The organism is Pseudomonas massiliensis (assembly GCF_000826105.1).
GTDB lineage: Bacteria > Pseudomonadota > Gammaproteobacteria > Pseudomonadales > Pseudomonadaceae > Aquipseudomonas > Aquipseudomonas massiliensis.
The window spans coordinates 2,272,430-2,326,655 of sequence record NZ_CCYK01000007.1 but is presented as its reverse complement, the minus strand read 5'-3'; the positions used below and the strand labels follow the sequence as shown (position 1 = coordinate 2,326,655).

The 54,226-nt window shown below is 61.8% G+C and carries 47 protein-coding genes, 1 tRNA gene, 2 rRNA genes and 2 pseudogenes (1 of these 52 only partly in view); 20 read left to right on the top strand and 32 right to left on the bottom strand.

Annotation, left to right across the window (positions count from 1 at the left end; translation table 11 throughout):
* Positions 1-59: 59 nt before the first annotated feature.
* The 3 genes from BN1188_RS21450 (at position 60) to rrf (ending at position 3,504) form a co-directional block, all read left to right on the top strand.
* Positions 60-135, top strand: a tRNA-Ala gene (locus BN1188_RS21450).
* A 248-nt stretch (positions 136-383) separates the two neighbouring features.
* Positions 384-3,271, top strand: a 23S ribosomal RNA gene (locus BN1188_RS21445).
* Positions 3,272-3,388: 117 nt separating this feature from the next.
* Positions 3,389-3,504, top strand: a 5S ribosomal RNA gene (gene rrf, locus BN1188_RS21440).
* Between the two features lie 179 nt (positions 3,505-3,683).
* Here the strand turns inward: rrf and queD are convergent.
* Positions 3,684-4,040 carry a 6-carboxytetrahydropterin synthase QueD gene (queD, locus tag BN1188_RS21435; protein WP_040263840.1) on the bottom strand — a complete coding sequence of 119 codons (357 nt, stop codon included), beginning with the start codon at positions 4,038-4,040 and terminating at the stop codon, positions 3,684-3,686.
* Positions 4,041-4,223: 183 nt separating this feature from the next.
* Here queD and BN1188_RS21430 point away from each other — a divergent pair, with 183 nt between their 5' ends.
* From BN1188_RS21430 to BN1188_RS21395, 9 genes and pseudogenes are all read left to right on the top strand, one after another.
* Positions 4,224-4,529, top strand: coding sequence for a PepSY domain-containing protein (locus tag BN1188_RS21430; RefSeq protein WP_408633618.1), 306 nt, complete (start codon positions 4,224-4,226; stop codon positions 4,527-4,529).
* A complete protein-coding gene (locus BN1188_RS21425) occupies positions 4,530-5,198 on the top strand; it encodes a response regulator transcription factor (RefSeq protein ID WP_040263839.1) in 669 nt (222 codons plus the stop codon).
* Positions 5,195-6,517: an ATP-binding protein gene (locus BN1188_RS21420; RefSeq protein WP_040263838.1), complete on the top strand. Its 1,323-nt coding sequence runs from the start codon at positions 5,195-5,197 to the stop codon at positions 6,515-6,517. The genes BN1188_RS21425 and BN1188_RS21420 overlap by 4 nt, the downstream gene beginning before the upstream one ends.
* Before the next feature lie 51 nt (positions 6,518-6,568).
* Positions 6,569-7,390, top strand: a pseudogene (locus BN1188_RS22435) (cache domain-containing protein); the annotation flags it as partial.
* Between the two features lie 363 nt (positions 7,391-7,753).
* Positions 7,754-8,248, top strand: a pseudogene (locus BN1188_RS22430) (methyl-accepting chemotaxis protein); the annotation flags it as partial.
* A gap of 90 nt (positions 8,249-8,338) precedes the next feature.
* Positions 8,339-9,415 carry an AI-2E family transporter gene (locus BN1188_RS21410; RefSeq protein WP_040263836.1) on the top strand — a complete coding sequence of 359 codons (1,077 nt, stop codon included), beginning with the start codon at positions 8,339-8,341 and terminating at the stop codon, positions 9,413-9,415.
* A 69-nt stretch (positions 9,416-9,484) separates the two neighbouring features.
* Positions 9,485-11,377 (top strand): penicillin-binding protein 2, encoded by a 1,893-nt coding sequence (mrdA, locus tag BN1188_RS21405; RefSeq protein WP_040263834.1) that lies wholly within the window; start codon positions 9,485-9,487, stop codon positions 11,375-11,377.
* Between the two features lie 137 nt (positions 11,378-11,514).
* The gene (gene wrbA, locus BN1188_RS21400; RefSeq protein WP_040263832.1) at positions 11,515-12,114 is read left to right on the top strand and encodes an NAD(P)H:quinone oxidoreductase; all 600 of its coding nucleotides are present in this window, start codon (positions 11,515-11,517) and stop codon (positions 12,112-12,114) included.
* Positions 12,115-12,142: 28 nt separating this feature from the next.
* Positions 12,143-12,541 carry a VOC family protein gene (locus BN1188_RS21395; RefSeq protein WP_040263830.1) on the top strand — a complete coding sequence of 133 codons (399 nt, stop codon included), beginning with the start codon at positions 12,143-12,145 and terminating at the stop codon, positions 12,539-12,541.
* Positions 12,542-12,619: 78 nt separating this feature from the next.
* Here BN1188_RS21395 and nuoN read toward each other — a convergent pair whose 3' ends face one another.
* The 23 genes from nuoN to cspD form a co-directional block, all read right to left on the bottom strand.
* On the bottom strand, positions 12,620-14,089 hold the full coding sequence (nuoN, locus tag BN1188_RS21390; protein WP_040263828.1) for an NADH-quinone oxidoreductase subunit NuoN: 1,470 nt from the start codon (positions 14,087-14,089) through the stop codon (positions 12,620-12,622).
* 6 nt (positions 14,090-14,095) lie between these two features.
* Positions 14,096-15,628 carry an NADH-quinone oxidoreductase subunit M gene (gene nuoM, locus BN1188_RS21385; protein WP_040263826.1) on the bottom strand — a complete coding sequence of 511 codons (1,533 nt, stop codon included), beginning with the start codon at positions 15,626-15,628 and terminating at the stop codon, positions 14,096-14,098.
* A gap of 40 nt (positions 15,629-15,668) precedes the next feature.
* Entirely contained in the window at positions 15,669-17,519 is a 1,851-nt protein-coding gene (gene nuoL, locus BN1188_RS21380; protein WP_040263824.1) for an NADH-quinone oxidoreductase subunit L, read from the bottom strand.
* Positions 17,516-17,824 (bottom strand): NADH-quinone oxidoreductase subunit NuoK, encoded by a 309-nt coding sequence (gene nuoK / locus BN1188_RS21375; protein ID WP_040263822.1) that lies wholly within the window; start codon positions 17,822-17,824, stop codon positions 17,516-17,518. The genes nuoL and nuoK overlap by 4 nt, the downstream gene beginning before the upstream one ends.
* 3 nt (positions 17,825-17,827) lie before the next feature.
* Positions 17,828-18,328: an NADH-quinone oxidoreductase subunit J gene (gene nuoJ, locus BN1188_RS21370; protein WP_040263820.1), complete on the bottom strand. Its 501-nt coding sequence runs from the start codon at positions 18,326-18,328 to the stop codon at positions 17,828-17,830.
* A gap of 9 nt (positions 18,329-18,337) precedes the next feature.
* Complete coding sequence (gene nuoI, locus BN1188_RS21365) at positions 18,338-18,886, bottom strand: NADH-quinone oxidoreductase subunit NuoI (protein ID WP_040263817.1); 549 nt, start codon at positions 18,884-18,886, stop codon at positions 18,338-18,340.
* A 9-nt stretch (positions 18,887-18,895) separates the two neighbouring features.
* Entirely contained in the window at positions 18,896-19,897 is a 1,002-nt protein-coding gene (nuoH, locus tag BN1188_RS21360; RefSeq protein ID WP_040263815.1) for an NADH-quinone oxidoreductase subunit NuoH, read from the bottom strand.
* Positions 19,894-22,611 (bottom strand): NADH-quinone oxidoreductase subunit NuoG, encoded by a 2,718-nt coding sequence (nuoG, locus tag BN1188_RS21355; RefSeq protein WP_040263813.1) that lies wholly within the window; start codon positions 22,609-22,611, stop codon positions 19,894-19,896. Before nuoG ends, nuoH begins: the two co-directional genes overlap by 4 nt.
* A 116-nt stretch (positions 22,612-22,727) precedes the next feature.
* Positions 22,728-24,095: an NADH-quinone oxidoreductase subunit NuoF gene (gene nuoF, locus BN1188_RS21350; protein ID WP_040263811.1), complete on the bottom strand. Its 1,368-nt coding sequence runs from the start codon at positions 24,093-24,095 to the stop codon at positions 22,728-22,730.
* On the bottom strand, positions 24,092-24,589 hold the full coding sequence (gene nuoE, locus BN1188_RS21345) for an NADH-quinone oxidoreductase subunit NuoE (protein ID WP_040263809.1): 498 nt from the start codon (positions 24,587-24,589) through the stop codon (positions 24,092-24,094). The genes nuoF and nuoE overlap by 4 nt, the downstream gene beginning before the upstream one ends.
* A gap of 2 nt (positions 24,590-24,591) precedes the next feature.
* Positions 24,592-26,376 carry an NADH-quinone oxidoreductase subunit C/D gene (nuoC, locus tag BN1188_RS21340; RefSeq protein WP_040263808.1) on the bottom strand — a complete coding sequence of 595 codons (1,785 nt, stop codon included), beginning with the start codon at positions 26,374-26,376 and terminating at the stop codon, positions 24,592-24,594.
* 81 nt (positions 26,377-26,457) lie between these two features.
* Positions 26,458-27,144: an NADH-quinone oxidoreductase subunit B gene (locus BN1188_RS21335; RefSeq protein WP_040263806.1), complete on the bottom strand. Its 687-nt coding sequence runs from the start codon at positions 27,142-27,144 to the stop codon at positions 26,458-26,460.
* Between the two features lie 10 nt (positions 27,145-27,154).
* A complete protein-coding gene (locus BN1188_RS21330; RefSeq protein ID WP_040263804.1) occupies positions 27,155-27,568 on the bottom strand; it encodes an NADH-quinone oxidoreductase subunit A in 414 nt (137 codons plus the stop codon).
* Positions 27,569-28,013: 445 nt separating this feature from the next.
* Positions 28,014-29,339 carry an isocitrate lyase gene (gene aceA / locus BN1188_RS21325; RefSeq protein ID WP_040263802.1) on the bottom strand — a complete coding sequence of 442 codons (1,326 nt, stop codon included), beginning with the start codon at positions 29,337-29,339 and terminating at the stop codon, positions 28,014-28,016.
* A 474-nt stretch (positions 29,340-29,813) separates the two neighbouring features.
* Positions 29,814-30,554, bottom strand: a complete 741-nt coding sequence (locus BN1188_RS21320) for a secretin N-terminal domain-containing protein (protein ID WP_052469435.1) — start codon at positions 30,552-30,554, stop codon at positions 29,814-29,816.
* 139 nt (positions 30,555-30,693) lie between these two features.
* On the bottom strand, positions 30,694-31,131 hold the full coding sequence (locus BN1188_RS21315; protein WP_040263800.1) for a GNAT family N-acetyltransferase: 438 nt from the start codon (positions 31,129-31,131) through the stop codon (positions 30,694-30,696).
* The gene (locus BN1188_RS21310) at positions 31,124-32,290 is read right to left on the bottom strand and encodes a ribosomal protein uL16 3-hydroxylase (protein WP_040263798.1); all 1,167 of its coding nucleotides are present in this window, start codon (positions 32,288-32,290) and stop codon (positions 31,124-31,126) included. The genes BN1188_RS21315 and BN1188_RS21310 overlap by 8 nt, the downstream gene beginning before the upstream one ends.
* Before the next feature lie 75 nt (positions 32,291-32,365).
* Entirely contained in the window at positions 32,366-33,736 is a 1,371-nt protein-coding gene (gene purB / locus BN1188_RS21305) for an adenylosuccinate lyase (protein WP_040263796.1), read from the bottom strand.
* Positions 33,737-33,826: 90 nt separating this feature from the next.
* Complete coding sequence (hflD, locus tag BN1188_RS21300; RefSeq protein WP_040263795.1) at positions 33,827-34,450, bottom strand: high frequency lysogenization protein HflD; 624 nt, start codon at positions 34,448-34,450, stop codon at positions 33,827-33,829.
* Entirely contained in the window at positions 34,447-35,595 is a 1,149-nt protein-coding gene (gene mnmA, locus BN1188_RS21295) for a tRNA 2-thiouridine(34) synthase MnmA (RefSeq protein ID WP_040263793.1), read from the bottom strand. The genes hflD and mnmA overlap by 4 nt, the downstream gene beginning before the upstream one ends.
* A gap of 69 nt (positions 35,596-35,664) precedes the next feature.
* Complete coding sequence (locus BN1188_RS21290) at positions 35,665-36,102, bottom strand: NUDIX hydrolase (protein ID WP_040263791.1); 438 nt, start codon at positions 36,100-36,102, stop codon at positions 35,665-35,667.
* 59 nt (positions 36,103-36,161) lie between these two features.
* Positions 36,162-38,387 carry an NADP-dependent isocitrate dehydrogenase gene (locus tag BN1188_RS21285; protein ID WP_040263789.1) on the bottom strand — a complete coding sequence of 742 codons (2,226 nt, stop codon included), beginning with the start codon at positions 38,385-38,387 and terminating at the stop codon, positions 36,162-36,164.
* Between the two features lie 362 nt (positions 38,388-38,749).
* Entirely contained in the window at positions 38,750-39,007 is a 258-nt protein-coding gene (gene cspD / locus BN1188_RS21280) for a cold shock domain-containing protein CspD (RefSeq protein ID WP_040264459.1), read from the bottom strand.
* Between the two features lie 223 nt (positions 39,008-39,230).
* Between cspD and clpS the strand changes: the two genes are divergently transcribed.
* Both clpS and clpA read left to right on the top strand, forming a co-directional pair.
* Positions 39,231-39,608 carry an ATP-dependent Clp protease adapter ClpS gene (gene clpS / locus BN1188_RS21275; protein ID WP_040264457.1) on the top strand — a complete coding sequence of 126 codons (378 nt, stop codon included), beginning with the start codon at positions 39,231-39,233 and terminating at the stop codon, positions 39,606-39,608.
* Between the two features lie 31 nt (positions 39,609-39,639).
* On the top strand, positions 39,640-41,910 hold the full coding sequence (gene clpA / locus BN1188_RS21270) for an ATP-dependent Clp protease ATP-binding subunit ClpA (RefSeq protein WP_040263787.1): 2,271 nt from the start codon (positions 39,640-39,642) through the stop codon (positions 41,908-41,910).
* 93 nt (positions 41,911-42,003) lie between these two features.
* Here clpA and infA read toward each other — a convergent pair whose 3' ends face one another.
* From infA to aat, 3 genes are all read right to left on the bottom strand, one after another.
* Positions 42,004-42,222, bottom strand: a complete 219-nt coding sequence (gene infA / locus BN1188_RS21265; RefSeq protein WP_002553999.1) for a translation initiation factor IF-1 — start codon at positions 42,220-42,222, stop codon at positions 42,004-42,006.
* 98 nt (positions 42,223-42,320) lie between these two features.
* Positions 42,321-43,028 carry an arginyltransferase gene (locus tag BN1188_RS21260; RefSeq protein ID WP_040263785.1) on the bottom strand — a complete coding sequence of 236 codons (708 nt, stop codon included), beginning with the start codon at positions 43,026-43,028 and terminating at the stop codon, positions 42,321-42,323.
* A 57-nt stretch (positions 43,029-43,085) separates the two neighbouring features.
* The gene (aat, locus tag BN1188_RS21255) at positions 43,086-43,766 is read right to left on the bottom strand and encodes a leucyl/phenylalanyl-tRNA--protein transferase (protein ID WP_040263783.1); all 681 of its coding nucleotides are present in this window, start codon (positions 43,764-43,766) and stop codon (positions 43,086-43,088) included.
* 367 nt (positions 43,767-44,133) lie between these two features.
* Between aat and BN1188_RS21250 the strand changes: the two genes are divergently transcribed.
* The 6 genes from BN1188_RS21250 (at position 44,134) to cysG (ending at position 51,889) form a co-directional block, all read left to right on the top strand.
* Positions 44,134-46,767 carry a DNA translocase FtsK gene (locus BN1188_RS21250; RefSeq protein ID WP_040263781.1) on the top strand — a complete coding sequence of 878 codons (2,634 nt, stop codon included), beginning with the start codon at positions 44,134-44,136 and terminating at the stop codon, positions 46,765-46,767.
* 49 nt (positions 46,768-46,816) lie between these two features.
* A complete protein-coding gene (gene lolA / locus BN1188_RS21245; protein WP_040263779.1) occupies positions 46,817-47,440 on the top strand; it encodes an outer membrane lipoprotein periplasmic chaperone LolA in 624 nt (207 codons plus the stop codon).
* 63 nt (positions 47,441-47,503) lie between these two features.
* Entirely contained in the window at positions 47,504-48,829 is a 1,326-nt protein-coding gene (locus BN1188_RS21240; protein WP_040263777.1) for a replication-associated recombination protein A, read from the top strand.
* The gene (crcB, locus tag BN1188_RS21235; protein ID WP_040263775.1) at positions 48,826-49,200 is read left to right on the top strand and encodes a fluoride efflux transporter CrcB; all 375 of its coding nucleotides are present in this window, start codon (positions 48,826-48,828) and stop codon (positions 49,198-49,200) included. The genes BN1188_RS21240 and crcB overlap by 4 nt, the downstream gene beginning before the upstream one ends.
* Before the next feature lie 16 nt (positions 49,201-49,216).
* Positions 49,217-50,497, top strand: coding sequence for a serine--tRNA ligase (serS, locus tag BN1188_RS21230; protein WP_040263774.1), 1,281 nt, complete (start codon positions 49,217-49,219; stop codon positions 50,495-50,497).
* The gene (gene cysG / locus BN1188_RS21225) at positions 50,498-51,889 is read left to right on the top strand and encodes a siroheme synthase CysG (protein WP_040263772.1); all 1,392 of its coding nucleotides are present in this window, start codon (positions 50,498-50,500) and stop codon (positions 51,887-51,889) included. It abuts the gene before it with no gap.
* A gap of 11 nt (positions 51,890-51,900) precedes the next feature.
* Here cysG and BN1188_RS21220 read toward each other — a convergent pair whose 3' ends face one another.
* The 5 genes in view from BN1188_RS21220 to tusD are tightly spaced (at most 1 nt apart) and all read right to left on the bottom strand, a layout consistent with a single transcriptional unit that may run on beyond the window.
* Positions 51,901-52,902 carry a glycosyl transferase family protein gene (locus tag BN1188_RS21220; protein ID WP_040263770.1) on the bottom strand — a complete coding sequence of 334 codons (1,002 nt, stop codon included), beginning with the start codon at positions 52,900-52,902 and terminating at the stop codon, positions 51,901-51,903.
* The gene (locus BN1188_RS21215; RefSeq protein ID WP_040263768.1) at positions 52,899-53,240 is read right to left on the bottom strand and encodes a TusE/DsrC/DsvC family sulfur relay protein; all 342 of its coding nucleotides are present in this window, start codon (positions 53,238-53,240) and stop codon (positions 52,899-52,901) included. The genes BN1188_RS21220 and BN1188_RS21215 overlap by 4 nt, the downstream gene beginning before the upstream one ends.
* Positions 53,231-53,524: a sulfurtransferase complex subunit TusB gene (tusB, locus tag BN1188_RS21210; protein WP_040263766.1), complete on the bottom strand. Its 294-nt coding sequence runs from the start codon at positions 53,522-53,524 to the stop codon at positions 53,231-53,233. The genes BN1188_RS21215 and tusB overlap by 10 nt, the downstream gene beginning before the upstream one ends.
* Positions 53,524-53,883, bottom strand: a complete 360-nt coding sequence (gene tusC, locus BN1188_RS21205) for a sulfurtransferase complex subunit TusC (RefSeq protein WP_040263764.1) — start codon at positions 53,881-53,883, stop codon at positions 53,524-53,526. The genes tusB and tusC overlap by 1 nt, the downstream gene beginning before the upstream one ends.
* A 1-nt stretch (position 53,884) precedes the next feature.
* Positions 53,885-54,226, bottom strand: partial view of a sulfurtransferase complex subunit TusD gene (gene tusD / locus BN1188_RS21200; RefSeq protein WP_040263762.1) — the 3' portion only. 51 nt of this gene lie beyond the right edge of the window; only the last 342 of its 393 coding nucleotides appear in the window; its start codon lies off the right edge, out of view; its stop codon occupies positions 53,885-53,887.

Below are 54,226 nucleotides of genomic sequence, written 5' to 3'. Positions count from 1 at the left end.
GCAGTTCGAATCTGCCCAGACCCACCAATTTCCAGTGGTAACGGCCGGTAGTAGAATACGGGGCCATAGCTCAGCTGGGAGAGCGCCTGCCTTGCACGCAGGAGGTCAGCGGTTCGATCCCGCTTGGCTCCACCACCATCCTCTGTTCGAAAGCTTAGAAATGAGCATTCCTTCACACTGAAGCGGAATGTTGATTTCTGGTCTTTTCCAGAATCGTTCTTTAAAAATTTGGGTATGTGATAGAAAGATAGACTGATCGACCAGTTTCACTGCTGGTAGGATCAGGCTAAGGTAAAATTTGTGAGTTGCTCGAAAGAGCGAATGCGAATTTTCGGCGAATGTTGTCTTCACAACCGTAATCCCAAGATTGCTTGGGGTTATATGGTCAAGTGAATAAGCGCATACGGTGGATGCCTTGGCAGTCAGAGGCGATGAAAGACGTGGTAGCCTGCGATAAGCTTCGGGGAGTCGGCAAACAGACTTTGATCCGGAGATCTCTGAATGGGGGAACCCACTCAGCACAAGCTGAGTATCTTGTACTGAATCCATAGGTGCAAGAGGCGAACCAGGGGAACTGAAACATCTAAGTACCCTGAGGAAAAGAAATCAACCGAGATTCCCTTAGTAGTGGCGAGCGAACGGGGACCAGCCCTTAAGTTGACTTGAGATTAGCGGAACGCTCTGGAAAGTGCGGCCATAGTGGGTGATAGCCCTGTACGCGAAAATCCCTTGTCAATGAAATCGAGTAGGACGGAGCACGAGAAACTTTGTCTGAATATGGGGGGACCATCCTCCAAGGCTAAATACTACTGACTGACCGATAGTGAACCAGTACCGTGAGGGAAAGGCGAAAAGAACCCCGGAGAGGGGAGTGAAATAGAACCTGAAACCGTATGCGTACAAGCAGTGGGAGCAGACTTGTTCTGTGACTGCGTACCTTTTGTATAATGGGTCAGCGACTTATATTCAGTGGCGAGCTTAACCGAATAGGGGAGGCGTAGCGAAAGCGAGTCTTAATAGGGCGTTTAGTCGCTGGGTATAGACCCGAAACCGGGCGATCTATCCATGGGCAGGTTGAAGGTTAGGTAACACTGACTGGAGGACCGAACCGACTACCGTTGAAAAGTTAGCGGATGACCTGTGGATCGGAGTGAAAGGCTAATCAAGCTCGGAGATAGCTGGTTCTCCTCGAAAGCTATTTAGGTAGCGCCTCATGTATCACTGCTGGGGGTAGAGCACTGTTTCGGCTAGGGGGTCATCCCGACTTACCAAACCGATGCAAACTCCGAATACCAGCAAGTGCCGAGCATGGGAGACACACGGCGGGTGCTAACGTCCGTCGTGAAAAGGGAAACAACCCAGACCGTCAGCTAAGGTCCCAAAGTTATGGTTAAGTGGGAAACGATGTGGGAAGGCTTAGACAGCTAGGAGGTTGGCTTAGAAGCAGCCACCCTTTAAAGAAAGCGTAATAGCTCACTAGTCGAGTCGGCCTGCGCGGAAGATGTAACGGGGCTCAAACCATACACCGAAGCTACGGGTGTCACGCAAGTGACGCGGTAGAGGAGCGTTCTGTAAGCCTGTGAAGGTGAGTTGAGAAGCTCGCTGGAGGTATCAGAAGTGCGAATGCTGACATGAGTAACGACAATGCGAGTGAAAAACTCGCACGCCGAAAAACCAAGGTTTCCTGCGCAACGTTAATCGACGCAGGGTTAGTCGGTCCCTAAGGCGAGGCTGAAAAGCGTAGTCGATGGAAAACAGGTTAATATTCCTGTACTTCTGGTTACTGCGATGGAGGGACGGAGAAGGCTAGGCCAGCTTGGCGTTGGTTGTCCAAGTTTAAGGTGGTAGGCTGGGATCTTAGGTAAATCCGGGATCCCAAGGCCGAGAGCTGATGACGAGTGCCCTCGGGCACGAAGTGGTCGATGCCATGCTTCCAGGAAAAGCTTCTAAGCTTCAGGTAACCAGGAACCGTACCCCAAACCGACACAGGTGGTTGGGTAGAGAATACCAAGGCGCTTGAGAGAACTCGGGTGAAGGAACTAGGCAAAATGGCACCGTAACTTCGGGAGAAGGTGCGCCGGCGAAGGTGAAGGGCTTGCCCCGTAAGCCTATGCCGGTCGAAGATACCAGGCCGCTGCGACTGTTTATTAAAAACACAGCACTCTGCAAACACGAAAGTGGACGTATAGGGTGTGACGCCTGCCCGGTGCCGGAAGGTTAATTGATGGGGTTAGCGCAAGCGAAGCTCTTGATCGAAGCCCCGGTAAACGGCGGCCGTAACTATAACGGTCCTAAGGTAGCGAAATTCCTTGTCGGGTAAGTTCCGACCTGCACGAATGGCGTAACGATGGCGGCGCTGTCTCCACCCGAGACTCAGTGAAATTGAAATCGCTGTGAAGATGCAGTGTATCCGCGGCTAGACGGAAAGACCCCGTGAACCTTTACTATAGCTTTGCACTGGACTTTGAGCTTGCTTGTGTAGGATAGGTGGGAGGCTTTGAAGCGTGGACGCCAGTCTGCGTGGAGCCATCCTTGAAATACCACCCTGGCAACCTTGAGGTTCTAACTCAGGTCCGTTATCCGGATCGAGGACAGTGTATGGTGGGTAGTTTGACTGGGGCGGTCTCCTCCCAAAGAGTAACGGAGGAGTACGAAGGTGCGCTCAGACCGGTCGGAAATCGGTCGTAGAGTATAAAGGCAAAAGCGCGCTTGACTGCGAGACAGACACGTCGAGCAGGTACGAAAGTAGGTCTTAGTGATCCGGTGGTTCTGTATGGAAGGGCCATCGCTCAACGGATAAAAGGTACTCCGGGGATAACAGGCTGATACCGCCCAAGAGTTCATATCGACGGCGGTGTTTGGCACCTCGATGTCGGCTCATCACATCCTGGGGCTGAAGCCGGTCCCAAGGGTATGGCTGTTCGCCATTTAAAGTGGTACGCGAGCTGGGTTTAGAACGTCGTGAGACAGTTCGGTCCCTATCTGCCGTGGACGTTTGAGATTTGAGAGGGGCTGCTCCTAGTACGAGAGGACCGGAGTGGACGAACCTCTGGTGTTCCGGTTGTCACGCCAGTGGCATTGCCGGGTAGCTATGTTCGGAAGAGATAACCGCTGAAAGCATCTAAGCGGGAAACTTGCCTCAAGATGAGATCTCACTGGAGCCTCGAGCTCCCTGAAGGGCCGTCGAAGACTACGACGTTGATAGGTGGGGTGTGTAAGCGCTGTGAGGCGTTGAGCTAACCCATACTAATTGCCCGTGAGGCTTGACCATATAACACCCAAGCAATCTGCCCAAGGGCAGAACGCGAAGGCAACACCGAAAGTTCGCCATCACAAACACACATACCCAGATTCGCTGCACCGTGCAAACGAGGCAGCTACCGAATTTCTTGACGACCATAGAGCGTTGGAACCACCTGATCCCATCCCGAACTCAGCAGTGAAACGACGCATCGCCGATGGTAGTGTGGGGCTTCCCCATGTGAGAGTAGGTCATCGTCAAGATTCATTCCCAAAACCCCTGGTCGCATCGCGATCAGGGGTTTTGTCTTTTTCGCATCTGAAACGGCACGCGTCGAGTCACAGGCTTCAAGTGCACAGATTCAGCTCCCACACGTATTGCTCGAAGCCTCGACCAAGAGCCAACCAGCCCTTGGTGAGGCAGTTCGTGCTCAAGTCATAGTTCAGTTGCCGCTGTATTCGCAGCCGCTGGTGCAGGTCTCGTGTATGCGAACCTTGCTCAACTCAGGTAGTAGAGGCTTGAGTTCGTCCCAGATCCATACTGCAAGATTCTCGCTGGTTGGGTTTTCCAGACCAGGAATCTCGTTCAGGTAGTTATGGTCGAGGCGGTCGTAAATGGGTTTGAAAATCGCCTTGATCTCGGAAAAGTCACGAATCCAGCCTGTATGAGGGTCCACAGGCCCGGATAGATGAATGCCGACCTTGAATGAGTGGCCGTGCAGGCGCCCGCACTTGTGGCCTTCAGGGACGTTCGGCAACTTATGCGCCGATTCGAAGGTGAACTCTTTGAAAATTTCCACGCGCTAGACACCCAGCAAAAAGATAATGCGCCATCTTACCAGTATCCAGATGCCCCGGTGCAGGCTCCTGGATTCAGCCTGGTTTAAGGGCGATATCCTAAAGTCAGCGGTAGCGCGTTGCCGTCCAGGCAGCGATCCGGCTCTGAACTTCAGCAGCCGAGGCGAACCCTTGAAGGAGTGAAGATGTCTGTGCTGCGTGCAGCGGGTTGGATGTTGTCAATGCTCGCCTCGACTGGCCTTGTGGCTCGAGACCTGAACCAGGATGAAGCACTTCGATTACGCCAGTCAGGTGCCATCCTGCCCTTGGAGTCACTGCTGGATAAAGCCTTGGCAGGATACCCTGGTGGTGTCCTGCTGGAGGCGGAACTGGAGCAGGAGCACGGTGGGTACCGATATGAATTCGAGATCCTGCTACCGGACGGGCGAGTCAGGGAGCTGGAGTTCAATGCGGTAACCGGTGACCTGCTTGAAGATAAGGACGATGACTGAATGCGGTTGCTATTGGTGGAAGATTCGGTCCCCTTGGCTGATGAGTTGCTTGCACTCCTGAAGAAGCAAGGGTATGCGGTGGACTGGCTGAGCGACGGCCGAGACGCTCTGGCGCAAGGCCAGACCGAACCTTATGATTGCGCGATCCTGGACCTGGGCTTGCCTGGGATACCAGGCTTGCAGGTACTTTCAACCTGGCGGGCCCACGGCTCGACCCTGCCTGTGCTCGTACTGACAGCCCGAGGGTCCTGGGCGGAGCGGATCGAGGGGCTCAAGGCCGGCGCAGATGATTACCTCAATAAACCCTTCCATCCCGAAGAGCTTCTGCTGCGGTTGCAGTCTTTGGTCCGACGTTCCAAAGGGGTAGCGAATCAGCCTCGATTGCAAGCTGGCGGCCTGACGCTGGACGAAGCCACGCAGTCGGTGTCGACCCCCAGCGGCCCAGTCAACCTGAAAGCCGCCGAATTTCGGCTGCTGCGCTACTTCATGCTGCATCCGGGGCAGATACTTTCTAAAAGCCGCCTGTCCGATCACTTGTATGACGGAGAGACCGAGCGCAATTCCAACGTGCTTGAAGTCCACGTCAACCATCTGCGCGCCAAGCTAGGGCGAGAGATCATCGAAACCCGGCGCGGGCAAGGCTACTGCTTTGGCTGCGTCAGAGAATGAGGTCCTTACAGGCACGGCTCAGTATTGGGTTGCTTGGCGTGCTAGCGGTTGGGGGGCTGGCTTTCGCCCAGGCGGGATTATGGCTCTTCGAGAAAGGGATCGAAGCCTACCTGGCCAACAATCTGCGTAGCCAGAGCGAAACCTTGCTGCTTGCCCTGGTACGGGAGCAAGGCGAGATAGGGCTGCTGGAAGAGCGCGCCCTGCCGGCCTATCAACGCGCGTTTTCCGGTTATTACTACGAAATAAACCTTCCGGGGCGCCAATTGCGTTCACGATCGCTTTGGGATGCCCAGTTGCCTGCGCCTGCCCAGCCCGGGCTTTCACGGGCGCCTGGTCCTGACAATCAGGAGTTGATCCTGCTGCGCTCGGACTACCGACGACTCGGATCTTCCATCTCCATCACGGTGGGCCAGGATTACACTCCGATACATGAAAGCTTCGACCGTGTGCGCTATTGGGGGGGCGTGGTGGGCGTGACGTTGCTGGTCCTGTTGCTTGGCTTGCAGCGCTGGATGCTCAAGCGCGCGCTGCGGCCGCTCGAGATGACGCGCATTCAGCTGGCGCAGCTTCAGCGTGGCGAGCGCAGCCAGTTGCAGCTCGCCGCTCCCTTGGAATTGACCCCGCTGATCGACCAGATAAACCATCTGCAGGCCCACACCGAAGACAGCCTGCATAAAGCCCGTACGGCCCTGGGCAATATGGGGCATGCCCTGAAGACTCCCCTGGCCGTGCTCTTCAGCCAAGTCAACGGCCCCCGCCTGGACGCCGATCCCGTCCTGCGCGCCGCCATGCTCGAACAGTTGACGCAAGTGCAAGCGCGGCTCGACAAGGAGCTGAGCCGGGCGCGTCTGGCAGGAGAGGCGCTTCCCGGGGTTCCTTTCGATTGCGACGCCGAATTACCAGGGCTGTTCGCCACACTGCAGTCCATTCATGGCAACCACCTGAGCATGAAATGGATAAGTCCACCCGCCTTGGTATTGCCCTGGGACAGGGAAGATGTCCTGGAGATGCTGGGTAACCTGTTGGACAACGCCTGCAAATGGGGTGATAGCCAGGTCTGCCTGACGCTTTCAGCCAATCCAGAGGGCTACAATATCGACGTCGAAGACGACGGGCCAGGTATCGCTCCGGCGGTACGGGAGCAGGTGTTGGCTCGAGGGGAGCGCCTGGATGAAACCGCCATGGGGCATGGCCTGGGCCTGGGCATCGTGCGGGATATCGTCGATGCCTGCCATGGGCGTCTTGTTCTGGGCAGCAGCGTCTCAGGAGGCCTGCGAGTAAGCGTGACCCTACCGAACCGTTCCAGGGCTCAACTTTGAACGCAAACGGCCGATAAGGCAGGTATTCATCCTCTGCCCGTGAGATTCGCCATGCGCCTTAGCTTGAAAGGCAAGGTCCTGTCCGTCGCCATCGTTCCGGTGGTCCTGTTCGCCCTTATCATCAGCCTGTTCACCCTCTACATCCTTCGCCAGCAGGCGGCGCAGGAAGTGCAGGAAACCCGAGAGCGGTACTTGCAGGATGCCCGTACCTCTCTGCAGAACTTCGTTGCCATTGCACTGGGGACAGTCAAGCCGGTGTACGATGCCGCGACGCCAGGCGATCCCGCCCCGCGTGCTCAGGTCATTCAGATGCTGTCCCAGGTCACCTATGGCACCGATGGCTATTTCTTCGGTTACGACGGTCAGGCGGTGCGGTTGTTCAAGGGCAACAGCAGCGAAGGTGTCGGCAAAAGCTTCATCGACGCAAAAGATCCCAACGGTGTCTACGTTAACCGCGAACTGGTCAACGTCGGCAAGAGCGGTACCCACTTCGTGAATTACTCCTCGACCCTGCCTGGTACTCAGCAGCTGGTGCCCAAGCTGGCCTACTCCGAATACTTGCCCAAGTGGGACATGGTCATTGGCACCGCGGTGAATCTTGATGGCATTGACGCCCAGCTCGAGCAGGTGCGCGAGGCGGTACACCTGCGTACCCTCGACCTGCTGATGAGCATCGTCGGCATCGCCGTTGTGCTGTTGGCCATCATCGCGGTGATCGGCTTGCTGCTGGCACGCAATATCCTTCGTCCGCTATCGTTGATGAAGCAAAGCCTGGATGACATCGCCGCCGGTGAAGGTGACCTTACGCGTCGGCTGCCGGTTACCAGCCAGGATGAGCTGGGCGCCCTGGCAGGCTCATTCAACCGTTTCGCCGAGAAAATCCATGGCCTGGTACGGCAGATCGCCGACATGACCGGCCAACTGACCGGTCTGGTCAGCGATGTAGCAGACCAGGCTCAGCGTTCAGAGCGTGCCATGGAGCGCCAGCGGCAGGAAACCGACCAGGTGGCCACAGCGGTGAATGAGATGTCCGGTGCCGCCCAGGAAGTGGCCCGCAGTGCTCAGGGTGCGGCGACCGCAGCCCTGGAGACCGATGAGGAAGGCCGTCAGGCCAAGGTGGTGGTCGATGGCAGCGTTGCGCAGATCCATTCGCTGATCGCCGACATCCAGCTCAGCGGCAACTCGTTGGACACCTTGCAGAACGAAGTCCGTTCCATCGTCAGTGTGCTAGGGGTGATCCGCTCCATTGCCGAGCAAACCAACCTGCTGGCCTTGAACGCGGCCATCGAGGCGGCGCGCGCTGGCGAGGCAGGTCGCGGCTTCGCCGTAGTGGCTGACGAAGTGCGCGCCCTGGCGAGCCGGACCCAGCAAAGCACCCAGGAAATCCAGGGCATGATCGACCGCCTGGAAAAAGGTACCCGCGACGCGGTGGAAGCCATGCGGCGTTCCAGCGAAGCCGGGGAGGGTACCAGCACCCGCGCCAACGAGGCCGGTCGTTCCCTGGACGCGATGGGGCACCTTATTGCAACCATCAGCAACATGAACGCCCAGATCGCTACCGCCGCCGAAGAGCAGACCGCGGTCGTCGAGGAGATCAACCGCAGCGTGCATCAGATCGCCGGCGCGGTGGATCAGGTGGCCGACGAAACCCGCCAGGGTGCTGAAACCGCGCGTCAGCTGGCGGCGCTGGGCCAAGGCCTGGGGCGACTGGTCTCACAATTCCGCATCTAACAGCGAGTTCCATGGCACTTACCGTGCCGTTGTCGGCCTAAGCAGCAGGCGCTCCAGACGGGGCGCCCTGCTTGCCACGACGGAACGCGCATGAACGAAAACACACTGCAATACAAGACGCTGCTGGTTTTGCTTGTATTGGTCACCCTCGCTTTCATCTGGATCCTCCTGCCGTATTACGGGGCGGTCTTCTGGGCCATCATCCTGGGTATTCTTTTCGCGCCACTGCAGCGCAAACTGATCCAACGGTACAAGTGGCCTCGCAATGTTACCTCTGTGATCACCCTGGCCATCTGTGTGTTGGTCGCCGTATTGCCAGTGATCATCATCAGCGCACTGTTGGTACAGGAGGGTACCGCGCTATACAAAGCCGTCCAGAACGGAGAGATCGACGTTGCCAGCTATGTCACCCATTTCAAGCATGCCTTGCCCAACGGCGTTCAGAGCCTGCTGGACCGCATGGGCATGGGTAACCTGGACAGCCTGCGGGAAAAAGTGGCAGCCAGGGCCATGCAAGGCAGCGAGGCGCTGACCTCGCAAGCCTTCAGCTTCGGCCAGGGCACGCTCGACTTCATCGTCAGTTTCGGGGTGATGCTTTACCTGGTGTTTTTCTTTCTGCGCGATGGGCCCGAACTGGTGCGCAAGATGCGCCTGGCCGTGCCATTGGCCGAGCCGCAGAAGCGCCGCCTGCAGCTCAAGTTCACCCGGGTAGTGCGCGCTACGGTCAAGGGCAACATGCTCGTGGCCGTGTCCCAGGGCGCGCTGGGCGGGTTGATCTTCTGGATTCTCGACATACCGAGCGCACTGCTGTGGGCAGTATTGATGGCATTTCTTTCATTATTGCCGGCCGTAGGTGCTGGGGTAGTATGGGCGCCGGTAGCGGCCTACTTCATGCTCGACGGCGAGATGTGGCGCGGCGTGGTGCTCACCCTCTACGGGGTGTTCGTCATTGGCCTGGTGGACAACGTGCTGCGCCCTATCCTGGTCGGCAAGGACACCAAGCTGCCGGATTACCTGGTGCTGATCTCCACCCTTGGGGGCTTGGCCGTCTTCGGGCTCAACGGCTTCGTGATCGGCCCGCTGATCGCGGCATTGTTCGTCTCCACCTGGAGCATCTTCGTCGGCGACCGCCCCACTGTACAGTTGCCCCCTGACCTGCCTCGGTAATTGCGTTAAGAGCCTATCGAACGCCCCGCCGCGGGCGGACGTTTCGATAGGTTCACACGAGCGTTACCGATGCCAGATCCCATACCCCTGAAGGACCACGACAAAGAACAGCGGCTGGTCAACGGGCGGCTGGTCGCCTGCGCTGTCTTGGTACTGGGGTTGGCCCTTGCGCTGATCGCCCGCCTGTATTTCCTTCAGGTGGTCCAATACGACTACCACTCGACCATCTCCGAAAACAACCGAGTGCATGTGTTGCCTATCCCGCCTGAACGCGGCCTGATCTACGATCGCAACGGCGTGGTGCTGGCTAACAACCGCCCCAGCTTCAACTTGACCCTGACGCGGGAGCGGGCCGGCGATACCCCCACTGTGCTGGATGCACTGGTGAACGTCTTGCACCTGCCCGAGGAGCAGCGCCATGAGTTCGACAAGGATCTTCGCCGGGCCAGGCATCCTTTCGAACCGGTCACGCTCATGTATGAACTGACAGAAGAACAGATCGCGCTCATTGCAGTGAATCAGTTTCTGCTGCCAGGGATCGACGTGGAGGCTCAGTTCGTCCGTGAGTATCCCTTGGGCGAAGCGTTCGCGCATTCCCTGGGCTACGTTGGGCGCATCAACGAAAAGGAAGCCAAGGTGCTGGACCCGGTCGAATACCGGGGCACCCAGTCGGTAGGCAAGACGGGGGTGGAGCGCTTCTACGAGAGTGCCTTGCATGGCCATGTCGGCTTCGAGGAAGTGGAAACCAATGCCCAGGGCAGGGTGATGCGCGTCCTGCGCCATACAGACCCGATAGCGGGCAAGAACATTACCCTGACCCTGGATGCGAACCTGCAACTGGCGGCCGAGAAGGCCTTGAACGGGCGGCGGGGCGCAATCGTGGCGCTGGACCCGCAGAACGGCGATGTACTGGCCATGGTCAGCGAGCCCAGCTTCGACCCTAACCTGTTCGTCACCGGAATCGGCTACAAGCAATACACAGCCCTGCGCGATTCGATCGACCGGCCCCTGTTCAATCGTGTGTTGCGCGGCCTGTATGCCCCCGGCTCGACCATCAAGCCGGAGGTGGCCATCGCCGGCCTGGACAGCGGGGTAATCACCCCTGGCACGCGGGTATTCGACCCCGGCTACTATGAGTTGCCCAACTACGACCACAAGTACCGCAACTGGAATCGCAGCGGAGATGGCTGGGTAGACCTGTATGCGGCCATCATGCGCTCGAACGATACCTACTTCTATGAAACGGCTCATCGCCTGGGCATCGATCGCTTGCACGATTACCTGAGCCGCTTCGGCATCGGCCAGAAGGTGTCCCTGGACATGTTCGAGGAAGCGCCAGGCTTGATGCCGTCGGAGCAATGGAAACGAGCCACCCGCCGCCAGCCCTGGTTCCCGGGTGAAACCCTTATACTCGGCATCGGCCAGGGGTACATGCAGGTCACGCCCTTGCAGTTGGCCCAGGCCACCTCCCTGATTGCCAGCAAGGGCGTGTGGCGCCGCCCGCATTTGGCCGAAAGCGTCGGCGGCGAGCCGCCCGTGGACAGCAACCCCATGCCCAACATCGTGCTGCGCGACCAGGGCGAGTGGGAACAGGTGAACCGAGGGATGCAGGCGGTATTGCACGATCCTCGCGGAATTGCGCGGCAGTCGGCGGCTGGCGCTCAATATCGCATCGCCGGTAAAAGCGGTACCGCCCAGGTGGTCGCCATACGCCAGGGCGAGCGCTACAACCGTGAGAAAACCTTGGAGCGTAACCGCGACAATGCCCTGTTCGTCGGCTTCGCCCCAGCGGAAAACCCAAGGATAGTCGTGGCGGTAATGATCGAAAACGGCGAAGCCGGAGGCCGTGTGGCCGGGCCGGTGGTGCGCGAGGTACTGGATGCCTGGCTGCTCGATCAGAATGGCCATCTCAAGCCCCAGTACGCCAGCCCCACCCAGCCGGCCAGGCCGCCGACGACCTGACCCGCAGAGGCGAGGCGCTGCGGTAGATCCAGCGCTTCGATCAAACCCTTCGAATCAACTTGTTTTTAACCTGTCCCAGGCTATGCGAAGTTGATGAGCCGTGTCATGTCGACGCGGCGACACAAGGGAGCATCACCGTGGCTAAAGTTCTCGTTCTGTACTACTCCTCCTATGGGCATATTGAGACCATGGCCAATGCCATCGCTGAGGGCGCCCGCGCCGCTGGCGCTACAGTGGATGTGAAGCGGGTGCCGGAAACGGCGCCCGCGGAAGTGGCCAAGGCGGCTCATTTCAAGCTGGACCAGGCGGCACCCATCGCCAGCGTGCAAGACTTGGCCAACTACGATGCGATCATTCTGGGCAGCCCAACCCGTTTCGGCCGGGTCAGCAGCCAGATGGCAGCTTTCCTCGACCAGGCCGGGGGACTCTGGGCCAAGGGCGTGTTGAATGGGAAAGTCGGCGCGGCATTCACCTCCACGGCCAGCCAGCATGGAGGCCAGGAAACCACGCTGTTTTCGCTGATCACCAACCTGCTGCACTTCGGGATGGTGATCGTAGGCTTGCCCTATAGCCACCAAGGGCAAATGACCATGGATGAAATCGTAGGCGGCGCGCCCTACGGGGCCACTACCATCGCCAGCGGCGATGGCAGCCGGCAGCCCAGCGAGATCGAACTGGCAGGCGCCCGTCATCAGGGCGAACTGGTCGCCAAGACGGCTGCCAAGCTGTTCAGCTAAGGCGTGCTGACCCCCGGAGGGGCTGGATATGTACTCACACATCATCGTGGGAGCCCGTGATCTGGAGCGTCTCGCTCGGTTCTACGGGGCCGTGCTGACTGAGCTGGGGTTGGTGCCCATGCCCGATGAAGAAGATACCGGGCCGCCTGGCAAGGGCTGGCAGCTTCCCGGCAAGCGCTGGCCGCAGTTCTTTGTCCAACAGCCCTTCAACGGCCAGCCAGCCTCGCCTGGCAATGGGAACCAGGTAAGCTTCGCTTGCGTCAGCCGCGACCAGGTGGACGCCGCCTGGGCCGCTGCCATGGCCCACGGTGGAAGTGACGAAGGGGCTCCGGGCATACGGCGCCATTACGCGCCGGACTACTACGGGGCCTATTGTCGAGACCCGGAGGGCAACAAGCTCTGCTTTGTGTGTGCCGAAGGGCTATGAAGCTTTTGCCAAAGCGTGCATGACCATAAAAAAACCCCGCTGTAGGAACACAGCGGGGTTTTTATCGTACAAGCCTGTCTAGCCCATCAGGTGCAGCCCTGCGTGCTGTACCAAGTCCACCAGGGGTTGCGGATACACACCCAGCACAAAGGCCAGGATGGCGATGGCCAGCAGCATGACGCCGCCGGTGCGCTGTTCCCAATTCAGTGGCGCGTCCTGACGTGGAATGCTCGACTCGCGCAGGTACAAGGTAACCATCACGCGCAGGTAGTAGAACAAGCCGATGGCGCTACCGATCACCAGGGCCCCGACCAGCCACCACAGGCCCGATTCCACGCCTGCCGCCATGATGTAGAACTTGCCGATGAAGCCCGCGGTGAGCGGAATGCCGGCCAGGGAGAGCATCATCACGGTGAGCACGGCGGTCAGGTAGGGGCGGCGCCAGAACAGACCGCGATACTCGAAGAGCGCGTCGGCGTCGCGGCCCTTGAAGGGCGAGGACATCAAGGTGATGACCCCGAACGCGCCCAGGCTGGTGATCACGTAGGTGGCCAGGTAGACGCCGATGGCTTCCACGGCCAAGCCCTTGCTCGCCACCAGGGCGATGAGCAGGTAACCGAAGTGGGCGATGGAAGAGTAACCCAGCAGACGCTTTAGGTTGCTCTGGTTCAGCGCCAGCAGGTTGCCGACCACGATGGAGGCGATGGCGATCAGGCTGAGGACGTCGTTCAACACGCCACTGCTGGCCGCAGGCGACAATTGGAACAGGCGCACGATCACGGCGAAGACCGCCACCTTGCTGGCGGTCGCCAGGAAGGCGGCCACTGGAGCCGGGGCGCCTTCATAGACATCCGGGGTCCACAGGTGGAAGGGCACCAGGGACAACTTGAAGGCCAGGCCCACCAGCATCATGCCCAGGCCCAGCTGCGCCAGCAGGCTCGGCATGCCGGTGGCGGCCAGGGCCGCGCCGATGCCGCTGAAGCTCAGGGTCCCGGCATCGGCGTACAGCAGCGCCATGCCGAACAACAGGAATGCCGAGCCAGCCGCCGACAGCACCATGTACTTGATGCCGGCTTCCAGGGAACGCTTGTTGAAGTAGGCATAGGCCACCAGCCCATACACTGGTACCGAAAGCAGTTCGAGGCCGATGAAGAGCGCGGCCAGTTGCTGGGCGCACACCAGGACCATGCCGCCGGCGGCCGCCAGCAGGATGAGCAGGTACAGCTCTTCACGGTTGCCTGGGTAACCGGAACCCGCGTCTCCAAGGTAGGCGTGGGCCAGGGTAACGCAGGCCAGGGTAGCGATGAGGATCAGCGCCATGTACAGGCAAGCGAAGTCATCCACCTGCAGCAGGCTGGTCACGCTGAGCGGGGTAACCTTGAGCACTGGCAGGATCGACAGCAACGCCAGGTTCAATCCCGCGCAAGACAGCAGGAAGGTTTGGGAGTGGTTGCGGCGCCAGGCGATCGCCAGCATCACCACCACGATGGTGACGCTCGTGATCAGCAGCGGCGCCAGTGCCAGAAAGTGTTGAGAGGTCAGTTCCATTGCAGGTTACCGGGCCGATGCAAGTTGAGAGAAAGCCGAGCCGAACCAGTTCTGGACCCCGGCCATGGTGGCCGCCGAGGTGTCCAGGATGGGTTGCGGATACACGCCCAGCAGCACCAGCAGCACTGCCAGCAGCAGGATCATCGCCAGCTCGCGGCCATCCATGCCATGCAGCACTGTGTCGGACTTGGCCGGCCCGAAATAGGCGCGGTGGATCATGATCAGCGCATAGACCGAACCCACGACCAGGCCGAAGGTGGCAATGGTGGTGACCCACGGCGCCACGGCGAAGCTGCCCAGCAGGATCAGGAATTCACCCACGAAGTTGCCCGTGCCGGGCAGGCCCAGGGAAGCCGCCGCGAAGAACAGGCTGATCGCCGGCAGGTAGGCGATACGTGACCACAGGCCGCCCATTTCACGCATGTCGCGGGTGTGCAGGCGCTCGTACAGCTGGCCACTGAGGATGAACAGGGCCGCGGCGGACAGACCGTGCGCCACCATCTGCACCACGGCACCCTGCAATGCTTCCAGGCTGCCGGAGTAGATGCCGATCAGCACGAAGCCCATGTGCGAGACGCTGGAATAGGCAATCAGGCGCTTGATGTCGGTCTGGGCGAAGGCCAGGAAGGCACCATAGAAGATGCCGACCAGGCCCAGGCCCATGGCGATGGGCGCGAACTCGGCCGACGCATTGGGGAACAGCGGCAGGGCGAAGCGCAGCAGGCCATAGGCGGCGGTTTTCAAGAGGATACCGGCCAGGTCCACGGAACCGGCGGTCGGCGCCTGGGCATGGGCGTCCGGCAGCCAGGAATGCACCGGCACCACGGGCAGTTTCACCGCGAAGGCGACGAAGAAGCCCAGCATCAACAGGTATTCGGTGCCGGCTGGCAGGTGCGCCTTGAGCAGGTCGGAGTAGTTGAAGGTGATCACACCGGTATGGTTGTAGTTCACCAGCACCAGCGCCAGGATCGCCACCAACATGATCAGGCCGCTGGCCTGGGTGAAGATGAAGAACTTGGTCGCCGCGTAGATCCGGGTGCGCTTGCCGTCCGCCGAGCTATGACCCCAGAGCGCGATGAGGAAGTACATCGGCACCAGCATCATTTCCCAGAAGAAGAAGAACAGGAACAGGTCCAGCGCCAGGAACACGCCGATCACCCCGCCCAGGATCCACATCAGGTTCAGGTGGAAGAAGCCCACATGGCGCTGAATCTCTTTCCACGAGCACAGCACCGAGAGCGCGCCGAGCAGGCCGGTCAGCAGGATCATCAGCAAGGACAGGCCATCCAGCGCCAGGTGCACGCTGATGCCGAACCGCGGGATCCAGGCCCACTTGTATTCGACGGCCCAGACCGGGTCGGCGCCGGGCGCCGGGGCCAGGGAGTAGTCCCCATGGGCCCAGAGCCAAAGCCCCAGTACCAATTCCAGAGACATGGTCAGCAACGCGATCCAGCGGGGAAGGGTGGCGCTCGAGCGCTCAGCCATCCAGCACAGGAGGCCGCCGATGAAGGGAATCAGGATCAGCCAAGGCAGAATCATGACGGGGTCGTTTCCTTTCGCAAAGTCGCAAGGTTCATAGTCAGGCGGCCATCACTACAGCGCCCAGCACCACGACGGCGCCAAACGCGAGGGAAGCGGCATACCAGCGCAGCTGGCCGTTCTCGGTGCGGCTCATGACGGAATGACCGCCTTTGACCAACCGAGGAACCAGGCCGATGCCACGGTCCATTGGGTCCCTGCGCAGCACGTGGCTGATCCACAGATAGGGTTTGACGAAAAGCTTGTCGTAGATCCAGTCGAAGCCCCAGGCAGCGAACCACCACGCCGAGAGCAGACGGCCAGGGCCACTGTTGGCGATGGCGCTGACCACCCGGCGTTTGCCCAGGAAAAGCAATGCCGCCAGCAGGATGCCGGCCAGGGCGATGGCGCCCGAGGCGATTTCCAGGCTGTGCTTGGCTTCGCCACCCGCGTGGCCCACGCTTTCCGGCAACACTCCTGCCAGCGGTGGGTGAATCCAGGCGCCGACGAAGGTGGAGAGCACCAGCAGCACGCCCAGTGGCAGCCAGTGGGAAATGCCGTGGCCGGCGTGGGCCTCGGTCTTCGCTTCGCCGTGGAAGGCGATGAAGATCAGGCGGAAGGTGTACAGCGACGTCATGAACGCACCCACCAGGCCAGCGTACAGCAGGCCGGTATGGCCGCTGGCGAAGGCTTCCCAGAGGATCTCGTCCTTGGAGTAGAAGCCGGCTGTCAGGATAGGCAGGGCCGCCAGGGCCGCGCCACCGACGATGAAGCTGGCGTAGGCCAGCGGCAGCTTCTTCCACAGCCCGCCCATTTTGAAGATGTTCTGCTCATGGTGGCAGGCCACGATCACCGCGCCCGAAGCCAGGAACAGCAGCGCCTTGAAGAAGGCGTGCGTCATCAGGTGGAAAATCGCGCCTTCCCAGGCACCGACGCCCAGGGCCAGGAACATGTAGCCGATCTGGCTCATGGTCGAGTAGGCCAGGATGCGCTTGATGTCCGTCTGCACCAGAGCGGCGAAGCCAGCCAGCACCAAGGTCACGCCGCCGACGATGCCTACCAGGTGCAGGATGTCCGGCGCCAGGGTGAACAGGCCGTGGGTACGGGCGATCAGGTATACACCCGCGGTCACCATGGTTGCCGCGTGGATCAGCGCCGAAACCGGTGTTGGACCGGCCATGGCGTCTGCCAGCCAGGTCTGCAGGGGAAGCTGGGCGGACTTGCCCACGGCGCCACCGAGCAGCATCAGGGTAGCGAGGACGATCCAGAAATCACCGACCTTGAAGTGTTCAGGCGCGCGTACCAGCAACTCCTGGATGTTCAGGGTGCCCAGCTGGTGGAACAGGATGAACATCCCGATAGCCATGAACACGTCGCCGATACGGGTGACGATGAAGGCCTTGAGCGCGGCATTGCCATTGTTGCGGTTGCCGTAGTAGAAGCCGATCAACAGATAGCTGCACAGGCCCACGCCTTCCCAACCGAAGTAGATGAACAGCAGATTGTCACCCAGGATCAGGAACAACATGCTGGCAATGAACAGGTTGGTGTAGGAGAAGAAGCGCGAGTAGCCTTCTTCGCCACGCATGTACCAGGAAGCGAACAGGTGGATCAGGAAGCCCACTCCGACCACCACGCCCAGCATGGTCAGCGACAGGCCATCCAGGTAAAGGGTGAAGCTCGGCTTGAAGGTGCCTACCGAGATCCAGGTCCAGAGCACCTGAGTGAAGACACCGCCTGGCGGGGGCGCCATGTTGAACTGCCAGATCACATAGGCCGCTACCAGGGCGGAGAGGCCGATGGAGCCGACGCCGATGAGCGCGGAAGTGTTTTCCGAAAGCCGGCCGCGGGAAAACGACAGCAGCAGGTAGCCGATCAGAGGAAAGACGAAGGTCAGGAAGAGTAGGTTCATCCGCGCATCTCACTGGCAGCGTCGATATCGAGCGTATGGAAGCGGCGATACAGCTGGATCAGGATCGCCAGGCCGATGCTGGCCTCGGCGGCCGCCAGGGTGATCACCAGGATGAACATGATCTGCCCATCCGGTTGGGCCCAGCGGCTGCCTGCCACGATGAAGGCCAGCGCCGAGGCGTTCATCATGATTTCCAGGCTCATCAGCACGAAAAGGATGTTGCGGCGCACCAGCAGGCCGACCAGGCCGAGGACGAAGAGTACCCCGGCGACGGCCAGGCCGTGTTCGAGAGGAATGGCTGGCATGGGTTACTCCTTCGCCTCGTTGCGGCCGATGTGGAAAGCGGTGATGGCCGCGGCGAGCAGCAGCATCGAGGCCAGCTCCACGGCCAGCAGGTAAGGGCCGAACAGGCTGATGCCCACGGCCTTGGGACCGATGGTGGTTTCCCCGACGGGGATATTGCCCGGTCCGGAGAACAGCACGTACATCAGTTCGAGCAGCAGGAGCGCGGCCAGCAGCATGGGCCCTGCCCAAATGCCCGGCTTGAACCATTCCCGCTCCTGGTGCGCCGAGGCGGTGCCCAGGTTGAGCATCATCACCACGAACACGAACAGCACCATGATGGCACCAGCGTAGGCGATCACTTCCAGAACCCCGGCGAACGGAGCGCCGAGGGCGAAGAAGGTCATGGCCACTGCGATCAGGGAGATGATCAGGTACAGCAGGGCGTGCACCGGGTTGGTGCCGGTAATGACCCGGAGGGTCGCCAGCACCGCAACGCCGGAGGCGAAATAGAACGCGAATTCCATCTTTCTTCCTTAAGGCAGCAGGCTTTTCACGTTGATCGGCTCGGCTTCGTTCTGGGCGGCGCCTTTCGGCTTGCCGGCCACGGCCATGCCCGCGACGCGATAGAAGTTATAGTCCGGATTCTTTCCGGGGCCCGAAATCAGCAGGTCGTGCTTCTCGTAGACCAGGTCCTGACGCTTGTAGTCCGCCATTTCGAAATCCGGCGTGAGCTGGATCGCCGTGGTTGGGCAGGCTTCCTCGCACAGGCCGCAGAAGATGCAGCGGGAGAAGTTGATACGGAAGAACTCCGGATACCAACGGCCGTCGTCCGTCTCGGCCTTCTGCAAGGAGATACAACCCACCGGGCAGGCAACCGCGCACAGGTTGCAGGCCACGCAACGCTCTTCGCCGTCGGGGTCGCGGGTCAGCACGATGCGGCCACGGTAGCGGGGCGCGAGATACACCGGCTCCTCGGGGTATTGCAGCGTGTCACGCTTGCGGAAGCCATGACCGAAAATCATGATCAGGCTGCGCAGCTGGGTGTAGGTGCCATGGACCACATGGCCGATATATTTGAACATGTCTCGTCCTCAAGCACCGGCCGGTGTGTTCAGCAACACGATGGCGGCCGTCACCAGCAAATTGATCAGGGTCAGCGGAAGGCAGAACTTCCAGCTGAAATCCATCACCTGGTCATAGCGTGGGCGTGGAATCGACGCCCGCAGCAGGATGAACAGCATGATGAAGAACGCGGTCTTGAGGGCGAACCACAGGAAGGGCACCTGCGGCAGCAAGTCGAACGGGCCATGCCAGCCACCGAAGAACAGCGTCACCAGCAGCGCCGAGATCAGCACGATGCCAATGTATTCGCCCACGAAGAACATGCCCCATTTCATGCCGGCATACTCGATGTGGTAACCGTCGGCCAGTTCCTGCTCCGCTTCCGGCTGGTCGAAGGGGTGACGGTGCGTCACCGCCACGCCAGCGATGAAGAAGGTGCAGAAGCCAAAGAACTGCGGAATGATGAACCACAGGTTCTGGGCCTGGTATTCAACGATGTCGCGCATGTTGAACGAGCCGGCCTGCACGATCACGCCCATGAGCGCCAGGCCCATGAACACCTCGTAGGAAACGGTCTGGGCGGAGGCGCGCAGGCTGCCGAGCAGGGCATACTTGTTGTTGCTCGACCAGCCGGCGAACAGCACTGCATACACCGACAGGCCCGCCATGGCGAAGAAGAACAGCACGCCGATGTTCAGGTCCGCGACGCCCCAGGTGGGGGTGATCGGGATCACCGAGAAGGCGATCAGCAAGGCGCTCATGGCCACCACCGGCGCCAGGGTGAAGATCACCCGATCGACGAAGGGTGGATTCCAGTCTTCCTTGAAGAACATCTTCAGCATGTCGGCGGCGATCTGGAACATGCCGAACGGGCCTACGCGGTTCGGACCGTAGCGGTCCTGCCACCAGCCCAGCAGACGGCGCTCGACGAAACTGAGCAGCGCACCGCAAACCACTACCGCCAAGAGAATGACGATGGACTTGAGCACGGACACAATGACGTCCATCACTTCCGGTGTGAGCCAGCTCATTGCGCGGCCTCCTGCAAGCTTTCCACGGCCTGCCCGGCGAAGGCGGGCGGAATCCCCGCCAGCCCCTTGGGCAAGGCCACCAGGCCTACGGCCAGTTGTTCATCCACGCGCAATGGCAGGCGCAACGTGGTACCAGCGACGCTCAGGCTGACCAGCGCGCCGTCATTGACGCCCAGGCGATCCGCTTCGGCCTTGGCCACGGCCACATAGGACGCCGGAATGCGCGACTGTACCGGTGCGGCCCTGGACGAGGTTTCCTCGCTGCCGAACAGGTGGTAGTAGGGCACGGCGGTCCAGGTGCCGCGTGCTGGCGCGAAGGCAGCCGGAATGCAGGTGAACCAGGCCAGCTGGTCGCCGCGGCTTTCGATCAGCCGCACGCCGGGGTCGCCAGCACGCAGGTGGCCGCCGACTTCGTCCTGGAACTTGTTCCAGGCCTGCGGCGAGTTCCAGCCTGGAGACCAGGCAAAGGGCACCTGTTGGCGCGGTACGGCGCTGCCCGAGTAGCCTTCCATGGAGAAGGCGAAGGGGCTGTCCACGTCCTGGCTGGTACGTGGTTCATGCACGCTGATATTGGCGCGCATGGCGGTACGGCCGGAATAGCGCAGCGGCTCGCGGGCCATCTTCTGGCCCTTGATGCGGAAGGCCGCCGATGGCGCCGCGTCAACGATGCTTGCCAATTGAGGCGCGGCGGCGGCGCAGGCGGCGGTGACCTGGTCCAGCTGGGTCCAGTCCACCTTGCGCTCGAGCAGGGTGGCGCGCAGGGCATGTAGCCAGCGCCAGCCCTCGTGGACGAAGTTCTGAGGGTCCAGATAGTGCGGGTCGAACACCTGGAAGAATCGCTGGGCGCGACCTTCCTGACTGACCAGGGTGCCATCGCCCTCGGCGAAGCTGGCCGCGGGCAGGATCAGGTCGGCGCGGTCAGTGGTGGCGGTCTGCTGGTGATCGGCGACGATCACTACCTTGGCCGCGGCCAGAGCGGCATCGACCTTGGCCTTCGGCAGACGGGTGTAGAGGTCGTTTTCCAGCACCACCATGGCGTCGGCGCGGCCTTCGATCACGGCATCCAGGGCGGCGTCCAGAGCGCCGCCACCGAGCATGGCCAGGCCCAGGCTGTTGGCCTCGGGTACGATCAGGCTGAGGGAACCGGCCTTGGCGCGCAGGGCCAGTGCCTTGGCAATGTTGGCGGCCGCTTCGATCAGCGCCGGGCAAGCCAGGGAAGTACCGGAAACAACCAGCGGACGCTTGGCGGCGAGCAGCGCCTCGGCGATGCGCTGGGCCAGGCCCAGAGCTTCGTCATCCAGGCCAGCCACGGCCGGGGCGCTGGCATCGATGGCATGGGCGACGGCGAAGCCGATACGCGCCAGGTCCTCGGGCGCGGCGTGAACGCATTCCTCGGCCACGTCATCGAGACGGGTTTCGCTCAGGCTGGCGATGAACAGGGGATACAGCTCATGCTGGCCAATATTGTTCACGGCGGCGTTGAGCCATGGCTGCACGCGCATGGCTTCGGCCATGGCCTCGGCCTTGCCCTTGACCGACTGGCGCAGGGCCAGGGCCATGCGCGCGGCGGTCTGGGTCAGGTCCTCGCCCAGTACGAAGATCGCGTCATGGTCCTCTACCTCGCGCAGGCTCGGGATCGGCAAGGGGCTGTTGTTGAGCACGTCCAGCGCCAGGCGAATACGGCTCAGCTCGCCGGCTTCGATACCGGTGTGGTACCACTCGGCGCCCACCAGTTCACGCAGGGCGAAGTTGCTTTCCAGGCTGGCGCGTGGCGAGCCGATACCTACGATGGTACGACCGCTGAGCAATTGGGCGGCCTTGTCCAGGGCGGCGTCCACGCCGAGCATGGTGCGTTCCTGGCCCAGCATCGGGTGCTTGGGGCGATCCTTGCGGTTGACGTAGCCGTAGCCGAAACGGCCACGGTCGCACAGGAAATAATGGTTGACCGAACCGTTGTAACGGTTCTCGATCCGACGCAGTTCGCCGTAACGTTCGCCGGGGCTGATGTTGCAACCGCTGGAGCAGCCGTGGCAGATGCTCGGCGCGAACTGCATGTCCCACTTGCGGTTGTAACGCTCGGAGTGGGTCTTGTCGGTGAACACGCCAGTAGGGCAGACCTCGGTGAGGTTGCCGGAGAATTCACTCTCCAGCACGCCATCTTCGACCCGGCCGAAATAAACGTTGTCGTGAGCACCGTAGACGCCAAGGTCGGTGCCGCCGGCATAGTCCTTGTAGAAACGCACGCAGCGGTAGCAGGCGATGCAGCGGTTCATTTCATGAGCGATGAACGGGCCCAGATCCTGGTTCTGGTGGGTGCGCTTGGTGAAGCGGTACCGGCGCTCGTTGTGGCCGGTCATCACGGTCATGTCCTGGAGGTGGCAGTGGCCGCCTTCCTCGCAGACCGGGCAGTCATGGGGATGGTTGGTCATCAACCATTCGACCACGCTGGCGCGGAAGGCCTTGGATTCCTCGTCGTCGATGGAGATCCAGGTGTTGTCCGCGGCGGGGGTCATGCACGACATCACGATGCGGCCGCGCTTGTCGTTTTCATCGTTGTACTGCTTCACCGCGCACTGGCGGCAGGCACCGACGCTCCCCAGCGCCGGGTGCCAGCAGAAATAGGGAATATCGAGGCCGAGGGACAGACAAGCCTGTAGCAGGTTGTCCGCGCCATCGACTTCGAGGGCTTTGCCGTCTACGTGGATAGTGGCCATGGTTCAAGGTTCTTCGTTGGCCCGGTCGCCCGGGCTTGGCTAATGGAAATCTTGTTCTATGCCTGGCGCTTGGCGTTCACAGGCAGCGGGCGGGGCAGGGCACCGCCCGGATCAAATCAGGCTCCCGTCGGTACAGGTCGCGGCTGGCCGAAGCCAAGGGCAGCGTTGGCCACGCTCACGGGGGCGATGCCGGCCTCGAATTCATCTCGGAAATACTTGATGGCGCTGCCCAGGGGCTCTACCGCGCCCGGCGCGTGGGCGCAGAAGGTCTTGCCGGGGCCGAGGAAACCTACCAGGCCAAGCAGGGTTTCGATATCGCCCTGGGCGCCCTGGCCCTTCTCCAGCGCTCGCAACAGCTTCACCGACCATGGCAGGCCATCGCGGCAGGGCGTGCAGAAGCCACAGGATTCCCGCGCGAAGAACTCTTCCATGTTGCGCAGCAGGGACACCATGTTCACGGTATTGTCCACGGCCATGGCCAGGCCGGTACCCATGCGAGTGCCTACCTTGGCGATGCCGCCAGCGTACATTTGCGCTTCCAGGTGCTCCGGCAGGAGGAAGCCGGTGCCCGCGCCGCCTGGCTGCCAGCACTTTAGGGTGTAGCCGTCGCGCATGCCGCCAGCGTAGTCCTCGAACAGTTCCCGTGCGGTGACGCCGAAGGGCAGTTCCCATAGGCCGGGGTTTTTCACCTTGCCGGAGAAGCCCATGAGCTTGGTGCCGTGGTCCTCGCTGCCCTCGCGAGCCAGGCCTTTGTACCAGTCGATGCCGTTGCCGACGATGGCCGGTACGTTGCACAGGGTTTCCACGTTGTTCACGCAGGTCGGCTTGCCCCAGACGCCCACGGCCGCGGGGAAGGGCGGCTTGGAGCGCGGGTTGGCGCGGCGGCCTTCCAGGGAGTTGATCAGGGCGGTCTCTTCACCACAGATGTAGCGTCCGGCACCGGTATGCACGAACAGCTCGAAGTCGAAACCGCTGCCAAGAATATTCTTGCCCAGCAGGCCGGCCGCCTTGGCTTCCTCTACCGCGCGGTTCAGGTGGCGGGCCGCCGTGGTGTATTCGCCGCGCAGGAAGATGTAGCCTCGATAGGCCTTCAGCGCCCGGGCGCTGATCAGCATTCCTTCGATCAGCAGGTGGGGCTGCTGCTCCATGAGCATGCGGTCTTTCCAGGTGTTGGGCTCCATCTCATCCGCGTTGCATAGCAGGTAGCGGATGTTCATGGACTCATCCTTGGGCATCAGGCCCCACTTCACCCCGGTGGGGAAGCCGGCGCCGCCACGGCCCTTGAGGCCAGAATCCTTGACGGTCTGCACGATATCTTCCTGCGACATCTGCGCCAGGGCCTTGCGCGCTGCCGTGTAGCCGTCCTTGCGCTGGTATTCTTCCAGCCACACCGGCTCGGCATCGTCGCGCAGGCGCCAGGTGAGGGGATGGGTTTCCGGTGCGCGGGCAATGCGGTTGGCCGGGCCGAACGAAGTCAGGGTCATACGTAGGCCTCCAGCAAGCGGCTGACGCCGTCTGGCTTGACGTCGCCGAAAGTGTCGTCATCGATCATCAGGGCCGGCGCCTTGTCGCAGTTGCCCAGGCAGCACACTGGCAGCAAGGTGAAGCGGCCGTCGGCGGTGGTTTGTCCCAGGCCGATGCCCAGTTCCCGTTGGATCTGCGCGACCACGGATTCGTGCCCACCGATGTAGCAGACCATGCTGTCGCAGACGCGAATGATGTGGCGCCCTACCGGCTGGCGGAAGATCTGGCTGTAGAAGGTAGCTACCCCCTCGACATCGCTGGCAGGAATGCCGAGGATCTCGCCGATGGCATACAGGGCGCCGTCAGGCACCCAGCCACGGGCCTTCTGAACGATCTTCAGCGCCTCGATGGACGCGGCGCGCGGATCTTCATAGTGGTGCATCTCGTGCTCGATGGCCGAGCGCTCGGTTTCGCTGAGGACGAAACGGTCAGTCTGGATAAGCGTAGTGTTCATGCTTAGCGGTCCACGTCGGCCATGACGAAGTCGATACTGCCCAGGTACGCGATCAGGTCGGCGACCATTTCGCCGCGGATCACCGATGGGATCTGCTGCAGGTGCGGATAGCTGGGGGTACGGATACGGGTGCGGTAGCTCATGGTGCCGCCATCGCTCGTCAGGTAATAACTGTTGATGCCCTTGGTCGCCTCGATCATCTGGAAGCTTTCATTGGCCGGCATCACCGGGCCCCAGGAAACTTGCAGGAAGTGGGTGATCAGGGTCTCGATATGCTGCAGGGTGCGCTCTTTCGGCGGCGGCGTGGTCAGCGGGTGGTCCGCCTTGTATGGGCCTTCCGGCATGTTGCGCATGCACTGGTCGATGATCCGCAGGCTCTGGCGCATTTCCTCGACGCGCACCATGCAGCGGTCATAGGCGTCGCCGTTGTGGGCCAGCGGCACTTCGAAGTCGAAGTGCTCGTAGCCTGAATAGGGGCGAGCCTTGCGCAGGTCGAAGTCGCAGCCAGTGGCGCGCAGGCTGGGGCCGGTGGTGCCCCACTCCAGCGCTTCCCGGGTGTTGTACTGGGCCACGCCTATGGTACGGCCCTTGAGAATACTGTTCTGCAATGCCGCCTTGGTGTATTCGTCCAGGCGCTTGGGCATCCAGTCGACAAAGTCCTTGACCAGCTTTTCCCAGCCGCGCGGCAGGTCATGCGCCACGCCACCAATCCGGTACCAGGCCGGATGCAGGCGGAAACCGGTGACCGCCTCGATCACCGAGTACGCCCGTTGGCGGTCGGTGAAGGTGAAGAATACCGGCGTCATGGCGCCCACGTCCTGGATGTAGGTACCCAGGAACAGCAGGTGGCTGGTGATGCGGAAGAACTCGGCCATCATGATGCGGATGGTGTTGACCCGGTCCGGCACCGTGATGCCTGCCAGTTTCTCCACCGCCAGCACGTAAGGCAGGTTGTTCATCACCCCACCGAGGTAGTCGATACGGTCGGTATAGGGGATGTAGCTATGCCAGGACTGGCGTTCGCCCATTTTCTCGGCACCGCGGTGGTGGTAGCCGATGTCGGGCACGCAGTCGACGATCTCTTCGCCGTCGAGCTGGAGGATGATGCGGAAGGCACCGTGGGCCGAAGGGTGGTTCGGGCCCAAATTGAGGAACATGAAGTCCTCGTTGGCGGTGCCGCGTTTCATGCCCCAGTCTTCGGGACGGAAGCGCGCGGCTTCTTCTTCATGGGCCTGCTTGGCCAGGCTCAGGCTGTACGGGTCGAACTCGGTCGCCCGCGCCGGGTAGTCCTTGCGCAGCGGATGACCTTCCCAGGTGGGCGGCATCAGGATGCGGCTCAGGTTCGGGTGCCCGGTGAAGGTGATGCCGTACATGTCCCAGACTTCACGTTCGTACCAGTTGGCGTTAGGCCAGATGCCGGTGACGCTGGGCAGGTTCAGGTCGCCCTCGCTCAAGGCTACCTTTAGCATCACATCGCTGTTCCGCTCGATGGACATCAGGTGGTAGAACACCGTGAAGTCCGATTCCGGCAGGCCGCGGCGCTGGGTGCGCAGGCGCTCGTCCACGCCGTGCAGGTCATAGAGCATGGCATAGGGCTTGGGCAGATTGCGCAGGAAGGTCAACACGTCCTTGATCTGCGCACGGGCCACCCACAGCACCGGCATGCCGGTGCGGGTGTTCTGGGCGTGGAAGCTTTCCGGGCCGAAGCGGTTGGTCAGTTCGACGACCACATCCTGGTCGTCAGCCTTGTAGGGCGGGATATACAGAGCGGTGTCCGCTGTTGTCATGGTGTCGGTCGCTTTCGCTTTCGGTCAACGTCAAGAGTGAGTGCCAATAACGCCCTGTCCGCGATGGGGCAGGGCGCCGGCTCACACTTCGTCTGGGCTGCGCAGGTTGGTGACCTGGATGCGCTGTTCGCGACGCAGGTCTTTCTGGGACGGCATCTCGGCGCGGTAAACGCCCTGATCGCCGACCACCCACGACAATGGCCGCCGCTCCTTGCCGATGGATTCCTGCAGCAGCATCAGGCCCTGCAGGAATGCTTCGGGGCGCGGCGGGCAGCCGGGCACGTAAACGTCCACAGGCAGGAACTTGTCCACGCCCTGCACTACGGAATAGATGTCATACATGCCGCCCGAATTGGCGCAGGCACCCATGGAAATGACCCACTTGGGCTCGAGCATCTGCTCGTAGAGCCGCTGGATGATCGGCGCCATCTTGATGAAGGGGGTGCCGGCGATCACCATGAAGTCCGCCTGTCGCGGCGAGGCCCGAATGACTTCGGCCCCGAAGCGGGCGATATCATGAGGCGCGGTAAACGCCGTGGTCATTTCCACATAGCAGCAGGACAGCCCGAAGTTGTACGGCCACAAGGAGTTCTTGCGGCCCCAGTTGACCGCGCCGCTCAGGACATCTTCGAGCTTGCCCATGAAGACGCTGCGATGGACCTGGTCTTCGAGCATCTTGTCGTCGACGATGCCCTGCTTGCCCAGGGGATAGCGCTGTTCCGGATCCTGGGGAGCATCCGGGTCGATCTTGGTGAGATTGTATTGCATTGCCAAAGCCTCATTGTTTCAGCTTCGCCTGCCGCTTACGACGACCTTCGGGTGCCCAATCGAGCGCCCCCACTCGCCAAAGGTAGACAAGACCTGCCAACAGAATTGCTATGAAAATGAGCGCTTCGGCGAAGCCGGCCCAGCCGCTTTCGCGTACCGATACCGACCAGGCGAACAAGAAAAGGGCTTCGATATCGAAGATCACGAACAGCATCGCGACCAGATAGAATTTAGCGGAGAGGCGCAACCGGGCACTGCCGACGGGCAGCATGCCGGACTCGAACGGATCGTTCTTGCTACGCCCCCAGGCCTTGCCGCCCAAGAGGCTGGACAGCCCCAACATGAAGGCGCAAAGCCCCACTACACCCAGGAGGAAGATGGCAAAGCCCCAGTTGTGGGCGATGAGTCCTGCTGTTGGGGTCATGCTGGCAATCCTTAACAGAGCGGCAGCTCTCTGTACTGAAGAAGGGTAAAGCAGTGACGAAATGTCGCAGCCATAAGATCGGCGGGATTTTATGGGCAAACCCGCGGCAAGTAAATTTGCTGCATCAAATTAATTCATTCAATTCATTGGCCTAGTAAGCGCTCCCTGCTTCAAAGCCCCGTCGGCCCGGGATTCGACCGCTTTTACTCAACGCTGTTTCCTCCGCTGCGCAACAAACTTATTCAAATGATAATAAGTCTCAGTTAGTGCACTTGATGGGTCATGTCATGAAGTCACTATAGTCCCGTCCTGAGTTTATGCCGGTTTCATTTCGTCATATGGACGCAGGTCAAGGTTTAGTGTGGTACAGCGTTCGGAACACGTCGGTGGCGAGATCGCCGGCAACAAAAAAGCCGCCCGTAGGCGGCTCGTAAGAGCGAAGCGGTCAGTGGAACTGCTCTTCCTCGGTAGAGCCGGTCAGTGCAGTGACCGACGACACTCCGCCCTGGATGACCGTTGTCATGTCATCGAAGTACCCAGTGCCTACCTCCTGCTGATGCGCGACGAAGGTGTAACCCTTGGCGGCATCGGCAAACTCCTGCTCCTGCAGCTTCACGTAGGCGGTCATGTCGTTGCGGGCGTAGTCATGGGCCAGGGAGAACATTCCATGCCACATGTTGTGGATGCCCGCCAGGGTAATGAACTGGTGCTTGTAGCCCATGGCCGACAGCTCGCGCTGGAATTTGGCGATGGTGGCGTCGTCCAGGTTCTTTTTCCAGTTGAAGGAAGGAGAGCAGTTGTACGAAAGCAGTTGGTCCGGGTATTCCTTCTTGATGGCCTCAGCGAAGCGGCGCGCTTCGTCCAGGTCTGGCTTCGCCGTTTCGCACCAGATCAGATCCGCGTAAGGCGCATAGGCCAGGCCGCGAGCGATGGCCTGATCCAGCCCGGCACGAACCTTATAGAACCCCTCAGGCGTGCGAGTGCCGGTGACGAATGGCTGATCGTAAGGATCGCAGTCGGAAGTGAGCAAGTCCGCCGCATTTGCGTCGGTGCGGGCGAGGATGATGGTAGGCACACCGGCCACGTCAGCCGCCAGGCGGGCGGCGACCAGTTTCTGCACGGCCTCCTGGGTGGGGACCAGTACCTTGCCACCCATATGGCCGCATTTCTTCACCGATGCCAGCTGGTCTTCGAAGTGCACCCCGGCGGCACCGGCTTCGATCATGCTTTTCATCAGTTCATAGGCATTGAGTACGCCGCCGAAACCCGCTTCGGCGTCCGCGACTATGGGTGCGAAGTAGTCGATATAGCCATCGTCGCCCAGGTTCCTGCCTGCTTTCCACTGAATCTGGTCAGCGCGGCGGAAAGCATTGTTGATGCGTTTGACCACCGTGGGGACGGAGTCCACAGGGTAAAGCGACTGGTCCGGGTACATCGATTCGGCACTGTTGTTGTCGGCGGCTACCTGCCAGCCCGAAAGGTAGATGGCTTGAATGCCTGCCTTGACCTGTTGCACAGCCTGCCCGCCTGTAAGCGCGCCCATGCAGTTGACGAAGTCTTTGTCCGGGCGGAAGGAAGGGCGGGCTCCTTGGGTGACCAGCTTCCAGAGTTTTTCCGCGCCCAGCCTGGCGAAAGTGTGCTCAGGCTGAACGGAGCCACGCAGGCGGACCACATCGGCGGCGGTATAGGTACGGGTGACCCCTTTCCAGCGCGGGTTCTCCGCCCAGTCTTTCTCCAGGGCCGCTATTTGTTGTTCGCGTGTCAGTGCCATTGGGTAAGCCTCGTCGCATAGGTCTCTTGGGATGTCGTGCTCTGCCTGGACGCAATCCATTCATCGGGCGGCAACGGCGGGAAGGCTTGGAGGGGAGGGCTAAAACTCATTGCGCGGGCGAACGAAAGGGCTGGCGAACCGGCATGGCTGAGCTGCATGTAGTGTGGGGCTCAGGCCACTCCAAGATCGCACATCCGGCTGACAGGCCTTCGGCGCTTCCGTCCCTCGGGACAACTTCGTTCCAGTCGCAACCCCGTCAAACCGCCTTGTGGGCCGTGCTGACACCAGAGCGGCTCTCTAGGTAGCGAGAACACGCGCCGGAGGCCCCGTATGAGGGCCCCTGATTAGCGGGAGCGAGGCCATCATGCCTTCGGGCAGGAACGCCGTCAAACACTTTGTAGTGTTTATTTGAGGTCACTACATACTTTCAGGAACACGACTCATCGGTCACGGAAAGGCCCTGGGGTCGGGCTTTCAGGGCAGGGCGTCGACTCGGACCCGAAGCGTCATGTCGTCTCGGCCGGCAGTACCGTAGTAGCGGGTGCCGGCGTTGCGTTCGGCCTGGCTTTGGCCATTGATACCAGCAATGGTGATCCACTGGCCTAAAGGTCCGCTGACACGGGTATCAGTACTCTGCACGTTCACGACATCCGGGCGTTCCTGGCTCATGCGGTCATTGTTCGTGCTGATCGCCAGGTGCACGATTTCGCCGCTTACCGTAGCGGTGACATAGAAGCCCTGGGTTACGTTGCGGTATTCGGTCTGGGTTTGCAGCCGCCCGTAGGCGTCGGTCTGCGCGGTCGTCAGCGGCACGCTCTGGCCAACCTGGATGAGGGCCGGAGCCCCCTCGCTGGCCTGCACTTGCTGCAATCCGCCGGTACGGTTGGCAGTGCCGTAGTGAATCACGCGGCCAGCCCCCGCGCCGCCGCCAGTGCTGCGATTGGTGTCGCTGGTATCCACGCTGATGAGCAAGCGGCGCGCTGGCACGTCGAGCCGTTCCAGCACGGTGCCAAGTTCATCGAGCTTGCCTGGCTCGGCATTGACGACCAGCTGATTGCCAAGGGCACTAACGCTACCCTGATTACCCAGGAATGACCTAACCAAGGGCAATATTTCTTCGCTGCTACGGTAGTGCAGCTCCAATACTTGGGTAGCCGCCTGGCTAAGCGAGGCGAAGACCGACAAGAAAAGCAGAAAGAAAGGGCGCAGCGGCATGGCAGGTTACTCCGCGAAGTCGAGCCCCAAGTATGACTCAGGGCTGACTTGCGTGGCGCCACACAAATGGACGTGGTTCACAGGTTCGGGCCTGTGAGATCGAAACAACGACTTCCAGGCGGTTTGGTGATCTTGGCCGCTAGCGTTCGCCCGAAGTCACATCGAGCACCATGTCCACATGCGGTAGACCAGCTTCGATGAATTCCTCGCTCACCACCTTGAATCCAAAGCGCTCGTAGAAGGCAGTGGCATGGACCTGGGCGGTGAGCTTGAGCTCGGTGAGCCCTCGCTGCCGGGCTTGCTCGATCACAGCCTGTAGCAGTGCGTCCCCAACTTTCTGCCCGCGCCAGTCCTTGAGGACCGACAGCCGTCCGAGGTAGCCGTCCGGCAGCAACCGGGCCGTACCGATGGCGAAATCCCCTTGTTCGGCCAGGAAGTGCACCGCGGTTTCGTCTTCGGAATCCCACTCCTGTTCAGGCGGTACAGCCTGTTCAGCGACGAACACGCTTTCCCGAATCCGATGGATGCTCGAATAGTCCCGATGCCAGTCGGCCAGGCGGATGCTCAGTTCATTCATCAGCGAACCCCAGGCTACCTTGCATGACCAACTGGCTGAGCAGAATGACTGCCTCTTCGTCTTCCAGCCAGGGACCGAGGTTGGTCTGGTGGAGGGCATCCGCCGAGCAGACTAGCTGCAGCAGCGGGCGCAGGTTGCCAGGTAGCAAGCGGCTCTGCCCGCTGGCAAACAGCATCAGTTCGGCGCCCATTTCCGACCAGGCCAGCCGAGCGCTGGGGTTGCGAATGATAACCGCCCCCTGGGCCAGGGCCTCGAGCAGGTCTTCTTCGCTCAACTCGCTCCCGGCGACTCGCTCGGCATAACGAGGCTCGGTCATGAACTGGCCGAACCAGGTCAGCAGCAGGCGGTCATCGCTCATGTGGCGTGACAGCAGATCTTTGAGACGCGCCAGCGCGTCATGCTGGATCTGACTTGGGTCCGTGGCTGGCTGGATGTCCGGGTCGCCATAGCGCTCGTCATCCGGAATGAACTGGCTGAGGAAGTCGGTGAAATGGGTCAGCACTTCACTTGCGCTCGGTGCGCGGAAGCCAATGCTGTAGGTCATGCAGTCGTCTACGGCGGTGCCGAAGTGCGCCAGGCGAGGCGGCAGGTAGAGCATGTCGCCCGGCTCCAGCGTCCAGGCGTCGCTTTCGTGGAAATCCGCCAGAATACGCAGGTCGGCGTGTTCGAGCAGAGGACTTTCAGCGTCGCACATCTGGCCTACTCGCCAAGTGCGCTTGCCGTGCCCCTGCAGCAGGAAGACGTCGTAATGATCGAAGTGAGGGCCCACGCCACCGCCAGGGGCGGCATAGCTGATCATCACGTCATCGATGCGCCAGGTGGGCAGGAAGCGGAAGGGCTCGAGCAGGGCGCTCACTTCGGGAACGAACTGGTCCACTGCTTGTACCAGAAGGGTCCAGTCCTTGGCGGGCAGGCTCGAAAAGGTGTCTTCTCCGAAGGGGCCGCGGCGCAACTCCCAAGGGTGGTCGCCGTGTTCCAGGACAATGCGTGATTCGATCTCGTCTTCCAGGGCCAGCCCGGCAAGCTCGTCCGGGCTGATGGGATTTTCGAAATCAGCGAATGCCTGGCGTACCAGAAGAGGTTTCTTCTGCCAGTAATCGCGCAGGAATTCTCGAGCTGTCAGGCCGCCGAGTAGTTGAAGAGGTTTATCGGAAGACATCGCTAACTCTTTGAATGTTATGACGAGGTAGAAAGAAAAACGCCCGGCCAGGCCGGGCGTTCGTAGGATGGGCCCTTAGATGCGGCGGGCCTGCTCGGCAGCATTGCCGATATAGCTGGCAGGTGTCAGCCGGGCCAGTTCGGCCTTGGCGCCTTGCGGGATGTCCAGCTCCTCGATGAACTCCCGCAGGACCTGGGCGCTGATGCCCTTGCCGCGGGTCAACTCCTTGAGTTTCTCGTAGGGGTTCTCGACGTTGTAGCGACGCATGACGGTCTGGATGGGCTCGGCCAGGACCTCCCAGCACGCGTCCAGGTCCGCCGCGATGCGCTGGGCGTTGATTTCCAGCTTACCGATGCCCTTGAGGCTGGCTTCATAGGCGATCACGCTGTGAGCGAAGCCCACGCCAAGGTTGCGCAGGACGGTGGAATCGGTGAGGTCGCGCTGCCAGCGGGAAATGGGCAGCTTGCTGGCCAGATGCTGGAACAGGGCATTGGCGATCCCCAGGTTGCCTTCGGAGTTTTCGAAGTCGATGGGGTTGACCTTGTGCGGCATGGTGGAGGAACCGATCTCGCCGGCCACGGTGCGCTGCTTGAAGTAGCCCAGGGAGATATAGCCCCAGATGTCCCGGTCGAAGTCGATCAGGATGGTATTGAAGCGGGCAATGGCATCGAACAGCTCGGCAATGTAGTCGTGAGGCTCGATCTGGGTCGTGTAGGGGTTGAACACAAGGCCCAGTTCATCTTCGATGAAAGCCCGGGCATTGGCTTCCCAGTCCACGTCCGGGTAGGCCGACAGATGGGCGTTGTAATTGCCCACCGCGCCGTTGATCTTGCCCAGCAGCGGTACGGCCGCCACCTGGCTGATCTGGCGTTCAAGGCGATAGACCACGTTCGCCAGTTCCTTGCCCAGGGTCGTCGGGGATGCAGGCTGGCCGTGGGTGCGGGAAAGCATCGGCACGTCAGCGAAGCGGAGGGCCAGTTCGCGAATGGCCTGGGCGATCTGCCGCATCAGGGGCAGCAGGACGTTGTCGCGGCCTTCGCGCAGCATGAGGGCGTGGGACAGGTTGTTGATGTCTTCGCTGGTGCAGGCAAAGTGGATGAATTCGCTGACCTTGGCCAGTTCCGGAAGGCGCGCCGCCTGCTCCTTGAGCAGGTATTCGATGGCCTTGACGTCGTGGTTGGTGGTGCGTTCGATCTCTTTCACGCGCTCGGCGTGTTCGAGAGCGAAACCGGTGGCCAGTTCATCGAGCAATGCGTTGGCGCCTTCCGAGAACGGCGGCACTTCGGTGATCTGAGGGTGGGCCGCCAGGCGCTGCAGCCAGCGGACCTCGACCATCGCGCGGAAGCGGATCAGGCCGTACTCGCTGAAGATGGGGCGCAGGGCCTCGGTTTTGCCGGCGTAGCGGCCGTCTACAGGGGAAACCGCAGTGAGCGAAGAGAGCTGCATAGGGTGTTCTCGGACAGTCGGGCAACGAAAAGGGCGCGTATGATACACGAAAAGGCGTCGGGCTCGCTGGCCTATCGGCCAGCGCCCGGGTCATTCGCTACGCATCAACGGGTAGAGTTCGCGCAACAGCTTGCGCCGGCCAAGCAGCAGTTGCCAGCGATGGCCGCCGAGCTGTCGCCACAGGCGGGCGCAGCGGATGCCGGCCAATAACAGTGCGCGGATCTTCGAGGCATTGCTGGGCTGCTGCAGGAAGCGCATGTCGCCATGGACCTGGATACGTTGGCGCAGGGTACTCAGGGTGTCCTGATACAGGCCTCCGCAAGCGGCGATCACGTTCTCGTGGGCCGGCCCGAAGTGTTCGACCTGGGCCTGGATCTGCGGCAACCGCTTGCCAATGGTTTCCAGCATGGCGGGGCGCTTTTCCAGCTGGCGCTCCAGGGTGACCATGGACAAGGCGTAGCGCAAGGGCTCGCGCTGCAGGCTGACCGGGTCGCGCTCAAGGGCGGCGGCCAGGGCCTGGAAGCCCTCGCGCAGCGACTGGTGGCTGCCGCCAAAGACCTCGAGGGTGTCTTTCGGGTCTCTGACCAGCAAGGTGCCGAGCATGGTCTCGAGTTCCATTTCGGTGATCTGCCCGGTCTTGGCTATCCGGTCCACCAGCGCGGCAGCCTGGAAGACGCCGCCGAGCGCGATCAATTGTTCCTGCATCCGGTTCATGCGGTTGCTGCCTCGCGTGGTGTTGCCGGCTCGGCGCTTTCGATCACGCCACCACCCAGGCAGACGTCGCCATCGTAGAACACCACTGACTGCCCCGGGGTCACCGCGCGCTGAGGCTCGTCGAAGATGACCCGGTAGCCCTCTGAGGTACGTTCCAGGGTGCACGGCTGATCGGCCTGGCGGTAGCGGACCTTGGCGGTCAGGCGGCGCGGGCTGGAAAGGTCCAGGGGGTTGACCCAAAAAATTTCCGACGCCAGCAAGGCCTTGGCGAACAGCCATGGATGATCGTTGCCCTGGCCGACGATGAGTTCGTTGCGGGTCAGATCCTTGGCCAGTACATACCAGGGCTCGTCGCCGGCACCCTGGAGACCGCCGATGCCCAGGCCCTGGCGCTGGCCGATGGTGTGGTACATGAGGCCATGATGACGGCCGATGACCAGGCCCTCGGTGGTCTTGATTTCACCCGGTTGGGCCGGCAGGTATTGCTTGAGGAAGTCGCTGAAGCGCCGTTCGCCGATGAAGCAGATGCCCGTGGAATCCTTTTTTTTGGCCGTGGCCAGGCCATGCAGGTCCGCGATGGCGCGCACTTCGGGCTTCTCCAGTTCGCCCACGGGGAACAGGGTACGGGCGATCTGTTCGCCGCCCACCGCATGCAGGAAGTAGCTCTGGTCCTTGTTCGGGTCCAGGCCCTTGAGCAGCTCAGTGACACCCTCCCGGTCCCGGCGGCGCACATAATGCCCGGTGGCGATCAGGTCGGCGCCCAGTCCCAGGGCGTAGTCGAGGAAAGCCTTGAACTTGATTTCGCGGTTGCAGAGGATGTCCGGGTTCGGCGTGCGTCCGGCCTTGTATTCGTCCAGGAAATGCTCGAACACGTTGTCCCAGTACTCGGCGGCGAAATTGGCCGTGTGCAGCTTGATGCCGATGCGGTCGCATACCGCCTGGGCGTCGGCGAGGTCTTCCCGCGCGGTGCAGTACTCGGTGCCGTCGTCTTCCTCCCAGTTCTTCATGAACAGCCCTTCGACCTGGAAGCCTTGCTGCAGCAGGAGGAGGGCAGACACGGAAGAGTCGACGCCGCCGGACATGCCGACGATCACGCGCGTATTACGGGGATCCCGATAGGGATCGTGAGAGAGGGACTCACGCATGGGCTTGGATAAGGCTCTGGTGAAAACGAAGCATTCTATCAGGCCAGACGCCCACAGTGAAAAGCCGCCTCACTCGCGGATGACATTGAGACTGTGCGTCGGGCCGGCGAGGTAGTCTTCGATACAGCGTGGCACCAGCTCGCTGCGCCAGCGGTGGGGGTCGGCGAGCAGTTCCTCGCGGGTAAGCCAGTGAGTGGCGGTGATGTCCTGGTCCAGCGGGTGATCATGCCGGCGCACAGGGCGAGCCGCGAAGCAGATCCGCTGGTAGGTGACGCCATTGAAAGGCGCAGTGTAGAGGTAAATGCCGACTACGCCCGTGAGCTCCACCTCCCAGGCTGTTTCTTCACGCGTCTCACGCAAGGCGGCCTGGCGCAGTGTCTCGCCCTGTTCAAGATGGCCCGCTGGCTGGTTGAGCACCAGGCGGCCGCCTTTGTGCTCCTCGACGAACAGGAAGCGGCCATCATCTTCGATGACGGTGGCGACAGTGATATGGGGTTGCCAGCTCATACAAATGTCCAAGTCCAGAAAATAAAAAACCCCGGCCTGGGCCGGGGCTGTGTCGCTCGTTACTGCAATGAAGCGATGGCTTGGTTGAGGGTTGCGCTGGGGCGCATGGCCTTGCTGGCCAGTTCCGGAGTGGCGAAGTAGTAACCGTCGATGTCCACGGGCTTGCCCTGGGCGCCGTTGAGTTCGGAAACGATGGTGTCTTCCTTGCTAGTCAGGGCCTCGGCCAACGGCTTGAAGCGCGCCTGCAGGTCGGTATCCTGAGTTTGCTCGGCCAGCGCCTGAGCCCAGTAGGTGGCCAGGTAGTAGTGGCTGCCGCGGTTGTCGATGCCGCCCACTTTGCGGGAAGGGGACTTGTTCGTGTCCAGGAACTTGCCGGTGGCCTGGTCAAGGGTGTCAGCCAGGACCTGGGCCTTGGGGTTGCCATAGGCGGTCGCCAGGTGTTCCAGGGAAGCGGCCAGGGCGAGGAATTCGCCGAGGGAGTCCCAGCGCAGGAAGCCTTCCTCGTTGAATTGCTGAACGTGCTTGGGCGCGGAACCGCCGGCACCGGTCTCGAACAGGCCGCCGCCGTTCATCAGAGGGACAATGGACAGCATCTTGGCGCTGGTGCCCAGTTCCATGATCGGGAACAGGTCAGTCAAGTAGTCGCGCAGTACGTTACCGGTGACCGAGATGGTGTCCTTGCCGGCGCGAATGCGTTCCAGGGACACTGTCATGGCTTCCACTGGCGAGCGGACGCTGATGTCCAGGCCTGCGGTGTCGTGGTCTTTCAGGTAGCGCTGCACCTTTTCGATCAGCGCGGCGTCGTGGGCGCGGTTGGCGTCCAGCCAGAAGATGGCCGGGGTGTTGCTGGCGCGGGCGCGGTTGACCGCCAGCTTGACCCAGTCACGGATGGGCGCGTCCTTGGTCTGGCACATGCGGAAGATGTCGCCGGCCTCCACGGCTTGCTCCATCAGTACCTTGCCGTCGGCGTCCAGCACGCGGACCACGCCGTCGGCCTTGACCTGGAAGGTCTTGTCATGGGAGCCGTATTCCTCGGCCTTCTGGGCCATCAGGCCAACGTTCGGCACGCTGCCCATGGTGGTGGGGTCGAAGGCGCCATTGCGCTTGCAGTCGTCGATCACGGCCTGGTAGATGGTGGCGTAGCAGCGGTCAGGGATCACTGCCTTGGCATCCTGCAGTTCGCCCTTGGCGTTCCACATCTTGCCCGAGTCACGAATCATCGCCGGCATGGAGGCGTCGACGATCACGTCGCTGGGCACGTGCAGGTTGGTGATCCCCTTGTCGGAGTTGACCATGGCCACGGCGGCGCGAGCCTGGTACACCGACTGTATATCGGCTTCGATTTCAGCCTGCTTGTCGGCCGGCAGCGACTTGATGCGCGCGTAGAGATCACCGATGCCGTTGTTGCTGTTGAAGCCAGCCTCGGCCAGGGTGGCCTCATGCTTGGCCAGGGCGTCCTTGTAGTACTCTTCAACGAACTGGCCGAACATGATCGGGTCCGAGACCTTCATCATGGTTGCCTTCAGGTGTACCGAGAACAGCACGCCCTGGGCCTTGGCGTCTTCGATCTGCGCTGCGACGAATGCGCGCAGGGCCTTGCGGCTCATCACGGCACTGTCGATGATCTCGCCGGCCTGGACCTTGGTCTTTTCCTTGAGCACGGTGGTGTTGCCATCCTTGCCCGCAAGCTCGATGCGCACGGTGCCGTCGGCGGCGATGACGGCGGCTTTCTCGCTGCCGTAGAAGTCACCGTTGTCCATGTGCGCGACGTGGGCCTTGGAGTCCGCTGCCCAGGCGCCCATCTTGTGGGGGTGCTTGCGCGCGTAGTTCTTGACCGACAGAGGCGCGCGGCGGTCGGAATTGCCTTCGCGCAGTACCGGGTTCACGGCGCTGCCCTTGATCTTGTCATAGCGGCCGCGTACGTCCCTGGTCTCGTCGCTGTCGGCGGTGTCGGGGTAGTCCGGGACGTCGAAGCCCTTGGCCTGCAGTTCCTTGATCGCTGCCTTCAGCTGCGGCACCGAAGCGCTGATGTTCGGCAGCTTGATGATGTTGGCCTCGGGCGTGGTCGCCAGTTCGCCCAGCTCCGCCAGGTCATCGGGTACGGCACGCTCGCCAAGACGTTCCGGGAAGGCGGCGAGGATGCGGCCGGCCAGGGAAATGTCGCGGGTTTCGACGGCGATGTCGGCGGTCTTGGTGAACGCCTCGATGATGGGCAGGAGGGAGTAGGTGGCGAGGGCGGGGGCTTCGTCGGTGAAGGTGTAGATGATCTTGGATCGGGTGGGCATGTCGAGTTAACTCTCTGTTTTGCTGAGCATGCTAAGCATCTCGTTGCGCAGGGTAGGCGCTTTCGGCGCAGCGGCGCGCGTCGAAAGTCGAGAGGCCTCGCGGTGATGTTGGGTGCATCAGTCGAGCGTCAAACGGCCGGGCCGAGGTGCGGGCCTGGACGGGTTCACGGTTACCGCTGGGCGTACCTTGCATGGGGGTGCGCCACTATGACTCACTGGTCACCGGGCGGAGTATATCAAACCCATGGCCGGGCGCACGAAAGTTCGCCTGAGGCGATGGTTGTAGGAAGATTGGAGGCGGGGCGGGGAATATGGCTGGGCCGCCTCGGTAAGCGGGCCCAGCCATCGGGAGTTGGGCTGCGTCAGGCGTGTTCGGTAGAAGACGCGTACTGTGAAACGGCAACGTTGACGGAGTCGGTTACCGGTGAAATCCCCACGGCATGCATGCCTTTAGGGCCTTGGATAATGTTGAATTTTACGGGTTGCCCTGCCTTGAGCGTTTTGTAACCTTCCATTTCAATGGCCGAAAAATGCGCGAACAGATCTTCGCTTTTTCCGTCCTCGTTGATGAACCCGTAGCCCTTGGCATTGTTGAACCACTTGACTTTACCGCTTGGCATGCTCATATCCCTCTGCAAAGGACCCCATCTCTGGAGTATCATCCACCAAGCCCGCGCGCCGGCCGAAAAATTTATTTGACTGCGCGGACCTTTCCTCCCCAATGTGGGTTCTACTGTTTGTAACACCGTTTTGCCGATAGTCAAGGTCATGCGGCGGCCGAGTATCAATCTGGACACACGTCTCACCACAACCTTCGATCGCTCAACGATGAACACTTCCGAAATGCATTCAACCAACCATATTCGTCTAACCTTCCAACAGGGCCGGCTCGGCCCGGACAGCCCTGCGCCTCACGAGGACGATTCCGCCGGCGTGGCGGTGCAGGAGTCCAAGCCGACGCTACAGGCGCCGCCGATGTACAAGGTGGTGCTGTTCAACGATGACTACACCCCGATGGATTTCGTGGTAGAGGTGCTGGAGCTGTTCTTCAACCTGAATCGCGAGCTGGCGACCAAGGTGATGCTGGCGGTGCATACGGAAGGGCGTGCGGTCTGTGGGCTGTACACCCGGGACATCGCCGAAACCAAAGCCATGCAGGTGAATCAGTACGCCAGGGAAAGCCAGCATCCGCTACTCTGTGAAATCGAGAAGGACGGTTGAAATCCGGCCACTTGGGTTATGAGGTGAAGCTATGTTAAACCGCGAGCTCGAAGTCACTCTCAATCTGGCCTTCAAGGAGGCTCGGTCCAAACGGCATGAATTCATGACCGTCGAGCATCTCTTGCTGGCCTTGTTGGATAACGAGGCAGCCGCTACCGTGCTACGGGCGTGCGGTGCCAACCTCGACAAACTCAAGCACGACCTCCAGGAGTTCATCGACTCCACCACCCCGCTGATTCCGGTCCATGACGAAGACCGCGAGACCCAGCCCACGCTCGGTTTCCAGCGCGTGCTGCAGCGCGCCGTCTTCCATGTGCAGAGCTCCGGCAAGCGCGAAGTCACCGGCGCCAACGTACTGGTGGCCATCTTCAGCGAGCAGGAAAGCCAGGCTGTTTTCCTCCTCAAACAGCAGACCGTGGCGCGCATCGACGTGGTCAACTACATCGCCCATGGCATCTCCAAAGTGCCAGGGCATGGCGAGCACTCCGAGGGTGAGCAGGAAATGCAGGACGACGAGGGCGGCGAGTCTTCATCCTCCGGGAACCCCCTGGATGCCTATGCCAGCAACCTGAACGAGCTGGCGCGTCAAGGGCGTATCGACCCGCTGGTCGGGCGCGAGAACGAAGTCGAGCGCGTCGCTCAGATCCTGGCGCGCCGGCGCAAGAACAATCCACTGCTGGTGGGCGAGGCGGGCGTCGGCAAGACCGCCATCGCCGAAGGCCTGGCCAAGCGCATCGTCGACAGCCAGGTGCCTGACCTGCTCGCCAACAGTGTCGTCTACTCGCTGGACCTGGGCGCGCTGCTGGCCGGCACCAAGTACCGGGGCGATTTCGAGAAGCGCTTCAAGGCCCTGCTCGGTGAGCTGCGCAAGCGGCCCCAGGCGATTCTCTTCATCGACGAAATTCACACCATCATCGGTGCGGGCGCTGCGTCCGGCGGGGTGATGGACGCGTCCAATCTGCTCAAGCCGTTGCTGTCCTCTGGCGAGATCCGCTGCATCGGGTCCACCACCTTCCAGGAATTCCGCGGTATCTTCGAGAAGGACCGTGCCCTGGCACGTCGCTTCCAGAAGGTGGATGTCAGCGAGCCATCGGTCGAAGACACCATTGGCATCCTGCGTGGCCTGAAGAACCGTTTCGAGCAGCACCACAGCATCGAGTACAGTGACGAAGCCCTGCGTGCCGCGGCCGAACTGGCGTCTCGCTACATCAACGACCGCCATATGCCGGACAAGGCCATCGACGTGATCGACGAAGCTGGCGCCTATCAGCGCCTGCAGCCGGTTGAGGCTCGGGTCAAGCGCATCGAGGTGCCCCAGGTCGAGGACATCATCGCCAAGATCGCGCGCATTCCTCCGAAGCACGTCAACAGCTCCGACAAGGAACTGCTGCGTAACCTGGAGCGCGACCTGAAGTTGACGGTATTCGGTCAAGACGCGGCCATCGACTCGCTGTCGACGGCGATCAAGCTCTCACGTGCCGGCCTCAAGGCGCCGGACAAACCTGTAGGTTCATTCCTCTTCGCCGGCCCGACCGGGGTAGGCAAGACCGAGGCCGCCCGCCAGCTGGCCAAAGCGCTGGGTATCGAGCTGGTACGCTTCGACATGTCCGAGTACATGGAGCGGCATACGGTATCCCGCCTGATAGGCGCGCCTCCCGGGTATGTAGGGTTCGACCAGGGCGGGCTGCTCACCGAGGCGATCACCAAGCAGCCGCATTGCGTGCTGTTGCTCGACGAAATCGAAAAGGCGCATCCGGAAGTCTTCAACCTGCTGCTGCAGGTCATGGACCACGGCACCCTGACCGACAACAACGGGCGCAAGGCAGACTTCCGCAACGTGATTCTGATCATGACCACCAACGCAGGTGCGGAAACCGCTGCGCGGGCCTCCATCGGCTTCACTCAGCAGGATCATTCCTCCGATGCCATGGAAGTGATCAAGAAGAGCTTCACGCCGGAATTCCGCAATCGGTTGGATACCATCATCCAGTTCGGCCGCCTCAGTCACGAAGTCATCAAGAGCGTGGTGGACAAATTCCTCACCGAACTGCAGGCGCAACTGGAAGACAAGCGTGTGCAACTCGAAGTCACCGATGCCGCCCGCAGCTGGCTGGCGGCAAGTGGCTACGATGCGCAAATGGGTGCCCGGCCCATGGCCCGACTCATTCAGGACAAGATCAAGCGGCCCCTGGCTGAAGAGATCCTGTTCGGCGAGCTGTCGGAACATGGCGGGGTGGTGCATATCGATATCAAGGATGGCGAGCTTACGTTCGACTTCGAAACCGCCGCCGAAATGGCCTGAGGCACGCGGCGAGGGTTCGCTCTCGCCGCACCCTGTCAGTCACACGCATACGAAAAGCCCGGCTTGGAAGCCGGGCTTTGTCGTTTCGAGCTATCAGCGAGCGCGGTAGGTGATGCGGCCCTTGCTGAGGTCGTAAGGGGTCAGCTCGACGCGGACCTTGTCGCCGGTCAGGATTCGGATGTAGTTCTTGCGCATCTTTCCAGAAATATGCGCGGTAACGACGTGCCCGTTTTCCAACTCCACGCGGAACATGGTGTTGGGCAGGGTGTCGACGACAGTGCCTTCCATTTCGAAGCTGTCTTCTTTCGACATGCAGTAAAGCCCTCGGTATCCAGAAAGTGGCCCGGTGCAACTGCGCCAGGCAAAAGCGGCGCATATTGTGCCCGAAAAAGGGACCACGCGCCAAGGGCTCAGTTCAGTGTGACCCACCGCTGGTTGATCAGCAGTTCGATTGGGCGGTACTGGGTCTTGTAGTTCATCTTCTTGCAGTTCTTGATCCAGTAGCCAAGATACACAGCCCCAAGGTTCAGCCGTAAGCTTTCCCCGATCTGCCACAGAATGGCAAAGCGGCCCAGGCTGCGTCGCTCTTCCTCGGGTTCGTAGAAGGTGTAGACGGCCGACAGGCCGTTGGGCAGCAGATCTGTGACCGCTACGGCCATGAGCCGGCCCTCGAGGCGGAACTCGTAGAAACGGGAAAACGGCAGGTCCCGCACTAGGAAAGTGGAAAACTGGTCGCGACTGGGCGGGTACATGTCGCCGTCACTGTGGCGCTGTTCGATATAGCGCCTGTAAAGGTCGAAATATTCTTCGGTGAAGCGCGGGCGGGTCGCTTGTACCTGAATATCGGCGTTGCGCTTGAGGATACGCTTTTGCTGTCGGCTGGGCAGGAAGCGCGCCGCCGGGATGCGGGCCGGCACGCAGGCATTGCAGCGCTGGCAATGAGGGCGGTAAAGGTGGTCACCGCTGCGACGAAAGCCCAGCTCTGAAAGGTCGGCGTAAACGCTCGGGTCCATCGGCTGGCTCGGGTCGAGGAACAGCGTGGTGGCCTGCTCATCCGGCAGGTAGCTGCAGGCATGGGGTTGAGTGGCATAGAACTTCAGGCGCGCCAACTCGGTCATGATCAACCCTCGATCGAAGCTTACTCAGTGAGTGTATGCCAGCGTGGCGTCACTCGCCTAGCGACCCCAGGTAGCCGTGCTGCTCGCATCCAGGTAGCGCTCAAGGTATTGGACGAATTCGGTACGCGCAATTTCCCTTGCGCCGAAGCTTTCCAGATGACGGGTATGCATCTGGCAGTCGATCAGTACGAAACCATGGCTGTTCAGGTACTCGGCCAGATAGGCGAACGCGACCTTGGACGCATCGGTTGCTCGGCTGAACATGGATTCACCGAAGAACAACCGGCCCATCGCGATACCGTAGAGCCCGCCAACGAGTTGGCCGTCTCGCCAGGTCTCGACACTGTGGGCGATGCCGCGCCGATGCAGCTCGGTATAGGCCTGCTCGACGGCAAGGGTGATCCAGGTGCCCTGGGCATAGGCACGAGGCGCGGCGCAGGCCTGTATGACCTGGATGAATGCCTCGTCCAGTGTGATCTGAAAGTGGCCCTGGCGCAGGGTCTTGCGCAAGCTGCGCGATACTCTGACAGCGGCCGGCGCCACTACCATGCGGGGGTCGGGAGACCACCACATTACAGGCTGGCCTTGTTCATACCATGGAAAACAGCCATGTCTATAGGCCGCGACCAGGCGTTCCGGGGTCAGGTCCCCGCCAACGGCCAGCAGACCGTTAGGGTTGCGCAGGGCTCGCTCCAGGGGTGGGAAGCTCAGGTCGTTGCGGGTCAGCCAGGTCAGCATCGGAATGACAGGTCGAGCGAAAGGGGAGGGGAGAGTATCGCCCTCGTTGGTCGCTGTCGTCGAGTCCATATGCAGATACCCGGCCGATGGCCAGCGGGCCAAGCGGCCGGGAACCCTCGTGCCGGCCTGCCGGTCCATGAAGCTTCACGCAGATAAGCAAATAAAGGCTTTAACCCTTTGTCAGGTCAAGAAAACCATGGTCAAATCGGAATCATTTTATCAGTTGCCCGCCCGTGCTCGCCCGGAACACTGGCCTAGCGCCACCCTATGACATCGGTACTGTAAATCCGTACAATGGTCAGCCATGAACGGAACCGGCCGCGATACAGTCCCTGGGTCGCGCGCACCGCGCAGGAAAGAACGCGTTTTGAAGAAGTCTACCGCTAAACCCGTCCCCGTCCCTCTCTGGCGGCAACAGCTGCACTACCGCTTGAAAGAGGGCGCTCTCATTGCCATGGCGGCGCTGTGCCTTTACCTCTGGATGGCCTTGCTGAGCTACGACCAGGGCGATCCGGGCTGGAGCCACACGGGCACCAGCGTCGGCCAGGTCCAGAACGCCGCTGGGCGCGCCGGTGCCTACGCCGCGGACATCCTGTTCATGGTGCTGGGGTACTTTGCCTACATATTCCCGCTGCTGTTGGGCGTCAAAGCCTGGCAGATCTTCCGCGAGCGCCATCAGCCATGGCAGTGGAGCGGCTGGCTGTTCTCCTGGCGGCTGATCGGCCTGGTGTTCCTGGTGCTATCCGGGGCGGCGCTGGCACATCTGCACTTCCATTCCGCCGCCAGCCTGCCGGCCTCCGCCGGCGGCGCCCTGGGCGAAAGCCTTGGGGACCTGGCCCGCAACGCCCTCAACGTCCAGGGCAGTACGCTGCTGTTCATCGCGCTTTTCCTGTTCGGGCTCACCGTATTCACGGATCTTTCCTGGTTTGCGGTCATGGACACCACGGGCAAGATCACCCTGGACCTCTTCGAACTGGTCACGGGCGCGGCCAGCCGCTGGTGGGCGGCGCGTAGCGAGCAAAGACGCCTGGTGGCGCGCCTGCGAGACGATGAGCCCGTGCATGTGGAAGCACCGCCGCCCCGCAAGGAAACTCGTGTGGAACCACGCAGCGAGGCCCGGACGCAACCGGTAGCGGTGCGGCAGGAACCGGTCTTCGGCGGTGAGGTGGTGGCGCCAGCGGCCGCGGTGTCCACCCCGGCATTCGCCATGGCAGGCGCGCCGGCGATCGCTCGGGCCAGGGTGCCCGAGGTCGCTCTGCGCATGCCGTGGGACGACGAGGATGAGCTGGAAAGCTTCTCTGCCCTGGACGCGGAAGTGCCCAGCGAGGCGCCCCGGCTGGCGGCCGTGCGCCCTGTTGCCCAGGTGTCCGCGCCGGCGATGCCACCTATCATCGCGCCTGCCGCGCAAGCTCCGGCTGTGCCGGTCCCGGCTCCGAAGGCTGAACCCGTGCGGCGTCTGTTTCCGGAAAAGCCGGAGCCACCGATGGTGGATGCGGCGCTGGAAGGCACCATCCCCCCGTTATCGATCCTCGATCCGGTGCAAAAGAAGCAGGTCCAGTATTCGCCCGAATCCCTGGCGGGTGTCGGCCAGCTGCTCGAAATCAAGCTCAAGGAATTCGGCGTCGAGGTTACGGTAGACTCCATCCACCCGGGGCCTGTCATTACGCGCTATGAGATTCAGCCCGCCGCGGGGGTCAAGGTCAGCCGCATTTCCAATCTGGCCAAGGACCTGGCGCGCTCGCTCGCTGTCACCAGCGTTCGCGTGGTGGAAGTGATTCCGGGCAAGACCACGGTGGGCATCGAGATTCCCAACGAAGACCGCCAGATCGTCCGTTTCTCCGAAGTGCTTTCCACGCCGCAGTATGATGAGGCGCAATCGCCGGTGGCCCTGGCCCTCGGTCACGACATCGGCGGCAAGCCGGTGATCACCGACCTGGCCAAGATGCCCCACCTGCTGGTCGCCGGTACCACCGGCTCCGGCAAGTCCGTGGGGGTGAACGCAATGATCCTGTCGATCCTGTTCAAGTCCACGCCACAGGATGCGCGGTTGATCATGATCGACCCGAAGATGCTGGAACTGTCCATCTACGAAGGCATCCCGCACCTGCTGTGCCCGGTAGTGACGGACATGAAGGACGCCGCCAACGCCCTGCGCTGGAGCGTGGCGGAGATGGAGCGCCGCTACAAGCTGATGGCGGCCATGGGCGTGCGCAACCTGGCCGGCTTCAACCGCAAGGTCAAGGAGGCTCAGGAAGCGGGCCATCCGCTGGGTGACCCGCTCTACCGGCGCGAGAGCATGGAAGACGAAGCGCCACTGCTCAATACCCTGCCCACCATCGTGGTTGTGGTCGATGAATTCGCCGACATGATGATGATCGTGGGCAAGAAGGTCGAAGAGCTTATCGCCCGTATCGCCCAGAAGGCCCGTGCCGCCGGCATCCACCTGATCCTGGCCACCCAGCGCCCGTCGGTGGACGTGATCACCGGCCTGATCAAGGCAAACATTCCCACTCGCATGGCGTTCCAGGTGTCCAGCAAGATCGACTCGCGGACCATCATCGATCAGGGCGGCGCCGAGCAGTTGCTAGGCCACGGTGACATGCTGTACATGCCGCCCGGTACCAGCCTGCCGATTCGCGTTCACGGCGCGTTCGTTTCCGATGACGAAGTGCACCGCGTGGTGGAAGCCTGGAAGATGCGTGGCTCGCCTGACTACAACGACGATATTCTCAACGGGGTAGAGGAAGGCAGTGGCGGCAGCTACGAAGGCGGCGGTGGCGGCGACGGCGAAGACAGCGAAAGCGATGCGCTCTATGACGAAGCCGTGGCTTTCGTATTGGAGAGCCGCAGGGCCTCCATTTCCTCGGTGCAGAGAAAATTGAAGATTGGCTACAACCGGGCGGCGCGCATGATCGAGGCCATGGAAATGGCGGGTGTGGTCACTCCCATGAACAGCAACGGCAGCCGCGATGTGATCGCGCCGGGCCCGGCGCGGGACTAAAACGCCGGCGTCCGACGCCGCCGGCTGGCTTTCTGACTAGAGGATTATCATGCGCCTGATTCGCATGTTGTTGGTGTCCGCGCTGGCCTTGGCCAGCGCTTCCGTGGTGGCCGATGAGCAGGCGGTGAAGTCCCTGACCCAGCTGCTGGAGAAGTCGCAAACCCTCACCGGGCGCTTCTCCCAGCTCACCCTGGACGCAGGCGGTACTCAATTGCAGGAAACCAGCGGCGAGATGACCTTGCAGCGCCCTGGGCTCTTCAATTGGCACACCGATGCGCCGCAGGAGCAGTTGATGGTGTCCGACGGCCAGAAGGTATCCCTCTGGGACCCGGACCTGGAACAGGTGACTATCAAGAAGCTGGACCAGCGCCTGACCCAGACGCCCGCCTTGCTGCTCTCCGGTGACGTGTCCAAGATCAGCCAGAGCTTCGACATCACCGCCAAGCAGGCAGGCGATGTGATGGACTTCGTGCTCAAGCCGAAAACCAATGACACGCTCTTCGACTCCCTGCGCTTGTCATTCCGGCGGGGCTTGATCAATGACATGCAGTTGATCGACAGCGTCGGCCAGCGCACCAATATCCTGTTCATGGGCGTGAAGGCCAACGAGCCGGTACCGGCCAGCAAGTTTACGTTCGCCATCCCCAAGGGCGCCGACGTCATCCAGGAATAAGGCCTCGCCGTCCTGATCCCCAAGGGCGCCGACGTCATCCAGGAATAAGGCCTCGCCGTCCTGATGGACCTGTTCAGTTCCGCCCCACCCGCCCAGCCCCTGGCGGCGAGGCTGCGCGCCAGTACGCTTGATGAATACGTGGGCCAGGATCACCTCCTTGCCCGCGGCAAGCCCCTACGCGAGGCGCTGGAACAGGGCGCGCTGCATTCAATGATCTTCTGGGGGCCGCCCGGGGTGGGCAAGACCACCCTGGCCCAGCTGTTGGCCAAGGTTTCCGATGCCCATTTCGTCACCGTCTCCGCGGTGCTGGCCGGGGTGAAGGAGATCCGCCAGGCGGTGGAGGTCGCCCGTCAGCAGGCCGCGCAATACGGTCGACGCACCCTGCTGTTCGTGGATGAGGTTCACCGATTCAACAAGTCTCAGCAGGATGCCTTCCTGCCTTTCGTCGAAGACGGCACCCTGATCTTCGTGGGCGCTACCACCGAAAACCCCTCCTTTGAACTCAACAATGCTTTGCTGTCCCGGGCCCGGGTGTATGTGCTCAAGAGTCTCGACGAAGCCGCCATGCGCCAGCTGGTGCAGCGTGCCCTGAATGAACCCCGTGGCCTGGGGGAGCGTCGGCTGAGTCTGGAGGAGGGCGCTTTCGCCATGCTCATGGCGGCCGCCGACGGTGACGGCCGTCGCTTGTTGAACCTGCTGGAAAATGCATCCGACCTGGTCGAAGACGGCCAGGCAATCACCGTAGAACTGCTGCAAAGCCTGCTCGGCGACACCCTCCGCCGATTCGACAAGGGCGGGGAGGCTTTCTACGATCAGATCTCCGCCTTGCACAAATCCGTGCGCGGCTCCAACCCAGACGGCGCGCTCTATTGGTATGCGCGGATGCTCGACGGCGGTTGCGACCCGCTTTACATTGCACGGCGCGTGGTACGCATGGCCAGCGAAGACATAGGCAACGCGGACCCTCGCGCCCTGGCGCTTTGCCTTTCCGCCTGGGATGTACAGGAACGGCTCGGCAGCCCGGAGGGTGAATTGGCGGTGGCCCAGGCCCTCGTCTATCTGGCGTGCGCGCCCAAGAGCAACGCTGTCTACACCGCGTTCAAGGCCGCCAAGGCCGATGCCGCTGGCCTGGGCTCACTGGAAGTGCCGCTTCACTTGCGCAACGCGCCTACCAGGCTGATGAAGAACCTGGGCTATGGCGACGAATACCGCTATGCGCATGACGAGCCGGACGCTTATGCCGCGGGTGAAGACTACTTCCCCGAAGGTATGGCACCACGGCATTATTATCAGCCCGTGCCGCGTGGTCTGGAACTGAAGATCGGCGAAAAACTCAAGCACTTGGCGGAACTGGACCGGGCCAGCCCCTTGCAGCGGAGGAAATCGTGATTCCCACAGTGGTATCGGTGGCCGTGTTCGGCATTTTTGGCGGATTGCTCCGGTTCGCCACGGGTACCTGGGTGACCGCCAACTACCCGCGACATTATTACCTGGCAACCCTGGCGGTGAACCTCGTGGGCTGTCTGATCATTGGCTATCTTTACGGGGCTTTTCTGGCGCGTCCGGACGCGCCGCTGTACCTCAAGGCTGGCCTGGTCGTCGGCTTCGTCGGCGGCCTGACCACCTTTTCATCCTTTTCCCTGGACACCCTGCGGCTGCTGGAAAGCGGCCAGGCACCCTTGGCCTTCGGCTATGCCGCTGCCAGTGTCCTTGGCGGCCTGCTCGCGACCTGGGCTGGCCTGTACTTGACCAAACTCTGAACAACGAGAGAACCCAATGCTCGATTCGAAACTGTTACGCGGCCAACTGCAAGACGTTGCCGAGCGCCTGGCCACCCGTGGCTTCACGCTCGACGTCGCCCGCATCGAAGCCCTGGAGGCCCAGCGCAAGGTGGTGCAGACCCGCACCGAACAACTGCAGGCCGAGCGCAACAGTCGTTCCAAATCCATTGGCCAGGCCAAGGCCAAGGGCGAGGACATCGCACCCTTGATGGCGGACGTCGAGCGCATGGCGAACGAACTGGCCCAGGGCAAGGCTGAGCTGGACGACATTCAGGCGCAGCTCGACAGCATCCTCCTGGGCTTGCCCAACCTGCCGGACGCCTCGGTGCCCACAGGCAAGGACGAAGACGACAACGTGGAAGTGCGCCGCTGGGGTACGCCCACCACCTTCGACTTCGAGGTCAAGGATCACGTCGCCCTCGGCGAGCGCTTCGGCTGGCTGGACTTCGAAAGCGCCGCGCGTCTTTCCGGTGCCCGCTTCGCCGTATTGCGCGGTCCTATCGCACGGCTGCACCGGGCGCTGGCGCAGTTCATGATCAACCTGCATGTCAGCGAGCATGGCTACGAGGAAGCCTATACGCCTTACCTGGTGCAAGCACCGGCGCTACAGGGCACCGGTCAGTTGCCGAAGTTCGAGGAAGACCTGTTCAAGATCGCCCGGGCGGGCGAGGCGGATCTTTATCTGATCCCGACCGCGGAAGTTTCCCTTACGAACCTGGTCGCCGATCAGATTCTCGATCCGAAGGCACTGCCGATCAAGCTGGTGGCCCATACGCCCTGCTTCCGCAGCGAGGCGGGCGCCTCCGGGCGCGATACCCGCGGCATGATCCGCCAGCACCAGTTCGACAAGGTCGAGATGGTACAGGTCGTTGAGCCGAGCAAGTCCATGGACGCCCTGGAAAGCTTGACGGCCAACGCGGAGCGTGTGCTTCAGGCCCTGGAACTGCCGTACCGGGTGTTGGCTCTGTGCACCGGCGACATGGGATTCAGCGCGACCAAGACCTATGACCTGGAAGTCTGGGTGCCCAGCCAGGACAAGTACCGGGAAATTTCCTCGTGTTCGAACACTGGCGACTTCCAGGCACGGCGTATGCAAGCCCGCTGGCGCAACCCGGAAACGGGCAAGCCGGAACTGGTGCACACCCTCAATGGTTCCGGTCTAGCGGTGGGGCGTACCTTGGTGGCCATTCTGGAAAACTACCAGCAGGCCGACGGCTCCATCCGTGTGCCCGAGGTGCTCAAACCCTATATGGCTGGCCTCGAGGTAATCGGTTGAATGAATTTCCTGCCGCTGTTTCATAAGCTCACCGGGCGTCCTGTGCTTGTGGTGGGCGGCGGAGAGATCGCGCTGCGCAAGAGTCGCCTGCTTACGGATGCCGGCGCGCGCCTTCGCGTGGTGGCGCCGCAGGTAGATGCCCAGCTGGCGGCCCTGGTGGAGCGTGGCGGCGGTGAAGTCTTCGAGCGCGGATATACCGCGGGAGACCTGAACGGCTGCGCGGTGGTGATTGCCGCCACCGATGATGCACCATTGAATGCCCAGGTATCCGCCGACGCACAAGCGCGGTGCATCCCGGTGAACGTAGTGGATGCACCCGCCCTGTGCACGGTGATCTTCCCGGCTATCGTCGACCGCTCGCCCTTGGTGGTGGCGGTATCCAGCGGTGGGGACGCCCCGGTCTTGGCTCGGCTGATTCGCGCTCGTCTGGAGGCGTGGATACCCGCGGCCTACGGCGAGCTGGCCAAGCTGGCGGCTGGGTTCCGTGACCGGGTCAAGCAGCGCTTCCCCAACGTCAATCAGCGTCGCGCCTTTTGGGAAGAAGTCTTCCAAGGCCCCATCGCGGATCGCCAATTGGCGGGCCGGAGCAGCGAAGCGGCCAGCATGCTGGCCGAGCGGGTAGAAGGGGCACCGCCCCACGCCCCTGGTGAGGTCTATCTGGTCGGGGCGGGCCCGGGCGATCCTGACCTGCTGACGTTCAAGGCCTTGCGCCTCATGCAGCAAGCGGACGTGGTGCTCTATGACCGGCTGGTTGCGCCAGCCATCATCGAACTGTGCCGGCGGGACGCTGAACGCATCTACGTGGGCAAGCGTCGCGCGGATCACGCCGTGCCCCAGGACCAGATCAACCAGCAACTGGTGCGCCTGGCCCAGGAAGGCAAGCGGGTAGTACGCCTGAAGGGGGGCGACCCCTTCATCTTCGGGCGCGGCGGCGAGGAAATCGAAGAACTCGCCGCCCACGGCATTCCCTTCCAGGTAGTGCCGGGTATCACCGCGGCGAGCGGCTGCGCGGCTTATGCCGGCATCCCGTTGACCCATCGGGACTATGCCCAGTCCGTGCGCTTCGTTACTGGTCATCTCAAGGACGGAAGCAGTGACCTGCCCTGGGACGACTTGGTGGCTCCGGCGCAAACGGTGGTGTTCTACATGGGGCTGGTGGGCCTGCCGGCCATCTGCGCGGGCATGATTCGCCATGGCCGCGCGCCGGACACGCCGGCGGCCTTGGTGCAGCAGGGGACGACCGCGCAACAGCGCGTCTTCACCGGCACCCTGGCGGACCTGCCGGATCTGGTGGCTCGCCATGAGGTACATGCGCCTACGCTGGTGATCGTCGGTGAGGTGGTGCAACTGCGGGAGAAACTGGCCTGGTTCGAAGGAGACGCTTCAGCCTGACGCTTCCTGTGTCAGTGGGCCGAGTTCCGTGCTCCCCACCAGGCACGTGCCTTCGCGAAGGCTTCTTCCTGGGGCTTGCCCAGGCCCCGCAAGGCCAGCGCCATGGTGGCGATAGTCGCCAGCTCGCCATAGCGGTCCTCGGCTTCCCCACGCCAGACAGCGTTCAGCTGAGCCGGGTCCAGATAGCCCGGTTTCAGATGACGCTGCGCTGACATCTGTGGCCATTCCTCGTCCCAAGCCTCGCCACCGGCGGTGCCATAAAGGTGGCAGGCCGCATCCGGATTGACTTCCAGCTCTCCACCATCACCCTTGATCACGATGGAAGTGTCACCCAGCAGACGAGCCGCCTCCCGGTGCACGGGCTGGTAGCCAGGGTGGAAGATGCTTTGCAGGCCGCAGCGGGCGCCCAGAGGGTTGAGTACCCGGGCCAGGGAATGAATGGGTGAGCGCAGGCCGAGGGTATTACGCAGGTCGATCATGCGCTGCAATGCCGGTGCCCAATCCGACAGCGGAGCGAAAGCCACCCCTGTGGCATCCAGCGCGGCGCCAACCGCTTGCCAATCGCGACACAGCGATAGATCGAGAGCATCGAGCAAGTGCTCGGTGTACAGCCGTCCCGCCGTATGCGCGCCGCCACCATGAACGAATACCCGCAGCCCATTCTGGCCCAGGCATTTCACCGCCAGCAGGTACCAAGGCAGGTGGCGTTTTTTCCCGGCATAGGAAGGCCAGTCCAGGTCTACATTCAGCGCAGGCGCCTTGACCCGAGCGCGCACGGCCTCGGTGAACCCGGCCAGTTCCTCGGCGCTTTCTTCCTTGTGACGCAACAGCATCAGAAAGGCGCCCAACTGGGTATCTTCCACATCGCCGTCCAATACCATGCCCATGGCGCGGAACGCTTCCTCCCGAGTCAGGGCGCGGGCGCCACGCTTTCCCTTGCCAAGGATGCGGACGAATTCCGCGAAAGGATGTTCAGCAGGAGTGTCCAGGCGAAGCGGTTCAGGTAGGGTCATATGCAATTGGCCGGTTTGGGCAGGCCGGCCAGCTTGGCGGCAAGCTTGGCGGGAGTGCCCTTGAACAGTTGATTGAGGTAGGCACTGTTGCCTTTGTCTGTGCCCAGCATGGTGGCGATGTACTTGACCAGCGGCCGCGTGGCTGGTGACAGCTGGAACTGCGCGTGGAACTGACGCAGCGCATTCAATACCTCAGCATGGGCTGAGGTGAGAACCATGCCTTCGCGTTCGGCCAGCACTGCCGCCACGGCGGGCGACCAGTCAGCCAGGTTTACCAGAAAGCCGTCTTTGTCCAGCAGGATGTCACGGCCTTCGACGTCGATCCTGGTTACAGCCATGTATTCACCCTGTCGTAGGCCAGGCTCAGCTCAACGAAAGCGGGATAGTCCAGCTGTTGGGCTGCTTCGGCCTCCAAGCCCCGCGCCTCACAATCTTCCATCAGGGCGTACAGTTTCGTGGACGAAAGCCTGGCCAGGCGCGCGAAAATTTCCGTTCCTGGGCGCAGGGCTTGCACCGCTTCGCCGCACAGCAGTAGACCGTCGTCAGGGCCAAGCATACGAAGGCAGCTGCCCAACCGGCCGTCAGTGAAAGGCGAAGCCGAAAGTACATGGAGAGTCGCCATCAGAGCGTGATCACCTCGTCGAATCGGTTAAGCAAGGGCGAGATCGCCTCCACTGGCAATACCTGCACAGCCAGTGCCAAGTCCTCCTGGGCCAGGCCGCGCTCGGCAAGGCTGAAGGAGCAAGCGAAAAGCTCATCAACGCCGAACAACGACAAGGCTTGCAGATTGGCGGCCAGGCTTTTTTGCTGGAGGAGCTCCGGACGCTGTTGCGCGGCCAGTTGAAACACGCCGTCATCCAGGAAGAGCATGCCCAGGGGTAAATCGTAGGCGCCCCCGGCGAGTGCTATGTCGAGGGCTTCCCGGGCGAAGAGACCATGCCCAGGCGCGCTGCGGCTGATGACCAGCAAGGATTTGGCCATCTCAGTCTCCTCCAAAACAGATCAAACGGTCAGCATGCTGAGCGGCTTCGTGCAGTTGTCCCAGGCCGGAGAGCTCGATCGGCGGCAGCACCGCGGCGGCAGGGCGTTCCCAGCGGGCGGCTTCCTCGGCATTCAGAACGCCGCGCCGCAAGCCGGCAGCGATACAGACAACGGCGTCCAGCTGTCGCTCAGCGATCAGCGAGCGCCATTGCGCGCCAACGTCCACTTCATCCTGAGGCACTACCAGGCTGGCCGAGGCCGTATGCACGCCCTCACCATAGAAAAAAACACGGACTACGTCATGGCCGGCCGCCAGTGCCGCCTCGGTGAAACGAAGCGCACG

Bases quoted from the DNA above. Each gene is read 5' to 3' on its own strand.
- BN1188_RS21315 (WP_040263800.1), bottom strand. From the start codon at position 31,131: ATGAATGAACTGAGCATCCGCCTGGCCGACTGGCATCGGGACTATTCG.
- BN1188_RS21330 (WP_040263804.1), bottom strand. From the start codon at position 27,568: ATGACCCCAACAGCAGGACTCATCGCCCACAACTGGGGCTTTGCCATC.
- BN1188_RS21410 (WP_040263836.1), top strand. From the start codon at position 8,339: ATGAACGAAAACACACTGCAATACAAGACGCTGCTGGTTTTGCTTGTA.
- cspD (WP_040264459.1), bottom strand. From the start codon at position 39,007: ATGCCAAGCGGTAAAGTCAAGTGGTTCAACAATGCCAAGGGCTACGGG.
- BN1188_RS21285 (WP_040263789.1), bottom strand. From the start codon at position 38,387: ATGCCCACCCGATCCAAGATCATCTACACCTTCACCGACGAAGCCCCC.
- nuoC (WP_040263808.1), bottom strand. From the start codon at position 26,376: ATGACAACAGCGGACACCGCTCTGTATATCCCGCCCTACAAGGCTGAC.
- tusC (WP_040263764.1), bottom strand. From the start codon at position 53,883: ATGGCCAAATCCTTGCTGGTCATCAGCCGCAGCGCGCCTGGGCATGGT.
- BN1188_RS21425 (WP_040263839.1), top strand. From the start codon at position 4,530: ATGCGGTTGCTATTGGTGGAAGATTCGGTCCCCTTGGCTGATGAGTTG.
- BN1188_RS21320 (WP_052469435.1), bottom strand. From the start codon at position 30,554: ATGCCGCTGCGCCCTTTCTTTCTGCTTTTCTTGTCGGTCTTCGCCTCG.
- BN1188_RS21290 (WP_040263791.1), bottom strand. From the start codon at position 36,102: ATGAGCTGGCAACCCCATATCACTGTCGCCACCGTCATCGAAGATGAT.
- infA (WP_002553999.1), bottom strand. From the start codon at position 42,222: ATGTCGAAAGAAGACAGCTTCGAAATGGAAGGCACTGTCGTCGACACC.
- BN1188_RS21395 (WP_040263830.1), top strand. From the start codon at position 12,143: ATGTACTCACACATCATCGTGGGAGCCCGTGATCTGGAGCGTCTCGCT.
- BN1188_RS21260 (WP_040263785.1), bottom strand. From the start codon at position 43,028: ATGACCGAGTTGGCGCGCCTGAAGTTCTATGCCACTCAACCCCATGCC.
- clpS (WP_040264457.1), top strand. From the start codon at position 39,231: ATGCATTCAACCAACCATATTCGTCTAACCTTCCAACAGGGCCGGCTC.
- tusB (WP_040263766.1), bottom strand. From the start codon at position 53,524: ATGGCGACTCTCCATGTACTTTCGGCTTCGCCTTTCACTGACGGCCGG.
- nuoH (WP_040263815.1), bottom strand. From the start codon at position 19,897: ATGAGCTGGCTCACACCGGAAGTGATGGACGTCATTGTGTCCGTGCTC.
- aceA (WP_040263802.1), bottom strand. From the start codon at position 29,339: ATGGCACTGACACGCGAACAACAAATAGCGGCCCTGGAGAAAGACTGG.
- nuoJ (WP_040263820.1), bottom strand. From the start codon at position 18,328: ATGGAATTCGCGTTCTATTTCGCCTCCGGCGTTGCGGTGCTGGCGACC.
- nuoE (WP_040263809.1), bottom strand. From the start codon at position 24,589: ATGAACACTACGCTTATCCAGACTGACCGTTTCGTCCTCAGCGAAACC.
- purB (WP_040263796.1), bottom strand. From the start codon at position 33,736: ATGCAGCTCTCTTCGCTCACTGCGGTTTCCCCTGTAGACGGCCGCTAC.
- hflD (WP_040263795.1), bottom strand. From the start codon at position 34,450: ATGAACCGGATGCAGGAACAATTGATCGCGCTCGGCGGCGTCTTCCAG.
- cysG (WP_040263772.1), top strand. From the start codon at position 50,498: ATGAATTTCCTGCCGCTGTTTCATAAGCTCACCGGGCGTCCTGTGCTT.
- clpA (WP_040263787.1), top strand. From the start codon at position 39,640: ATGTTAAACCGCGAGCTCGAAGTCACTCTCAATCTGGCCTTCAAGGAG.
- lolA (WP_040263779.1), top strand. From the start codon at position 46,817: ATGCGCCTGATTCGCATGTTGTTGGTGTCCGCGCTGGCCTTGGCCAGC.
- mrdA (WP_040263834.1), top strand. From the start codon at position 9,485: ATGCCAGATCCCATACCCCTGAAGGACCACGACAAAGAACAGCGGCTG.
- BN1188_RS21240 (WP_040263777.1), top strand. From the start codon at position 47,504: ATGGACCTGTTCAGTTCCGCCCCACCCGCCCAGCCCCTGGCGGCGAGG.
- aat (WP_040263783.1), bottom strand. From the start codon at position 43,766: ATGCTGACCTGGCTGACCCGCAACGACCTGAGCTTCCCACCCCTGGAG.
- BN1188_RS21430 (WP_408633618.1), top strand. From the start codon at position 4,224: ATGTCTGTGCTGCGTGCAGCGGGTTGGATGTTGTCAATGCTCGCCTCG.
- BN1188_RS21215 (WP_040263768.1), bottom strand. From the start codon at position 53,240: ATGGCTGTAACCAGGATCGACGTCGAAGGCCGTGACATCCTGCTGGAC.
- serS (WP_040263774.1), top strand. From the start codon at position 49,217: ATGCTCGATTCGAAACTGTTACGCGGCCAACTGCAAGACGTTGCCGAG.
- BN1188_RS21420 (WP_040263838.1), top strand. From the start codon at position 5,195: ATGAGGTCCTTACAGGCACGGCTCAGTATTGGGTTGCTTGGCGTGCTA.
- nuoF (WP_040263811.1), bottom strand. From the start codon at position 24,095: ATGACCCTGACTTCGTTCGGCCCGGCCAACCGCATTGCCCGCGCACCG.
- nuoN (WP_040263828.1), bottom strand. From the start codon at position 14,089: ATGGAACTGACCTCTCAACACTTTCTGGCACTGGCGCCGCTGCTGATC.
- nuoG (WP_040263813.1), bottom strand. From the start codon at position 22,611: ATGGCCACTATCCACGTAGACGGCAAAGCCCTCGAAGTCGATGGCGCG.
- nuoM (WP_040263826.1), bottom strand. From the start codon at position 15,628: ATGATTCTGCCTTGGCTGATCCTGATTCCCTTCATCGGCGGCCTCCTG.
- nuoL (WP_040263824.1), bottom strand. From the start codon at position 17,519: ATGAACCTACTCTTCCTGACCTTCGTCTTTCCTCTGATCGGCTACCTG.
- nuoK (WP_040263822.1), bottom strand. From the start codon at position 17,824: ATGCCAGCCATTCCTCTCGAACACGGCCTGGCCGTCGCCGGGGTACTC.
- BN1188_RS21310 (WP_040263798.1), bottom strand. From the start codon at position 32,290: ATGTCTTCCGATAAACCTCTTCAACTACTCGGCGGCCTGACAGCTCGA.
- mnmA (WP_040263793.1), bottom strand. From the start codon at position 35,595: ATGCGTGAGTCCCTCTCTCACGATCCCTATCGGGATCCCCGTAATACG.
- BN1188_RS21335 (WP_040263806.1), bottom strand. From the start codon at position 27,144: ATGCAATACAATCTCACCAAGATCGACCCGGATGCTCCCCAGGATCCG.
- BN1188_RS21220 (WP_040263770.1), bottom strand. From the start codon at position 52,902: ATGACCCTACCTGAACCGCTTCGCCTGGACACTCCTGCTGAACATCCT.
- nuoI (WP_040263817.1), bottom strand. From the start codon at position 18,886: ATGTTCAAATATATCGGCCATGTGGTCCATGGCACCTACACCCAGCTG.